This is a genomic window from Burkholderia sp. Bp9031, assembly GCF_003857965.1.
GTDB lineage: Bacteria > Pseudomonadota > Gammaproteobacteria > Burkholderiales > Burkholderiaceae > Burkholderia > Burkholderia ambifaria_A.
In genome coordinates this window covers 1-56,426 of sequence record NZ_QTPW01000034.1, presented here as the reverse complement: position 1 = coordinate 56,426, position 56,426 = coordinate 1, and the positions used below count along the sequence as shown (strand labels likewise).

The following is a 56,426-nucleotide window of genomic DNA, read 5'->3' as shown; positions in this document are numbered from 1 at the left end:
AGTTCAAGGCCGTCAACGCCTGCATCCAGTTCCTGCCGACGCTGGACGGCAAGGCGTTGTTGACGGTGGAAGACCTGCGCCAGCCGGATGGTTCGCTGCACCCGGTGCAGCAGGCGATGGTCGATTGCCACGGGTCGCAATGCGGGTTCTGCACGCCCGGCTTCGTGATGTCGATGTGGGCGCTGTACGAGAAGCACGGCCATGAAGGCTGCGGCAGCGCGTGCGCGAAGGCGAAGGACGTGCCGACGCGCACCGAGATCGCCGATGCGCTGACCGGCAACCTGTGCCGCTGCACCGGCTACCGGCCGATCGTCGATGCGGCGGTGCAGATGTTCGACGCGGCCGGCGAAGGTGCGCCCGCGCCGGCGGCGCCGGTCGACACGGCCGCACTTGCCCGCACGCTCGCCTCGCTCAAGCGCGACGATACGTTCGACTACACGACGATCGACGGCGCGCGCTTCGCGGCGCCGCGCACGCTCGACGCGCTGGCCGCGTTGAAGGCCGGGCGTCCGGACGCACGGATCCTCGCCGGCAGCACCGACATGGGCCTGTGGGTCACCAAGCAGATGCGCCGGCTCGACGACCTGATCTACGTCGGCCAGATCGCCGAGCTGCAGACCATCGTGCACGGCGACGACTGGATCGAAATCGGTGCGGGCGTGACGGTCGAGAAAGGGTATGCGGCACTCGCCGGCACGTATCCGGAGCTGACCGAAATGTGGAAGCGCTTCGCGTCGCTGCCGATCCGTAACGCAGGGACGATCGGCGGCAACGTCGCGAACGGCTCGCCGATCGGCGACTCGATGCCGGGCCTGATCGCGCTCGGCGCGCGCGTCGTGCTGCGCGGCGGCGACACGGTGCGCGAGCTGCCGCTCGAGGCGCTCTACACCGGCTATCAGCAAAAGGACATGGCGCCGCACGAATTCGTCGTCGGCCTGAAGGTGCCGACCCGCACCGGCGCGCGCGCGAAACTGCAGTTCCGCACCTACAAGCTGTCGAAGCGGTTCGACTCCGACATTTCGGCGGTGTGCGCGGCATTCGCGTTCATCGCGGACGGCGAGCTGATCCGCGAGCCGCGCATCGCATTCGGCGGGATGGCCGCGACGCCGAAGCGCGCGACGCATACGGAAAGCCTGCTCGATGGCGCGCAGTGGCACGAAGCCACCGCGCAGGCCGCGATGCAGGCGCTCGAGCGCGACTACCAGCCGCTCACCGACATGCGTGCGACGAGCGCGTACCGCCTCGATACCGCGAAGAACCTGATGTATCGATTCTGGCTGGAGACGCGCCCGCACGACCCGCTGCCGCCGCAGGCGTTGAACGTGCGTGAAGTCGCCGCCGAAGTTGCCAACGACGCGGCGCGCGTCTGAAGAGGGAGAACACCGAACATGAACCAGCAAGCAGAACCGTTCCTGAGCACCCTCGACCCGCAAGCCGATGCTGCGCAGGTGCATGTATCCCGCGCGCACGAATCCGCCCACCTGCACGTGAGCGGACGCGCGACCTACACCGACGACATCCCGCTCGTCGCGGGCACGCTGCACGCGGCGCTCGGGTTGTCCGCGAAGCCGCACGCGAAGATCGTGTCGATGAACTTCGACGCGGTGCGCGCGACGCCCGGCGTGGTCGCCGTGTTCACGGCCGACGATATTCCCGGTGTCAACGATTGCGGCCCGATCATCCACGACGACCCGGTGCTCGCGAAGGGCATCGTGCAGTTCGTCGGCCAGCCGATGTTCATCGTCGTCGCAACCTCGCACGAGATCGCACGGCTCGCCGCGCGCCGCGCGCAGGTCGACTACGAGGAGCTGCCCGCGATCCTGACCGCGCAGGAAGCGCGCAAGGCCGAAACCTACGTGATCCCGCCGCTGAAGCTCGCGCGCGGCGACGCGGCCGCGCGGCTCGCCGCCGCGCCGCATCGCGAGTCGGGCGAGATGCTGCTCGGCGGCCAGGAACAGTTCTACCTCGAAGGGCAGATCGCGTACGCGGTGCCGAAGGACGACGACGGGATGCACGTGTACTGCTCGACGCAGCACCCGAGCGAAATGCAGCACCTCGTCGCGCACGTGCTCGGCGTCGCGTCGCACAACGTGCTGGTCGAATGCCGCCGGATGGGCGGCGGGTTCGGCGGCAAGGAATCGCAGTCGGGCCTGTTCGCATGCTGCGCGGCGCTCGCCGCGTGGAAGCTGCTGTGCCCCGTGAAGCTGCGTCCGGACCGCGACGACGACATGATGATCACCGGCAAGCGGCACGACTTCCATTACCGCTTCGACGTCGGCTACGACGACGACGGCCGCCTCGACGGCGTCGCGCTCGACATGACGTCGCGCTGCGGTTTCTCGGCCGACCTGTCGGGCCCGGTGATGACGCGCGCGGTGTGCCACTTCGACAACGCGTACTGGCTCGGCGACGTCGACATCGCCGGCTACTGCGGCAAGACCAACACGCAGTCGAACACCGCGTTCCGCGGCTTCGGCGGCCCGCAGGGCGCGTTCGCGATCGAGACCATCCTCGACAACGTCGCGCGCTCGCTCGGTCGCGATCCGCTCGACGTGCGCTACGCGAACCTGTACGGCAAGGCCGAGCGCAACGTCACACCGTACGGGCAGACGGTCGAGGACAACGTGCTGCAGGAACTGCTCGGCGAACTCGAGGCGACGAGCGACTACCGCGCGCGGCGCGCGGGCGTGCGCGAATTCAACGCACGCAACACGGTGCTGAAGAAGGGCATCGCGCTCACGCCGGTGAAGTTCGGCATCGCGTTCAACGTCACGCACTTCAACCAGGCCGGCGCGCTGGTGCACATCTACACCGACGGCTCGGTGCTCGTGAACCACGGCGGCACGGAGATGGGGCAGGGGCTCAACACGAAGGTCGCGCAGGTCGTCGCGCACGAGCTCGGCATTCGCTTCGGCCGGATCCGCGTGACGGCGACCGACACGAGCAAGGTCGCGAACACGTCCGCGACGGCTGCATCAACCGGCTCCGACCTGAACGGCAAGGCCGCGCAGGACGCCGCGCGCCAGTTGCGCGAGCGGCTCGCGGCATTCGCGGCGAAGCAGTTCGGCGACGGCAAGGTCGATGCGGCCGACGTGAAGTTCGGCAACGACTTCGTGTGGGTCGGCAGCGCGAGCGTGCCGTTCGGCGAGGTGATCGCGAAGGCGTACCTCGCGCGCGTTCAGCTGTGGTCCGACGGTTTCTACGCGACGCCGAAGCTGCACTGGGATCAGTCGAAGCTGCAGGGCCGGCCGTTCTACTACTACTCGTACGGCGCGGCCGTGTCGGAAGTCGTGATCGACACGCTGACGGGCGAGATGCGCACGCTGCGCGTCGATGCGCTGCACGACGTCGGCGCATCGCTGAACCCGGCGCTCGACATCGGCCAGGTCGAAGGCGCGTTCATCCAGGGGATGGGCTGGCTCACGACCGAGGAGCTGTGGTGGAACAAGGGCGGCAAGCTGATGACGCACGCGCCGTCCACGTACAAGATCCCGACCGTCAACGACACGCCGCCCGAATTCAACGTGCGGCTGTTCCAGAATCGCAATGTGGAGGACAGCATCCATCGTTCGAAGGCCGTCGGCGAGCCGCCGCTGCTGCTGCCGTTCTCGGTGTTCTTCGCGGTGCGCGACGCGATCGCCGCGATCGGCGACTACCGCGTGAATCCGCCGCTCGACGCGCCGGCCACCGGCGAGTCGATCCTGCGCGCGTTGCATGCGGTGCGTGCGGCGAGCGCCGCACGGGCAGGCTGATATGGAAATGGCCCGCACGCTCATTTCGTTCGCTGCCCCCTGCGGGACGGCCCGGCGGAGGCTGATATGAACGGCCCCGCTCGTTCGCTGCGTGCCGCGTCGCATGCGCCCGTCGCCGGGTGCGACGGCGTGTGCGGCGCCTCGCCCGCGCAGCCGTTCGCGCAAGGCACCGGCCGGCGCAACCGCGCGAGCGCCGCGCCGCCACCGATGCACGTCGTGCTGTTCGGCGCGGGGCACGTCGGCCACGCGCTCGTCACGCTGCTCGGCGCGTTGCCGTGCGTCGTGCAGTGGGTCGACACGCGCGACGAGCTGTTCCCGGATGAATGTCCGCCGAACGTGCAGCCGGAGCCGACCGACACGCCTGAGGCCGTCGTCGACGCGGCGCCGCCCGGCGCGTATTTCCTCGTGATGACGCACAACCACGCACTCGACTTCTCGCTCGCCGCGCAGATCATGCGGCGGCGCGACTTCGCCTATTTCGGGATGATCGGCTCGCGCACCAAGCGCGTGAAGTTCGAGCGCCGGCTCGCCGCGCGCGGCGTCGATCCGGCGCGGCTCACGGAGATGGTGTGCCCGATCGGTGTCGCGGGCATCGTCGACAAGGCGCCCGGCGCGATCGCGGTGGCCGTCTGCGCGGAACTGCTGCAGGCCCGCTCGGGGATGCCGGTGGCCGATGCGAAGGCGGCCGCGGCCGCGCGCGTGCGCGACGACCTGAGCTGCGCGCGCTGACGACGAGGGGCCGACGCTCGGCGCACGTCCGCGCGTTTTTGCCTACACTGCACGGATCGCGTGGCATCGGGCCGCGCGTCATGCGTGCAGGTGCCATGTCCGATCATCAGGTCTATCTCGACGCGCTCGATGCGAGCCTCGTCGCCATCGAGCGCTGGCTGTCCGGCGCCGATACGGAACCCGCGGCGCTCGATGCGCTGCTCGCGCCTTTTTCCGCCGATTTCACGATGATCATGACCGACGGCCGCGTGCTCGACCATGAAGGCACGCGCGCGCTGTTCGCGAAACTCGGCGGCGCGAAGCCGGGTCTGCGCATCGCGCTGTCGGACATCCGCGTGCTCGCGGCCGACGCGTCGCATGTGGTGCTCACCTATCTCGAAGCGCAGCATGCGGCGTCGGGCGAACTGCCCGCGCGTCGCGCGACCGCCGTGTTCGCGCGCGACGCGGCAGGCGTCGTGCGCTGGAGCCATCTGCAGGAAACCTTCTGCACGGCCTGAGCGGCGGCCGCGTTGCGTGATTCCGCGCGGGCCGTCCCGCGCCGGGTCAGCGCTTGCGACCGCGCGCGGCCGTCAGCTCGTCGGATACGCTCTGCATCAGTGCGCACAGCCACGCGATGTCGGTCGGGCGATCGGGCTGCGGGTGCGTGAGCAGGTAGCTCTTGATGCGCGGGAACGGCACGGGCGGCGTGACGACGACGAGCGGCAGCAACTGCGCGTAGTGCGTCGCGAAGCGGCGCGTCGTCGTGAAGATCAGGTCCGACTGCAGCAGCACCTGCGGCACGATCCCGAAGTAAGGCAGCGTCGTCACGATCCGCCGCGTGAGACGCGCGCGTGCGAGGCCGATCTCGATCGCGTTGCGCTTGTCGCCGGTGTACGGCGTCGGCGCGATGTGCGCGGCCGATGCATAGGCTTCGCGCGTGAGCGGTTCGCGTGCGAGCGGATGCGCATCGCGCATCAGGCACACGATCGTGTCGGAGAACAGGTCCTGACGCGCGAAGTACGGGTCGGGCTTCGGCCAGTTGCCGATCACGAGATCGAGTGCGCCCGATTCGAGCGCCTCCGCGTGATCGAGCGCGGGATTCAGCGAGTCGATTTCCAGATGCGCATGCGGCGCCGCGTCGCGAAAGCGCTCGATCAGCGTCGGCATGAAGAAATCGTTCAGGTAATCGGGCGCGGCGACGCGGAACGTGCGCCGCGCGGACGACGGGTCGAAGTCGCCGTGCGGCGTCGCGATGAAGTCGACCTCGCGCAGCGCGCGCGACGCCGCGCCGAGCAGCGACGCGCCATATTCGGTCGGCACCATCCCCGACTTGCCGCGCACGAGAATCGGGTCGTTCAGCGTCTCGCGCAGCTTGCGCAACGCGGTGCTGATCGCGGGCTGCGTCTGGTTCAGCCGCAGTGCGGTCTGCGTGACGCTGCGCTCGAGCAGCAGCGTGCGCAATACGCGCACGAGCCAGATATCGAGCGAGGCGGTACGGTCGTCGTCTTCCATCGATGGAGGGGGATTCGAGCGAAGCTTAGGGTCTGTTTACGTATGGAACGTGCATGCGTTGCCACGAGAACGGCCGCTCGCGAGGCGTGCGACGACCAACGGAAGTCCCCGTGGGACGCCGCGAATACTGACGTATTCGCAAGGAGCACAACGCGGCGAGCGGCCGTTCTCGTGGCAACCCCAAATTAAAAAAATTATGTCACGGGAATGCCCGAAATCGCCCGCATGGCGGCGTCGCTCGTTGCTTGTTTGGCATGGCCAAACGGCGCTCCTCACTTCTTGCCCTGCGCCCCGAAGGAAGTCCCCTTGGGGGGCGAGCGATTTCGGGCATTCGCATGCACGTTCCATACGTAAACAGACCCTAACCTTACCGCAGCCGCGCGATGCCGTGCGTGATACCGGCCATCACGCGCGCCCCTTCGGCAGCGTGCTGATCCGCTTGACCTCGCGCGACTCGAGCCAGTTCGGCGTGCGCGCGCAGTACAGCACCATCGGCAGCGCATCCTCGCCCCAGAACAGCTGCTGGTTCATCCAGAAGGTCGGGACGCCGAACACACCGAGCGCGATCGCGTCGTCGGTGTTGCGGCGCAGCTGCGCGCTCGTTTCCTCGAACTCGATCAGCTCGTCGCCGTGCCCGACGCCGACGCGTTCGCACAGCGCGGCGAACCCGTCCGGCGTCGACGGATCGTTGCCGTCGTGCCAGATGAAGCGGAAAATTTCCAGCACGGTCGCGATGTCGGCGCGCAGCGCGATCGCGAGGCGCAGTACCTTGTCGGAATCGAACGGATGCGCGGGCGGCATCTTGAAGCGGATGCCGAGCTGTTCGGCGCGAAACAGCGCGTGGCGGTACGTGAACACGCGCTTGGCCGGCACGTCGGCGCTCGAGCGTTGCCCCCAGTGGCGCTGCAGGTCGAGCAGCGACACGGCAACGGGTTCGAACGGCACGTCCGGCCATTTGTCGAGCTGCTCGAGCAACAGGTAGGAGAACGGCGACACGAAGTCGTAGAACCAGGCGGGTTGGGCGGTGTCGAGGCCGGTTGTCATGGCGATCTCCAGAGGGTGGGGCGTGCGCGCCTGGCGGCGGCCTTCATGTTACGCGGTGGCGCGCGGATGCAGCAATGATCGCGGATCGGCCGCTCACACGGAACCGGGAGTCGCCCGGGGTGGCTCGCCGGCCGGCGGCGCCGCCGCGGGGGCGCCAGCGCCCGGCGTGCCCGTTGCGGCGTCGTGGTCGTGCGCGGTGAGCCGCTCGCGCACGAAGCCGATGTGCTCGCGTAGCACGTAGAACTGTCCCGCGTACGCGAGCGGCATCTTCATCCGGTTCACGGCTTCCTCGATGTCGTCGAGCTCGTCGAGCAACCGGACGCGCTCCTCGGCCGTGTGCTCGCCGAGCGCACGGCGCTCGAGCGCGATCAGCGCGCCGTACCAGCGATAGATGCGCGAACGCACGCGCCAGCCGTACAGCGACGGCACGAGCCGCAGCCCGGGGATCAGCACGACGATCAGCGGCACCACGACCACGAGCAGCCGGTCGACGAGACTGGCGACCCAGAACGGCAGCCGCCGGTACAGGAAGGTCTTGCCCGACTTGTAGTAGCGCGCCGCGTCGTCCGACAGCGGGAAGCCGCGCGTGACGGCCGACGGGAATTCGCCCGCGTGCTGAAGGATCGTCGCGTGGCCGTGCACTTCGCGCGCGGCCTCGATCAGCAGGTCCGACAGCGCGGGGTGCAGCGTGTCGCGCGCGACCAGCTCGATCGTCGGCGCGACCGTGTGGATGTCGGCGGGCGGCAGGTTGCGGCCGAGATCGTAGACGCCCATCGGCAGCGTGATCGCAGTCAGGTACGGAAAGCGCCGCGCGTATGCCTCGGCCTGCGTGAACGAGTACACGTGCACGCCGGGCGCGCGGAACAGCTTCGCCATCACCGGGATCTGGGTCGAGTCGCCGGACAGGAATGCGGCGTCGATCTTGCCGTCGAGCAGTGCCGTTGCCGCGTCCTCGCCCGCGGTCGGCAGCAGCTCGGTCGAGCCGCCCGGCACGATGCCGTTCATCTTCAGCAGCGCCAGGCTCAGTTCGCGGGCACCGCTGCCTTCCGCACCAAGCGCGAGCCGCTTGCCCTTGAAGTCGGACAGGCGCGCGACGACCGGGCCGCGGTACATGATCGCGAGCGGCACGTAGCCGATGCTGCCGAGCGATACCAGGTGCTCGTCGCGCTCCTTCGGGCCGATGCCGCTCTGCACGAAGCCGACGTCGACCGGTGCGTTCGGGTTGGACAGCCGCGCAAGGTTCTGCGCCGATCCTTCGGACGACTCGACGTCGAGCGTGACGCCGTTCTTCGCGAGGATCGCCTTGTATTTCTGCGCGGCGTTCCAGTACGTGCTGCCGGGCGGCCCGGACGAAATCACGAGCGTGGACGGCGGCGCGGGCTGGATCAGCTTGACCGCGAGCCAGACCGCTGCGACCGCGAGCAGCACGGTGGGGCCGATCGACAGCGCGAGGTCGCGCCACGACACCGCGACGAAGCGGGCGAGGATGCGGCGGGGCGGGCGAGGGCGGGCTGGCTTCATGGCGGCGGATGACACGGGTGTGACGCATCGATGACGACCGTCACGGACGACACACGCGATGCACGTTCTGGCGGCGATGGTACCCGGTTTCGCCGCGCGTGCGCGAGTCGGTCGCCGTGGCGCGGCCGCGGAGCCGTGCGAGCGCGCCGGCAGACGGCGGGCGGCCGCGCGTCAAAAGCTTTGCGCTTCGGCGGGCGCTGGATTACATTGTGCGACGCAGCCGCGCCCGATTCGCGCGCGACCCGGCACGCAATGAGACCGGGCGCGTCCGGCCGGCGGCTGTCCGGCCCGGCTGGCCCGCATTCGCGCGCGCCGGCCGCCGGCCCGTGTCGCCTCTCTCGCATCGCCGTGGAAATCATCGGCCGTCCCGCCCGTTCGCGCGCGGGCCGGCTGCCTTTGGGGGGTATCCGGCCGTACTGTGCACGGCCGTTCCGAAGTCACAAGGAGTTAGCATGAAGTCGATCGTGTTGAGAGCGTTGGGTGTTGCGGCCGTAGCCGCCTGTTTGTCGGGCAGCGTATACGCGCAGTCGAGCGATGCGGCGGCAACCGAAGCGCCGGCCGCGGCGGCGAGCTCGCCGAAGGCCGCGGCCAAGACCGCGAAGAAGGCGAACCGCAAGCTCGGCTACGCGGTGCGCAAGGCAATTACGAAGGCGGGCGGCGTCAACGTGGCGAACCTCGTCGTGCGTTCGAAGGGCGGGGCGATCACGCTGGAGGGCACGGTGCCCGACCAGGCACAGATCGACAAGGCCGAAGAAGCAGCGAAGGGTGTGACCGGCGTGACGTCCGTCACGAACAAGCTGACGGTCCAGCAGCAGTGATGCCGGGCGGCGGCGCGTGAGCGCCGCTCGCGCCCGCTTTCAGGCGGGCCCCGGCGTGCCGGGGCCCGTTTGCGCTGTAGCGTGCCCCCGGGATCTGTCGCTTCGCGACAGGCTCCAGGGGGCATCCCCCAAGGGGACTTCCTTCGGGGCGGAAAACCAGGGGCGGCCCCGCGTTTTCTTCAGAGGCCGCAAGCCGCGCACGAAGAGGCGGCGGATCGATAACGATATCGAGAGGGCGGCAATGACGACGAACGGATGGGGTAGTCGGATTCTTGTCGGCGCGGCGCTGGCCGCGCTCACGTTGCTCGGCGCCTGCAACGGCGACGATTCGGGCGAACGCAACCGGTTGCCCGGTTTCGTTTCCGGCAGCGTGCGCACGACCGCCTATGACGGTTCGAGCGACGACCTGCTGACGGCCGGCCTCGGCAAGACGGGCCTCGCCGTCGCCACCGCGCCCGCGTTCGCGGATCCGTCCCGGCCGACGAGTGCCGAGTTGCGCCGGGTCGCGATCTGGTCGAACTACCGCGCGCTCGTCGACATGAGCGCGAACGGCGGCTACGGCCGCTTCTGGGGGCCGAACGTCGACCTCGACGGCAACGACACGCTCGGCGAAGGCAAGATCCCCGGCACCGAATATCTCGCGTACTCCGACGACGGCAGCGGCCGCAAGAACGTGACGCTGCTCGTGCAGGTGCCGGCCAGCTTCGATCCGGCGCAGCCGTGCATCGTCACCGCGACGTCGTCGGGTTCGCGCGGCGTGTACGGCGCGATTTCGGCGGCCGGCGAGTGGGGCCTCAAGCGTGGCTGCGCGGTCGCGTACAACGACAAGGGCGGCGGCAACGGCGCGCACGAGCTCGGCTCCGACACGATCACGCTGATCGACGGCACGCTCGCCAACGCGGTGCTCGCCGGCAATGCCAGTCTCTTTACCGCGAACGTGACGAGCGGCGACCTGGCCGCGTTCAACGGCAGCTTCCCGAACCGCTACGCGTTCAAGCACGCGCATTCGCAGCAGAATCCCGAGCAGGACTGGGGGCACGCGACGCTGCAGTCGGTCGAATTCGCGTACTGGGCGCTCAACGAACAGTTCGGACCGCTGCTCGACAGCTCGCATCACGGCGTGCGCTACCACCCGGGCGACATCACGACGATCGCCGCGTCCGTCAGCAACGGCGGCGGCGCGGCGCTCGCGGCGGCCGAGCAGGACACGCGCCGCTGGATCACGGCGGTCGTGGTCGGCGAGCCGCAGGTCAACGTGCGGATGGCGCCGAACGCCGTCGTGCGCGAGGGCGGCCAGCCGGTGCCGTCGTTCGGCCGGCCGCTGGCCGACTACGCGACGCTCGCGAACCTGCTGCAGCCGTGCGCGGCCGCGTCGGCATCGCTCGCGGGCGAGCCGTACCTGAGCGCGCTGCCGCTCGCCACCACGCAGTCGATCCGCGCGCAGCGCTGCGCGACGCTCGCGGCGGCGGGGCTCGTGTCGGGTGCCGATACGCAGAGCCAGGCCGCCGATGCGCTCGCGCAACTGCATGCGGCCGGCTATCTCGCCGATTCCGACCTGCTGCACGCGTCGATGTGGGATTCGCAGGCGATTCCGGCGATTGCGGTCACCTATGCGAATGCGTACACGCGCTCGCGCGTGACCGACAACCTGTGCAATTTCAGCTTCGCGACCACCAATGCGGCAACCGGCGCGGTCGCGCCGCCCGCCGCATCGCCGATGCCGGCCGTGTTCGGGCTTGGCAACGGCGTGCCGCCGACGGCCGGCGTCAATCTGGTGTTCAACACCGGCGCGGGCGTCGATCACCGGCTCGCGACGCCCGACGCGAGCTTCGCGGGCGCGCTGTGCCTGCGCCAGCTGTGGACCAACGGGTTGCTCGACATGCCGGCGAACGTCGAGGCCGTGCGCGTGAACGCGAACCTGCAGGGCAAGCCTGCGATCATCGTGCAGGGCCGCAGCGACGCGCTCGTGCCGGTGAACCACGCATCGCGCGCGTACGTCGCGCAGAACAGCATCAGCGAAGGCGGCCGCAGCCAGCTCGTGTTCTACGAGGTGACGAACGGGCAGCACTTCGACGCGTTCCTGCCCGTTGCGGGCTTCGACACGCGCTTCGTGCCGGTCCATTACTACAACCTGCAGGCGCTGAACCTGATGTGGCGCCATCTGAAGAGCGGTGCCGCGCTGCCGCCGTCGCAGGTGATCCGCACGGTGCCGCGTGGTGGCACGCCGGGCGCCGCCCCCGCGCTGACCGGCGCAAACCTGCCGCCGATCTCGGCGTCGCCCGGTGCGAACGCGATTGCGGCCGGCGCCGGCGCGATCGACGTGCCGCTCTGACGGCGTACATGGTGCAGGCCCGCAGCTACGCGGACTACACGCTGTATGGACGACAGCCCGATCGGCGCAGGCCGGTCGGGCTGTTTTTTCAGGGTGTTCGGGGCGGCGAACTGCCGGCGTGCGGTACGCGGACGATGGCGGCGGAGCTGGGCTGGGTTGGGCCGGAGCTAGGGCGAGGGCAGGTGGCGTGAGCGGCGCGACCGGGCTTACGCGAGCACGAGCCGTACGCCGACCGCGACGAGCGTCGCGGCGAGCAGGTTGCGCAGCAGGCGCTCGGGCGCGCGCGCCGACAGCAGGCTGCCGAGCACGATGCCGGGCAGCGAGCCGAGCAGCAGCGACAGCAGCATCGACCAGTCGACCGAGCCGAGCAGCCAGTGGCCCATGCCCGCGACGAGCGTGAGCGGCACCGCGTGCGCGATGTCGGAGCCGACGATGCGGCTGGTCGCGAGCGTCGGATACAGCAGCAGGAGCACGGTCACGCCGATCGCGCCGGCGCCGACCGACGTCATCGACACGAGCACGCCGAGCACGGCGCCGGTCAGCACGGTCGACCACAGCGTGCGAGCGGGGCTCGGTGCAAGCGGGTTGCGCGCGGCGAGCGCGGTGAGTTGCGGCCGGAAGATCAGCGCGAGCGACGTGAGCAGCAGTGCGACGCCGAGCACCAGCTGGATCATCCGCGCGGTGCCGGGCGAATTCATCCCGTGCGTGTGCAGCACCCACAGCGTGACGGCCGCGGCCGGGACGCTGCCGGCTGCGAGCCGGCAGGTGATGCGCCAGTCGATCGACCCTTTCAGTCCGTGGACGAGCGTGCCGGTGGCCTTGGTCGCGGCCGCGTACAGCAGGTCGGTGCCGACCGCCGTCGCGGGGTGGACGCCGAACAGCAGCACGAGGATCGGCGTCATCAGCGAACCGCCGCCGACGCCCGTCAGGCCGACGAGAATGCCGACGAACAGGCCGGACAGGGAGTACAGCAGATCGATATGGGGAAGCGACATCGGAAGCAGGCGGTTATGCGGCGTTCGGCGGCGGCGCGCAGGTCAAAGTCTGCCATTGTCGCAAAAGTGGCGCGTCGGTGTACGACTACGTTAAAAATCGGCCGGGACGGCTTGCCGGACGGGGGTGTTCGCGGCGGGTGAAACAGTCGTTTGAACGGGCGCCGGGCCCGGCGGGGCGGCGCGCCGGCGTTCGGCGGGCGATGCGGCCGATGCCTGGCGATCGGGCAGGGCGCGCCGGATCGGCGCGGAAAAGGGGGCCGGCACGCGCCCCGGTTCAGGCCGGACGGCCGTCAGTGCATCGCGGGGCCGACGTCCGAAACGGCGTCCTGGCGGCGGATGCGCAGCGCGAGACCGAGCAACCCGGCCGCGGCCGCGAATGCCGCGCCGACCGCGAACGCGGCGTGATAGCCGCCGTTCAGTGCGTCGAGCGGCGTCGCGCGGGCGGCCGCGAGCGCGTCGGTGCGCGCGGCCGCGAGGCTCGCGAGCACGGCGAGACCGAGTGCGCCGCCCATCATGAACGCGGTGTTGACGATGCCCGACGCGAGCCCCGAATCGGCCGGATCGACGTCGCTCATCGCGGCGAGCAGCACCGGGTTGAACGCGACACCCGCGCCGATGCCGAGCAGCGTCATGCCGGGCAGCACGTGCCAGACGAAGCTGCCGTCCGCCGGCGCGCGCGAAAACAGCGCGAGGCCGCATGCGGCGATCAGCAGGCCGGCCGCGATCGGGCCGCGGATCCCGAAGCGCATCACGATCCGCGCCGACAGCCCGAGCGAGAACGCCGCCATGATCAGGTTCGCCGGCAGGAACGCGAGCCCGACCTGCAGCGGCCCGTAGCCGAGCACGCGCTGCATGTAGAGCGCGGACAGGAAGAACCACGCGAACATCGCGGCCGCCCACAGCACGCCGATCACGTTCGCGAGCGCGACGTTGCGCGCGGCGAACAGCGTGAGCGGCATCAGCGGATGCGCGACGCGCGCCTCGATCGCGACGAACAGCGCGAGCAGCACGGCGGCCGCGCCGATCAGCACGACCGTCTGCGTCGACAGCCAGCCGGCCTCGTTGCCGCCGACGATCCCGTAGACCGCGAGCATCAGCGACGCGGTCACGGTGATCGCGCCCGCGACATCGAGCCGCGCGGCGCCGGCCGGCGCGCGCATGCGCGGCAGCAGCGCGACGCACATCGCGTAGACGGCGATGCCGATCGGCAGGTTGACGAGGAAGATCCAGTGCCAGGACAGCGTGCTCGTCAGGAGCCCGCCGAGCAGCACGCCGATGCTGCCGCCGCCCGCGCAGACGAAGCCGTAGACGCCCATCGCGCGCGCCCGTTCGCCCGGTTCGGTAAAGAGATTCATGATCAGCGACAGCGACACGGCCGACACGATTGCGCCGCCGAAGCCCTGCACCGCGCGCGCGGCGATCAGCATCGCCTGCGCTTGCGCGAGGCCGCAGGCGAGCGACGCGAGCGTGAACACGACGAGGCCCGCGAGGAACATGCTCCGCTGGCCGTACAGGTCGCCGAGGCGGCCGCCGAGCAGCAGGCAACCGCCGAACGTGAGCAGGTATGCGTTGACGACCCATACAAGGGCCGTCTCGGTGAAATGGAGGTCGGTGCTGATCGACGGCAGCGCAACGTTCACGATCGTGCTGTCGAGCACGATCATCAGCACGCCGAGGCAGAGGACGATCAGCGCGTACCAGCGCCTTTCGCCGTGAATCCCGTGGGTCATGGGCCTGCAGCCTTCCGATAGCCTTTGAAAGGTTGCATTGTAGACATCGTTCGCGCGTGCTTCCTGTCGGTTTGTGGCAGGAGCGACGCGTAGCGGCGGCGCGTTTAGCCGCGCGGCGGCAGTTCGCAGCCGTCGGGGCCGCACGCGGCCGCGTCGTCGCCGGCGAATTCGACGATCGCGCCGTCGCGCCACGCCTGCTCGAGCGCCTGCGCGAACACGTCGGCCGGCTGCGCGCCCGACACCGCGTAGCGGCCGCCGAACACGAACAGTGGCACGCCGCGTCCGCCGATCTGCGCGGCACGCGCAATGTCGGCCTCGACTTCGTCGCGATATGCGCCGCTGCGCAGCACGGCTTCGACGGCCGAGCGCTCGAGCCCTGCTTCGACCGCGAAATCGATCAGCGCCGCGTGGTCGAACAGCGAGCCGTGCTCGCAGAAATACGCGCGGTACAGGCGTTCGGTCAGCGCATGCGCACGGCCGGTCGCTTCCGCGAGTTTCACGAGCCGGTGACCGTCGAGCGTGTCGCCGACGAATGTGCCGGGCAGGTCGTAGCGGAGCCCGACGCTCGCGGCCGCGTCGGTCACCTGGCGCAGCATCTGGTCAACCTGAGCGGACGACATCCGGTACTTGCCGGCGAGCATCGCCTCGACCGGCTCGACCGGTTGACCCGGCATCAGCCGGTACGCGCGCAGCGCGACGTCGACGTGCTCGGCATGCGCGAACGCGGCGAGCGCCTCGTCGAAGCGGCGCTTGCCGATCCAGCACCACGGGCAGATCAGGTCGGACCAGATTTCGACGGTCAGGGTCGGGCGGGCAGTCGGGGCAGGGGGGGGCGTCATGGGCGGTCCGGGGCGGCAAATAAATGTAACCGGGACTATATCATTTTGTGCTTCGACGCTTCGTCATGGTCGTTCCCGTGCGGAACGGGCCGGCCTTCGACGTATCACGAAGCATAGACACGGACGCCGCGTACCGGTAGCGATTGCCGATGCCGACGGCAGCGGCATGTCCGGCGCCCCCGCCCCTGGAGCGCGCCGCCTACGCGTCGCCCTGCGTTTCCTTCAGATGTTTCAGATGCTTGTAGACGGTCGCGCGCCCCATCCCGAGCACGTTCGCGACATAGTTCGCGGCGCTCTTGCCGCGGAACGCGCCTTCCGCATGCAGCGCCTCGACGAGTTCGCGCCGATGCTCGCGCGTGAGGCCGTTCAGGCCGACCTGCCGTTCGCGCAGCCAGCCGTGCAGGAACGTGTTGATGCGCTCCTGCCAGTCGTCGCGGAACAGCTCGTCGGGTTGCGCGACGATGCCCGCGCCCTTGATGAACACATCGAGCGTCGCGCGGACGTCGTCGAACACCGCGATGTTGAAGTTGATGCACATCATCCCGGCCGGGCGGCCTTCGTCGTCGAACAGCACGTTGCTCACGCAGCGCATCCGCCGGCCGTCCCAGTTCAGCTTCTCGTAGGGGCCGATCACGCGCTCGCGCGCCGAATGATCGATTTCCTCGAGCGCCGAGTCGTCACCGACCTCGCGCTTCGACAGGTTGTTCGCGAGGTACAGCACGGTCTGGTCGTGCAGGTCGTGGATCACGACTTCCGCGTACGGGAAGAACAGCGCCGCGATGCCGTCGGCGATCGGTGCATAGCGGGTGAGCAGCAGGTCTTTGACGGGGGATTGCTTCTTGCGCATCGGAATCGCCATCTCGGGTGAGCGGGGGCCGGGCAGCGCGTCGGCGCGGCGCGCCGGCGTACCGTTGACCGGCCCGTCCGTGCGCCCGCGCGCTGCCGCCGCGGCGGTTGCGCCATTGTATCGGCCCCGCGTGCGCGTGCTGCTCATGCGCGTGTCAGATGCGTGTACAGCGCGTGCGCGATCGCGATGTCCTCGAGGCCGAGGCCGATCGAGCGGAAGAACGCATGCCGCGTGCGCGACGGCGCCGCGCAGGTCCCGGCGACGAGCGCGGGCAGGTCGCCGACGATCCGCTCGGGCGTCCAGCCGTGCCCGGCCGCCGCGATCTGCATCTCGCCCGCGCTCGCGGGCGTCGTGTGGCGGTAGTCGCAGTACACGTCCATGTCGGGCAGCCACGCGGGCGGGATTTCGTGCGCGCGCGCGACGTTGGTGCTGATCGACGTGACGAGCGCGGGGCGGGTGAGCATGCCGTCGGCGAGCACCGGCGTGCCCGACGACGTACACAGCATCACGACGTCCGCATCGCGCACGCACGCCTCGACACTGGCGGCCGGGCGCGCGCGCGGGTCGATCTGCGCGAGCGTCGCCTGCAGTGCCGGGTCGCCGGCGAGCGCGGGCGAATGGACGCTGATCGACGCCCAGTCGCGCAGTGCCGCGGTGTGGCGCAGATGTGCGAGGCCGACCGCGCCCGTGCCGATCACGGCGAGCCGGCGCGCGTCGCGCGGCGCGAGGCAGTCGACCGCGAGCGCCGTCGTGCCGGCCGTGCGCTCGACCGTCAGCAGCCCTGCGTCGCACCACATCAGCGGCTGGCCGGTGCGCATCGACATCAGCGCGGTCCACGCGGTGACGATCGGCTTGCCGCCCGTCACGACGTACGGCGACAGCTTCGCGCCGAACACCTGCTCGTCGGCGAGCGCGCCGAGATACGTGATGAAATCGCCGGCCTGTTCGGGGAACAGCGTGAGGGTTTGCGGCGGCTGCACCGCGCGGGCCGACGCAAGCGACGCGAACATGCGACGCAGCGCGCCGAGCACGTCGAGCGACGGCAGTGCCGCGCGCACCGCGGCTTCGTCGACGGTCAGCGGCGGGGTCGGGGCGGGTTGCGTCATGGGACTTCTCCGGTCGGGGCCGGACAGGACTGTCTCGAAAGAGGGCGTCCGGCGGTGTTAATAATGGACTAAAAGTCTAATATAGACAAAGAAACTCGGGTAGATTTTTCTTTTCGTGACTCGGTCACGTCGCCTGTAGCAGAAAAAACATCGACAAATCAAAGGTGTTTGGCGCGATCGACAGAATTTCGGCAGGGGGCGACCGCGCTGCGATTATCGTATCCCCTATAGTCTATAGTAGACTAAGAGTCTATATTTTGCGTGCAGACCAGCGTGTCGCCGCATGGCGGCCGGCTGGATCGCATGCCGATCCGGCGCCCGGCAACGGCGTCGCACGACCGGTCTTCATCGCCTCAATCCGGAATCGAAGGACATCCGTCATGAACTGGAAGCTTTCCCTCTGCGCCGTCGCGGCGCTTGCGTGCGCGGCCGTCACGGCCCACGCGGAACAGACCACGCTGCGCTTCGGGATCGAAGCCGCCTATCCGCCGTTCGAGAGCAAGACGCCGGCCGGCCAGTTGCAGGGCTTCGACGTCGACGTCGGCAATGCGGTCTGCGCGAAGCTGAACATGAAATGCGTGTGGGTCGAGAATGCGTTCGACGGGCTGATCCCGGCGCTGCAGGCGCGCAAGTTCGACGCGATCAATTCGGCGATGAACATCACCGCGAAGCGCAAGCAGAGCATCGACTTCACGCCGGCCATCTACGTGGTGCCGATCGTGATGGTCGCGCACCGCGGCTCGCCGCTGCGGCCCGATGCCGCGAGCTTGCGCGGCAAGCACGTCGGCGTGCTGCAGGGCTCGTCGCAGGAGGATTTCCTGAAGGCGCACTGGGCGAATGCGGGCGTGGACGTCGTGTCGTATCAGGACCAGGACCAGATCTACGCGGATCTCGTCGCCGGTCGTCTCGACGCGGCCGTGCAGGAAGCGCAGACCGCCCAGGACGGTTTCCTCGACAAGCCGGCCGGCCGCGACTACCAGATCGTCGGCGAGCCGCTGAAGGATCCCGCGACGCTCGGCGAAGGCACCGGCTTCGGGATGCGCAAGGGCGACAAGGCGCTGCAGGCGAAGATCGTCGGCGCGCTCGACGCGCTGAAGAAGGACGGCACGCTGAGCGCGCTGTCGCAGAAGTACTTCAAGCGCGACATCGTCGCGAAGTAAGCCTGGCCGCGCGCCGGCCGCGGTGCCGGCGCGCGTCGCACCGAATCTCGACGCAGTACGGGGAAGCATGGATTTCGACGTCATCGTTCTGGGGGCCGGCATCGTCGGCGTGTCGTCGGCGCTGCATCTGCAGGATCGCGGGTTGCGCGTCGCGCTCGTCGACCGGCGCGCGCCCGGCGAGGAAACGAGCCACGGCAATGCCGGGCTGATCGAGCGCTCGTCGGTCGTGCCTTACGCGTTCCCGCGCCGGCTCGACACGCTGCTGCGCTATGCGCGCAACCGCTCGGTCGATCTCTATTGGGACTACAAGGCGCTGCCCGCATACGCGGGCTGGCTCGCGCGCTTCTGGCGCGAATCGTCGCCGCAGCGGCTCGCGGCGGCCGCGCGTGACATGCTGCCGCTCGTCGCGGCGAGCGTCGTCGAGCACGACGCGCTGCTCGCGCGCACCGACGCGCAGCCGCTCGTGCATGACGGCGGGTGGCTCGAGGCGTTCCGTTCGCCCGCGCTGTTCGATGCGGAAACGCGCGCGCAGCAGCGGGTGGCCGATGCGCACGGGCTGCGGATGAGTGTGCTCGATGCGCGCGCGTTGCGCGAGCGCGAGCCCGGCATCGGCGACGCATTCTGCGGCGCATTCCACTGGCAGGACCCGAAGACCGTGTCGAGTCCCGGCGGCCTCACGAAGGCGTACGCGCGGCTGTTCGAGCGCGACGGCGGCACGTTCGTGCGCGGCGACGCGACGACGCTCGCGCAGGTGCGCGACGGCTGGCAGGTCGATACCGAACACGGGCCGATTTCGGCCCGGTCGGCCGTGGTCGCGCTCGGGCCCTGGTCCGATCACGTGTTCGCGCCGCTTGGCTACCGGATTCCGCTGCGCGTGAAGCGCGGCTATCACATGCATTACCGGCCGACCCGCGCGCCACTGAACGTGCCCGTGTGCGATACCGAGGAGGGCTTCGTCGTCGCGCCGATGGAGGGTGGCCGCCTGCGGCTCACCACCGGCGTCGAGATCGCGTTGCGCGGTGCGCCGCCGACGGGCGTGCAGCTCGCGCGCGCCGAGCCGCTGGCGCGCGACGCGTTCGGTATCGGCGAACGGCTCGATCCGGCGCCGTGGCTCGGGATGCGGCCGTGCACGCCCGACATGCGACCGGTGATCGGGCCTGCGCCGCGCCATCGTCATCTGTGGTTCGCGTTCGGCCATTGCCACCACGGACTCACGCTCGGCCCCGCGACCGGGCGTCTGCTCGCCGAGATGATGACGGGCGCGCCGACCTATATCGATCCCCATCCGTACCGGCCCGCGCGCTTCGGCTGAGCCCATCGCGGCACGACGGCCGCCGCGCGTGCGGCCGTCACGGTTTTTCATTTGCCTGTTCGAATTGTCGAAAACCGATCGGCCGGAAATTATCTGCGTAATTGATCGGAAATAAATCGCAATTAAGAAAATAAGAAAACACGCGATTTATCAATGCATTTCCATGGGGATGCAATGCGAAATAGGCGGGCCGTCAGAGTAATCCGGCGTCGCTTCGTAACGGCCCGTTCCGATGTGAGCAAAAATGTACCGAAACACGTTACTTTGAGCCTCGCAAACGTTACGTTACATCCGCGCTCCCTACGCCTTTTTCGTCGGAAGATTGGTGCGTCGCGACTCGTTTTTTTACCGATAACCCATATAAAAAACGTTATTGGCTTGCAATAAGCCAAAGAATGAATCCGTTTATCGAGGTGGCACGCTTCGTGCAGTCCGTCCCCATGCTTTATCAACGTAGTGCCAACCGAGATGGGGTAACGATGGGAAAAAATCATAAATTGACGGGTGTGGCGCTGTCGGTCGCGACGGTATTCGGGGTACTGGCTTCCGGTTCGGCAATCGCGGGGCCGCTCGACACGCTGCCGATTCCGCAAGTGATCGTGAATCCGCCGACGAACAGCGTATCGATCGGGCTGGCCGTGACCGGCACGTCGCCGCTGGGTTCGGTCACCGTGGCGGCGGGCGGGGCGGGCGAGATTCAGACGTTGCCGGGTAATCCGGCGCAGGCGTTGTCGGGCGCGGCGAATGCGCTGACGGGCGCGCTCGGCGGCGGCGGTGGCGGCTCGGTGACGCCGCTGGCGCCGGTGCACGGCGTGGTGAATCAAGTGACCGGGGCACTTGGCGGCGGCAACCCGGCAGGTACGCTCACCGGCGCGCTCGGCACGGTAACGGGCGCACTGGGCAACGTCGGCGGTGCGAACCCGCTGACGCCGATCCAGAACATCGTCGACCAGGTCACGGGCACGCTGGGCAGCGGCAATCCGGCCGGCGCACTGGGCAACGCGGTCAACCCGATCACGAGTACGCTCGGCAACATCGGTGGCGCGTCGAGCACGCTGGCACCGGTGCAAGGCGTCGTTACGCAACTCGCCGGCACGCTCGGCAACGGCGACCCGGCCAGTGCACTGACGAACGCGGTGAATTCGATGACGGGTGCGCTCGGCAATCTCGGCGGCACGAACCCGCTCGCTCCGGTACAGGGCGTCGTGAACCAGGTCGTCGGCACGCTGTCGGGCGCTGGCGGCGGCAGCCCGATCGCGCCGATCACGAACCTCGTCAGCGGCCTGCAGAACGCGCTGCCGACGGGCGGCAACGCGGCTGGCGTGCTGACCGGTGCCCTCGGTTCGGTCACGGGTGCACTCGGCAATCTCGGCGGCACGAACCCGCTCGCCCCGGTGCAGGGCGTCGTGAACCAGGTCGTCAACACGCTAGGCAGCAGCAATCCGGTCGGCGCACTGAGCAATGCGGTCAGCTCGGTGACGGGCGCCCTGGGCAATCTCGGCGGCACGAACCCGCTCGCTCCGGTACAGGGCGTCGTGAACCAGGTCGTCAACACGCTGTCGGGCGCGGGCGGCAGCCTGCTCGGTTCGGGCGCGGCGGGCAGCACGGCGACGATCGTCAATGCGGTCGGCCCGGCGCTGGGTTCCGCGCCGGGCCTGTCGGTCACGCCGCACTCGGGCAGCAGCTCGGCGAACAACCCGCTCGCACCGGTGTCGACGCTGCTCCAGGCGGTGACGGGCGCCCTGCCGAAGTAACCGGCCGGAACGCGCGGCGGCGATCCATCGCCTGCCGCGCGCAACAGGACGCGCAACGCGGCATGACAGCAATGTCATGCCGCGTTTTCTTTTGGGTTCCCGATCGGCTTCGTCGGAGGCATGGGCGTGCGCGGTTGCCGCCGCCTATTGTGGGGCGGCATGGAATAACCGGCCGCGTCCGTCCGTTTACATACCGAGTCGCGGCGTAACCGGACGGCGGGATAATGGTCATGACGAAGTCGACCCCCGTCCGGCGGTGCCGTGCCGCAACGCCATGCCAAGGAGACGGAAATGAAGACGATGCTGTTCGCCATCGCGCTGACGGCCGCGATCGCGCGGCCCGCGGCCGCCGAGCCGCCGCAGGCCGGCGACGGGAAACTGGTCGACGAAGATCACATGACGCTGTACGTGTTCGATCACGACGCGCCGGGCAAGAGCACGTGCAGCGGCACCTGCGCGGCCAACTGGCCGCCGGCGCTCGCCGACGAATACGACAAGCCGTCGGGCGCGCTGAGCCTCGTCGCGCGCGACGACGGCAAGAAGCAATGGGCGTACCGCGGGCGCCCGCTGTATCGCTGGAAAATGGACCACAAGGCCGGCGACGCGGGCGGCGACGGAATCGGCGGCATGTGGCACGTCGCGCGTCCCTGAGAACTGACGGACGGACCGAGGGGCTGACGGCGCGGCGACGCGCAAGGCATCCGGATGAGCTACGAATCGGACCTGCTGGTATGGCTGCCGCATCTCACGCGGTACGCGCGTGCGCTGACGGGCGATCGGGCCTGGGCGGACGATCTCGTGCAGGACACGCTCGAGCGCGCGCTGAACCGGCCGCCGCGCGACGGCGGCAATCTGCGCGCATGGCTGCTGACGCTGCTGCGCCACCGCTTCATCGACCAGTTGCGCGCGCGGCGCGAGATCGCGGTCGACGACGCGACCGCGCCGTGGCAGACGATGGCTGCGCCGGCCGACGAGATCGGCGGCCTGATGCTGCGCGACGTGCAGCGCGCGCTGTACCGGCTGCCCGTCGAGCAGCGTGAGGTGCTGCTGCTGGTCGCGCTCGAGGAGTTGAGCTACCGCGACGCCGCGCAGGTGCTCGGCGTGCCGGTGGGGACGGTGATGTCGCGGCTGTCGCGGGCGCGTGAACAGATGCGTACGTTGCTGTCCGGCGAGCCGCCGGCGCACGGCACGGCCGCGTTACGGGTGATCGGGAAGACATGATGGACGACGATCCGCGCAAACCTTCGAACGATCGGGACGACGCTGCATCGGCCCAGCTGCTGTCGGCGCTGCTCGACGGCGAGCTGTCCGGACAGGAGCGCCGCGAGGTGCTCGAGCGGCTGCAGTCCGATCCGCGGGAAGCCGACCGGTTCGCGCATTACGGCGCGCAGCGCGACGCGTTGCGCGCGCTGTTCCCGCTGCCGGCCGCCGCACCGGCATTGTTCGTGCAGCGGCGCGCGTCGCGCCGGCGCATGGTCGCGTACGCGTTCGCGGGGCTGGCGGCCGGGCTGGTGCTCGGCATCGCGCTGCACGCGGGCTGGACGGCATTCGGCGTCGAACCGGCGTTCGCCGCGCGCGCGGATGTCGCGTATGCGGTGTACGCGGCCGATCGTGAACACCCGGTCGAAATCGACGCCCGCGACCCGGCGCGCCTGGCCGGGTGGCTGTCCGCGCGTCTCGGCCGGCCCGTGCGCGCACCGTCGCTCGACGAATACGGCTATGCGCTGCTGGGCGGCCGGCTGCTGCCGGGCGACGCGGGGCCGGCCGCACAGCTGATGTACCAGCGTGCGGACGGCGCGCGCGTGACGCTGTACATGACGGCCTACGACGCGCGGCGCCTCACACCGCAGGCGATGTCGGCCGACGGCCGCTACACGTACTTCTGGTCGGATCGCGGCATGGGTTATGCGCTGTCCGGCCGAGGCGACGAACGGCGCCTGCGCGAGCTCGCGATCGACGCGTGCGGCGCACTCGGCGGGCCGACCGACGCATGGAAGGGGTGACGCACGCGGCATCGGCAGGGAGCAGAGGATGAACGCGAAGACGGCGATGGTGGCGACGATAGTGGCGGTGCTCGCGGCGGGCGCCGGGCTTGCACGGGCGGACGGCGACGCCCCGGTGCGCGTGCCGGTCGATGCCGATGGCGTGCAGCGGGTGACGATCGTCGGCGGCAGCTATTTCTTTCGTCCGAACCACGTGATCGTCCGCGCGCATGTGCCGGTCGAACTGACGGTATCGGCCGAACCGGGTGTCGTGCCGCACAGTTTCGAGATCGCTGCGCCGCAGGCCGGCATCGCGGTGCACACCGAACTGGGCACGACGCCGCGCATCTTGCGCTTCACGCCGACGGAGCCTGGTCGCTTCGCCTACTATTGCACGCATCGGCTGCTGTTCCTGCGCAGCCATCGCGAGCGCGGCATGGAAGGCGTGCTCGACGTCGAGGCGGCGCCATGATCGCAGCATGGCTGGCCGCGAGCCTGATAGGAGTGAGCATGACAGCCGACCCCGTGAGCGTCGCGCAGGCGCATTTCGATCAGGTCCGCTCGTACCGCGCGACGATCCGCTCGTCGGCGCGCAGCGGCGAGCACGCCGAATTCCATTATGCGTACCTGAAACCGGGTTTCGTCCGGATGGACTTCGTGTCGCCCCATCACGGCGCGGTGCTCGCGTACGATCCCGGCGACGGCAAGGTCCGGCTGCGTCCGTTCGGCGAGCATGCGCCGCCCGCGCTGACGCTGTCGCCGTCCAATCCGCTCGTGCGCGACCGCAGCGGCCATCGCGTCGACCGGTCGGACGTCGGCGCGCTGCTGCGCAACGTGCATGCGCTGCAGCAGGGCGGTGCGACGGTGACGGAAGGCGAGGAAACTGTCGGCGGCCGGGCCACGCTGCGCGTGTCGGTGACGGGCGCGCCCGCGCACGTGGTCGGCGGCGTGCATCGCTACCGGCTGTGGCTGGACACCGAGGACGGCTTTCCGCTGAAGGTCGTCAGCTTCGCAGACGGCGACGGCGACCCGCTCGAAACGGTGACACTCGACGACGTCGAGATCGACGTCGCGTTTCCCGCTCGCTTTTTCGCGCCCTGATCCCTGATCCCGACACGTGCCGGAGGCTGCATGGCGGAATACCGGTTTTCGACGACGTGGCGCGTGGACGCGCCGCTCGCGGCGGTCTGGGATGCAATCTACCAGGTCGACCGCTGGCCCGACTGGTGGAAGGGCGCGGTACGGACCGTCGAGATCGAGTGCGGCGACGTGCGCGGCGTCGGCGCGCTGCAGCGATACACGTGGAAAGGTGCGTTGCCGTACCAGCTGACCTTCGACATGCGCGTGCTGCGCGTCGAGCGGCCGCATGTGCTCGAAGGCCGCGCGAGCGGCGCGATCGAAGGCGATGGCCGCTGGTCGTTCGCGGGCGACGGCACGCGTACCGTCGTGCGCTACGACTGGCACATCCGTACGCGCGAGCGCTGGATGAACTGGCTGGAGCCGGTTGCGCGCCCGCTGTTCATCTGGAACCACGACGTCGTGATGCGCGAAGGCGCGAAAGGGCTCGCGCGGCTGCTCGGCGCGACGGTCGAGACCGACGGCCGGACGTTCCAGCCGGTCGCGGGCTGTCCCGACACGTGACGGTCCGGTGCCGGAAATGTGGCCCCGTCGGCGCCCGGGCAGTTTTTTTCATGCGATGCCGGACGACCGCGGGAACTCAGTGCTTACCCCGTGTCAAATCGGTGCGATGGCAGGGATATCCCGCATCGTGCTCGCTTCCGGAGCGCGGGATTGATGTCTACTTGATTGTTTCAAAAGGATTTTTTCAGTTTTGCCCCCGTTTTTTCGCCGTCTCGCCCCGGGCGAAAAAACCTCCGGCTCCCCTTCTTGAATTTGTCAAAACCCGTCCATATAATTAGCACTCGCTGCACGAGAGTGCTAACAATTCTCTGCCGGGCGATCCGCCGGGCAGATTCCCTAAGCGTTCTTCAATCTCATTCAAGAGAGGAGTGAATATGAACCTTCGTCCTTTGCACGATCGCGTGATCGTCAAGCGCCTGGATCAAGAAACCAAGACCGCCTCGGGCATCGTGATCCCCGAAGCTGCAGCTGAAAAGCCGGATCAAGGCGAGATCCTCGCGGTCGGCCCGGGCAAGCGTGACGACAAGGGCGCGCCGATCGCGCTCGACGTGAAGGTCGGCGATCGCGTGCTGTTCGGCAAGTACGCTGGTCAGACCGTGAAGGTCGACGGCCAGGAACTGCTGGTCATGCGCGAAGAAGACATCATGGCCGTGGTCAACGCGAAGTAAGCGTCCACTGACGGTACATATTCCCAAGAATTCAAGGAGTTAGAAGATGGCAGCTAAAGACGTCGTATTCGGCGATTCCGCCCGTTCGAAGATGGTCGAAGGCGTGAACATTCTCGCCAACGCAGTCAAGGTCACGCTGGGTCCGAAGGGCCGTAACGTCGTGCTCGAGCGCAGCTTCGGCGGCCCGACGGTCACCAAGGACGGTGTGTCGGTCGCGAAGGAAATCGAACTGAAGGACAAGCTCCAGAACATGGGCGCGCAAATGGTCAAGGAAGTGGCTTCCAAGACCAGCGACAACGCCGGCGACGGCACGACGACGGCAACCGTCCTCGCGCAATCGATCGTCCGCGAAGGCATGAAGTACGTCGCATCGGGCATGAACCCGATGGACCTGAAGCGCGGCATCGACAAGGCAGTCGCAGCGGCTGTCGAAGAGCTGAAGAAGATCAGCAAGCCGTGCACGACGAACAAGGAAATCGCACAGGTCGGCTCGATCTCGGCGAACAGCGACACGTCGATCGGCGATCGCATCGCTGAAGCGATGGACAAGGTCGGCAAGGAAGGCGTGATCACCGTCGAAGACGGCAAGTCGCTCGCCGACGAACTCGACGTCGTCGAAGGCATGCAGTTCGACCGCGGCTACCTGTCGCCGTACTTCATCAACAACCCGGACAAGCAAGTCGCCGTCCTCGACAACCCGTTCGTGCTGCTGCACGACAAGAAGGTGTCGAACATCCGTGATCTGCTGCCGGTGCTCGAGCAAGTCGCGAAGGCTGGCCGTCCGCTGCTGATCATCGCTGAAGACGTCGAAGGCGAAGCGCTCGCAACGCTGGTCGTCAACAACATCCGCGGCATCCTGAAGACCGTTGCGGTCAAGGCGCCGGGCTTCGGCGATCGTCGCAAGGCGATGCTGGAAGACATCGCGATCCTGACCGGCGGTCAAGTCGTCGCGGAAGAAACCGGCCTGACGCTCGAGAAGGCAACGCTGGCAGAACTGGGCCAGGCGAAGCGTATCGAAGTGGGCAAGGAAAACACGACGATCATCGACGGCGCAGGCGAAGCCGTGAACATCGAAGCGCGCGTCAAGCAAGTTCGCACGCAAATCGAAGAAGCGACGTCGGACTACGACCGTGAAAAGCTGCAAGAGCGCGTGGCCAAGCTGGCCGGCGGCGTGGCAGTGATCAAGGTTGGTGCTGCGACCGAAGTCGAAATGAAGGAAAAGAAGGCACGTGTCGAAGACGCACTGCACGCAACGCGCGCAGCTGTGGAAGAAGGCATCGTGGCAGGTGGCGGCGTTGCGCTGATCCGCGCTCGCACCGCGATCGCAGCCCTGACCGGCGCGAACGCTGACCAAAACGCCGGCATCAAGATCGTGCTGCGCGCAATGGAAGAGCCGCTGCGCCAGATCGTCACGAACGGCGGCGAAGAAGCGAGCGTTGTTGTGGCGGCAGTGGCTGCAGGCACGGGCAACTACGGCTACAACGCAGCAACGGGCGAGTACGTCGACATGGTTGAAGCCGGCGTCGTCGATCCGACCAAGGTCACGCGTACCGCACTGCAGAACGCAGCTTCGGTTGCAGGCCTGCTGCTGACGACGGACGCTGCTGTCGCAGAACTGCCGAAGGAAGACGCACCGATGCCGGGCGGCATGCCGGGCGGCATGGGCGGCATGGGCATGGACATGTAATCGACTTCGGTCGATGGTGTCCGGAGCGCGCAGCGATGCGCGTTCCAGCCAAAAGAAAAGACCCGCAGCGATGCGGGTCTTTTTTTATGCACGCGTGAAAAAGAGCGTACATGCCGCCCCGAAGCAATGGCACGCCACGGCGGCGAAGGGCCGCCGTGCGGGCGTCAATGCCTGTGCGACGTTCTCGGTACCGGGTCGGCCTTCACGGCCGGCGGCGTGTCCGCATCATCGTTGCTGCGCGCCCAGAAGAACCGGTCGGGCAGGTGCGCGCCCATGCCGGGCCGGAACGCGTCGCGCACCGCCTGGTACAGGTATTCCTGCGCTTCGCGCACCGCTTCGGGCGGCTCCTGGCCGTTCGCGAGCAGTGCCGCGATCGCCGCGCCGAGTGTGTCGGTGATACCCATCAGCCGGTGCGGCGAGCGATCCCACATGTCTTCGCGGAGCTGGCCTTCCTCGCCGTACAGCGTGTTGACGAGCCGGTGCGAGCCCGTCTCCGACGACAGGATGTACTCGCAGCCCTGTGACAGCAGGTGCGACACGGCCGCGTCGAGATTCGGCGCCTCGGCGTCGCCGTCCGGCTGCGCGAGCGCGATCAGCGTCGCGTGGTCGGCAACCAGCAGCGTCGTCTGCGGCGCGAGCAGGTCGGCGATCGATTCGCGCAGGTCGTCGGCGGCGAGCACGTGCTCGTCGTCGAGCGTGAAATCCGGTGCGAGCACGAGCGGCACGCCGTCGTAGTCGGCGACCACTTCGGCGATCGCGCTCACGACTTCCGCGCGCGTCGCCGCGCCGATCTTGAACGCGGCGACCGGCATGTCCTCGAGCAGCATGCGCGCCTGGGCGACGACGACATCGGGATCGAGGCCGGTCACTTCGTCGCAGGCGGCCGAGTCGCGCACGGTATAGCCCGTCAGGACGGACACGCCGTGACAGCCCATGCTCGCCAGGGTCATCAGATCGGCTTGGAGGCCGGAGCCGCCGGTGGGATCGGACAGGCCGAAGGTGAGGACGATCGGAGGGGCGTTGCTGGACATGTAAAAATGGGGCAAGAAAAAAACGGGGAAGCGACGGAGCTGCGGACGGCGAGGCGAAGTGGGCGGTTTGGCCCTGTGTTGCCCGGCAGGCCGCACTTTCCAGCCATTATGCGGCGGAATCCGGCCCGCACGACGGATTTTTTAGCGCAGCGCAACGTAGTTGCCGCACTCCAGTGCGATTGCTAGGCAGTCCGGCCCCGACACGGTACCATCATGGCTCCCGAATTTACCGACTTTCCCGACGCGGCTTAAGATGGAATACAAGAGCTGGATGTGCCTGATTTGTGGCTGGATTTATGACGAAGAAGCCGGGCTGCCCGAAGAGGGCATCGCCCCGGGCACGCGCTGGGAAGACGTCCCGATCAACTGGACGTGCCCCGAATGCGGCGCTCGCAAGGAAGACTTCGAGATGGTCCAGATCTGACCGGACCCTTGGCCCACGGACACACCGCTCCGGCCTCGCGGTTGCCCGGCGCTTGTGCGCCGCGGCCGGCGCGAGCGACTTGACGATGACAGGCGCGCGTGTCCATGACGTCCGATCCGGCGAACGTTTCCCACCCTGACGCACTGCCCAACCCGCGCGGCGGGGCCGTGCGCGCGGCCGATGCGTGGCTCGCGGCGGCCGTCGACGCATTCGAGCGTCGCGACGACGCGGCCGCGCCGCTGTCGGCCGCAGCCGCCGTACTGGCGGAGGCCGGCTGGCTGCCGGCCGCCCGTTTCGCCGGGCAACTGGCCGCCACGGCGCCGCTCGTCGCCGCCGAACCGGGTTCCGCCGCCTGGCGCATCGCGTTGCGCGATTTCCGCGCGGCGATCGGGCGTCACAATCTGCGCGAGCTGGCCTGTTCGCCGCTTCTGTTCGACCATTTTCGTACGCTGCGCGCCCAAAGCGCGGCCGATCTGCATGCGAGCGTGTCGCTCGACGTGCTGGCACTCGTCGGGCGCGCAATGCCGCCGGCGACGCTGCGTGCGTTGCCCGACGCGTTCGCAAGCCGGGCCCGGGCCCGCTACGAACAGGCGCTGCTCGGCGTGCTGCGCGCGCCGAATGGCACGCCGGACGCGGCACTCGACGAACTCGATACGACCCTGACCGCGCTGGCTGCCGATGGCCCGTACGACTTCTGGCGGCTCGCCGCCGCGTGCCTGCGCGCGCTGCGTGCCAGCGCCGCGCCCGAACTGAAACGTTTCCTCGCCCGGACCAACCTGCTGCTCGGCGAGCACGTGCAGGGCAGGCGCCATGCGCCGCCGGCACTCGTGCGCGAAACGGTCGCACTGCTATGGCGCGATTTCGCGCTGTTCGGCGCGGCCGCCGAGGATGTCGCGCTCGTCGACGTACTGCACGACTATGGCCTGACCGTGGACTGGCACGTCGCCGGCACGCCCGCGTCCGAGGCGCTGTGGGAGGCCGGCGCCGCGCGGGCCGAGCATGACGCGGTCGCGGCGGCGCCCACCCGCATGCTCGGGGTCGTGACCGTCAACGCGCATGCATATGAGGATTTCCTGCAGACGGCCGATGCGTCGATGGCCGAACTCGCGATCGATCCGGCCGCGGCCGATGCGGGGGCCGCATGGCGCGCATCCGCGGCCGCCTATCGGGTCGGTACGGCCGCGTGCGCGCTCGGGCTCGGTCACGCGGCGCTGCTGGCCGATACGCTTGGATTGGCGTGGCGCCGTGCCGCGCACGGCGTGCCGCTCGCCGACGGCGGGCGCGATGCGCACGGTCGCGCGTCCGACATGCTGCGTGCCGCGCTGCTGAAGATTGCCGCGGGGGTCGCGCCGCCGGACCTCACGGCGGCGTCCGAGGCGCTCGGCACGGCGCTCGGCCGGATCTGACGCGCAACGGGGCGCGTACACCACAGCAGCCCTTGCCGCGCGGGCCGGCAACACGCTGCCGACAGCGCCCGCGCGCGTGTTAGAGTGCCGTGTGATCCGCGTGCGTCGTTGCCAGCGTCGCGCGGCGTTGCTTGTTGATCGCGGCCCGGTCAGGTCGCGGCGTCTTTGCTAAAATTCAAACCATGTCAAAGCCTTCCGATCGCATCAATCTCACCAACCAGTTCCTGATCGCCATGCCGAACATGGCGGATCCGACGTTTTCGGGAACGGTGGTCTATCTTTGCGATCACAGCGAGCGCGGTGCGCTCGGCCTCGTCATCAATCGTCCCACCGACATCGACCTCGAATCGCTGTTCAATCGCATCGACCTGAAACTCGACATCGAGCCGCTGCTGCACATTCCCGTGTACTTCGGCGGCCCAGTGCAGACCGAGCGCGGCTTCGTGCTTCACGAGCCGGTCGAGGGCGCGAACTACAACTCGTCCATGTCGGTCGAGGGCGGGCTCGAGATGACGACGTCGAAGGACGTGCTCGAGGCGGTCGCAACGGGCACCGGCCCGAAGCGTTTCCTGCTGACGCTTGGCCATGCAGGCTGGGGCGCAGGGCAGCTCGAGGAAGAAATTTCCCGCAACGGCTGGCTGACCGTGGCCGCCGATCCGCGCATCGTGTTCGACACGCCGGCCGAGGAACGCTTCGAAGCCGCGCTCGGCCTGCTCGGCGTCAGCTCGTCGATGCTGTCCGGCGAAGCAGGGCACGCATGAGTGGCGCGAGCGCGCGCGATGCGACGCTCCTGGCGTTCGACTACGGCGAGAAGCGGATCGGCGTCGCGATCGGCAATGCGCTGACGCGCTCGGCCCGCGCGCTCGTCGTGATTCCCAACCTGAACCGCGAGCACCGCTTCAAGGCGGTCGGCGACCTGCTGGCCGAATGGCGGCCGGATGCGCTCGTCGTCGGCCTGCCGATGCATCCGGACGGCACGCCGCACGAGATGACGCAGCAGGCGAAGCGCTTCGGCAACCAGCTGAATGGCCGCTTCGGGCTGCCCGTCACGTGGGTCGACGAACGCTATTCGTCGGTCGAGGCCGAGGCCGGGCTGCGCGAGCGCAACGTGCGCGGCCGCGCACGCACGGAGATGCTCGATGCCGAGGCCGCGCGCGTGATCCTTCAACAGTATCTCGATCAATTGTCCGACCATGAGCACCATTGACGCCGACGCGCTCTACCGCGTCCTGCTCGACCAGATCCGCGACGCCTACGGCACGGCCTTCGCCGAGCCGGGCGGCCCGCGGCTCGCCGGCATTCACAGCGGCGGCGCCTGGCTCGCCGAGCGCCTCGCGCGCGATCTCGGCGCACCGGGGTTCGGCGTCGTGAACGTCGCGCTGCACCGCGACGACTACGCGAAGAAGGGGCTGCACAGCCAGGCCAGCCCGACGTCGCTGCCGTTCGAGGTCGACGGCGCGCGCATCGTGCTCGTCGACGACGTGCTGTACACCGGCCGCACCGTGCGCGCCGCGCTCAACGAACTGTTCGACTACGGCCGTCCGGCCGCGGTCGAGCTCGCGGTGCTTGCCGATCGCGGCGGCCGCGAGCTGCCGGTCGCCGCGCGCTTCGCGGGCGGCACGCTCGACGTGCCGGCCGATGCGACGCTCGTGCTCGAGCGCGACGAAGCCGCGCAGCTCACGCTGCGCATCGAGGCGCACGGCGCCTGAGCGGACCGCGAAACCGTATCCCGGGCCGCCGGTTCGCGCCGCGGCCCGTTTGCATAGTTGGAATCACGCACACCATGACCACCGACACCACTGGCCGCACCGGCAATCCCGCTGCGGCCGCGAGCCCCGAGCGGTTCCGCTACGGTTTCCTGAAGGGCAACCCGCAGCTCACGAAAAACGGCGAGCTGAAACACCTGCTGTCGATCGAGGGCCTGCCGCGCTCGATCGTCAACCACATTCTCGATACGGCCGAGCAGTTCGTCAGCGTGACGGACCGCGAGGTGAAGAAGGTGCCGCTGTTGCGCGGCAAGTCGGTGTTCAACCTGTTCTTCGAGAACTCGACGCGCACGCGCACGACCTTCGAGATCGCCGCGACGCGCCTGTCGGCCGATGTGCTGAACCTGAACATCAACGCGTCGTCGACGAGCAAGGGCGAGTCGCTGCTCGACACGATCAACAACCTGTCGGCGATGCATGCCGACCTGTTCGTCGTGCGCCACGCGTCGAGCGGCGCGCCGTACCTGATCGCCGAGCACTGCGCGCCGCACGTGCACGTGATCAACGCCGGCGACGGCCGTCATGCGCATCCGACGCAGGGCCTGCTCGACATGTACACGATCCGCCACTACAAGCGCGACTTCACGAAGCTGCGCGTGGCGATCGTCGGCGACATCCTGCATTCGCGCGTCGCGCGCTCGGACATCCATGCGCTCACCACGCTCGGCGTGCCGGAAGTGCGCGCGATCGGCCCGCGCACGCTGCTGCCGGGCGGTCTCGAGCAGATGGGCGTGAAGGTGTTCCACAACCTCGACGAAGGGCTGAAGGGCGTCGACGTGATCATCATGCTGCGCCTGCAGAACGAGCGGATGAGCGGCGCGCTGCTGCCGTCCGCGCAGGAGTACTTCAAGACCTGGGGCCTGACGCCCGAGCGCCTCGCGCTCGCCGCGCCCGACGCGATCGTGATGCACCCCGGCCCGATGAACCGCGGCGTCGAGATCGACTCGCAGGTTGCCGACGGTCCGCAGTCGGTGATCCTCAACCAGGTCACGTTCGGCATCGCCGTGCGGATGGCGGTGATGGGCATCGTCGCCGGCAACAACGACTGAGCTCGCCTTCGCGCATCCTTATTCACGCAATCAACGCATTCACAGACAGCGCATGAAGATTCATATCCAAGGCGGCACGCTGATCGACCCGGTCGCCGGCACCGAACGGCAGGCCGACGTATTCGTCGCGGACGGCAAGATCGCCGCGCTCGCGGAGGCCGGTACAGCGCCGGCCGGCTTCAACGCGGAGAAGACGATCGACGCGTCGGGCCTGATCGTCGCGCCCGGTCTCGTCGACCTGTGCGCGCGCCTGCGCGAGCCCGGCTACGAGCACAAGGCGACGCTCGCGTCCGAGATGGCCGCGGCCGTCGCGGGCGGCGTCACGACCCTCGTGTGCCCGCCGGACACCGACCCCGTGCTCGACGAGCCGGGCCTCGTCGAGATGCTCAAGTTCCGCGCGCGCAATCTGCACCAGGCGAACGTGCATCCACTCGGCGCGCTCACCGTCGGCCTCAAGGGCGAAGTGATCACCGAGATGGTCGCGCTGACCGAGTCGGGCTGCGTCGGCTTCACGCATGCCACCGTGCCGGTGCGCGACACGCAGGTGCTGCTGCGTGCGCTGCAGTACGCGAGCACCTACGGCTACACCACGTGGCTGCGCCCGCAAGACGCATTCATCGGCCGCGGCGGCGTCGCTGCGAGCGGTGCGCTTGCGTCCCGCCTCGGGCTGTCCGGCGTGCCGGTCGCGGCCGAGACGATCGCGCTGCACACGATTTTCGAACTGATGCGCGTGACCGGCGCGCGCGTGCACCTCGCACGGTTGTCGTCGGCGGCCGGCCTCGCGCTCGTGCGCGAGGCGAAGGCCGAGGGGCTGCCCGTGACGTGCGACGTCGGCGTGAACCATGTGCACCTGATCGACGTCGACATCGGCTACTTCGATTCGCAGTTCCGGCTCGATCCGCCGCTGCGCAGCGAGCGCGATCGCGAAGCGATTCGCGCGGCGCTCGCCGACGGCACGATCGACGCGATCTGCTCCGATCACACGCCGGTCGACGATGACGAGAAGCTGCTGCCGTTCGCCGAAGCGACGCCGGGTGCGACGGGGCTCGAACTGCTGCTGTCGCTCACGGTGAAGTGGGCCGATGAAACGAACACGCCGCTCGCGCAGGCGCTGCGCCGCATCACGGCCGCGCCGGCCGACGTGCTGCAGTTGCCGGCCGGCCGCCTGGCCGAAGGCGGCGCGGCCGACCTGTGCGTATTCGACCCGCGCGCGCACTGGCGTGTCGAGCCGCGTGCGCTGAAGAGCCAGGGCCACAACTCGCCGTTCCTCGGCTACGAACTGCCGGCCTGCGTGCGTGCGACGCTCGTGGCGGGGCAGGTCGCGTTCGAGCGTCACTGAACCACGCCGGATCCTCGCCATGACCGCTCTTCGCAAGCTGCGCCTCGTCTTTCACCTGCTGCGCGGCATGGCGATCGTCGCGCTGCGCTTTTCGCACGTGAGCCCCGCGCGGCGCCTCGAGCTCACGCGCCGCTGGTCGCTCAAGCTGCTGCGGATCTGCGGGATGCGCCTCGTCGTCCACAACGATGGGGCGCGTCTCGACGCGGGCGCGCTCGTCGTCGGCAATCACGTGTCGTGGCTCGACATCTACACAGTCAACGCGTGGCGGCCGACGCCGTTCGTGTCGAAGGCCGAGGTGCGGCAGTGGCCGGTGGTCGGCTGGCTGGCCGAGAAGCTCGACACCGTGTTCCTGCAGCGCGAGAAGCGCACCGAGGCGATGCGGGTCATGCACGAGATGGCCGACCGGTTGCGCAACGGCGGCGTGATGTGCGTGTTTCCAGAGGGCACGACGTCGGACGGGCAGGCTCTGTTGCCGTTTCATGCGAACCTGTTCCAGGCTGCGGTGTCGGCCGGCTGCGCGGTGCAGCCGATCTGCCTGATGTACGAGGACGCGCGGCGGCGGCAGTCGGTCGCGCCGGCCTATACGGGCGAGTTGTCGCTCGGCATGTCGCTCGACATGGTGTTGCGCGGCGGCCCGCTCGTCGCGCACCTGTACGTGTGCGAGCCGATTCCGCCGGGTGGTGATCGTCGCACGACGTCCGCGGCCGCGCGCGATGCGATCGCGGCCGCGCTCGAGACGCTGCAGGCGAAGGTCGGCAAGCCGTCGCCCGAGTCGCTCGCGGAACTCGAGAAGCATGCATATCCGGCAACCGAAATCGGCGCCGGCGCGGCGGGCGATGCCGCGGCCGAGGAGCCGGTGCCGGGGCGCGAAGGCTGACGCGTCGTTTCGTTCACGCGCGTCGCCGCGCGTGTCAGTCGCCGCCGGGCGTGCGGCACGCTTCGCATTGCACCTGCGTGACCGTCCGCTGGGCCGGGTCAGCCGTCAGTCGCACGGCCGACAACTGATTTCCCCACACACACCCCGAATCCAGCGCGATGACGTTCTCGCGCAGCATCAGGCCGAGCGCGGCCCAGTGGCCGAACACGACCGTCACGTCTTCGGTGCGGCGGCCCGGCACGTCGAACCACGGCAGGTAGCCGGGCGGCGCGCTGTCGAGGCCGCCGTTCGCCTTGAACTCCATCGCGCCGTCGGGCGTGCAGAAGCGCAGGCGCGTGAGCGCATTGAACGCGACGCGCATCCGGTCGCGTTTTTTCAGGTTCGGGTTCCATTGGTTCGGCTCGTTGCCGTACAGGTTTTGCAGCGTTTCACGCCAGTCGGGCGCGCATAGCGCGCGCTGCAGTTCGTCAGCGAGTTCGAGGGTGAGCGTGACGTCCCATTGCGGCAGTACGCCCGCGTGGACGAGCAGTTTGCCGTCTTCGAAATGGGCGAACGGACGGTGGCGCACCCAGTCGAGCAGCGCGTCGGCGTCGGGTGCGTCGAGGATCTCGCCGATCGTGTCGCCGGGGCGTTCGGTGCGGATGCCCGCTGCAACCGCGAGCAGGTGGAGGTCGTGATTGCCGAGGACGGCAGTTACACGCGGGCCGAGGTCGACCAGCGCGCGCAATGCCGCGAGGGAGGCCGGGCCGCGGTTGACGATGTCGCCGGCGACCCACAGCGGGGTGTCATTAGGGACCGAAAGCTTTTCGAACAATGACTGGAAAGCCGAATGACAGCCTTGGATGTCGCCGATGGCGATGGGGATAGGAAGCATGAGGGGCGGATCGTGACGAATCGGGTGGGCTGAGAAAAAAATCGCACAAACACGCGCATGGCGCAAAGGTCGTTCCACAGCGGGCCGTCCACGGGGTATGGGATTTTTCGTGGCGCCAAAGGCCGGGGCGCTGTATCAAGTTGTTAGCAGCATGGAGTGGGTGCCGGTTCGATTCCTATAATTGATATTTTCGCTCCGAAATTAACATCTCGTGACTTTGCCGGTCATGGCGACCGGTTAAAATGCCGGGCCTGATCGGCCGAGACTTGGCCACTGTGACATGACGAGAAGTGCGATGCGCGTCTGCCAGGCGCGCCGCATATTATTGCTAGAGGAAGTTTCATGATCCTGGTTACCGGCGGCGCGGGTTTTATCGGTGCCAATTTCGTACTTGACTGGATAGCGGCTTCCGGCGAGGCCGTGCTCAATGTCGACAAGCTGACCTATGCGGGCAACCTGCGTACGCTGGCACCGCTGGACGGGAATCCGGATCATGTGTTCGCCCGTGTCGATATCTGCGATCGCTCGGCACTCGATGCGCTGTTTGCCGAGCACAAGCCACGTGCCGTGATTCACTTTGCCGCCGAAAGCCACGTCGACCGCTCGATCCACGGGCCGGCCGATTTCGTGCAGACCAACGTCGTCGGCACGTTCACGCTGCTCGAAGCGGCGCGTGCGCATTGGAACGGCCTGAGCGATACGGACAAGGCGGCATTCCGCTTTCTCCACGTATCGACCGACGAGGTGTTCGGTTCGCTGTCCGCGACCGATCCGCAATTCTCGGAGACGACCGCGTACGCACCGAACAGCCCCTATTCGGCGACGAAGGCAGGCTCCGATCACCTGGTGCGTGCGTATCATCATACGTACGGCCTCCCGACACTCACGACTAACTGCTCGAACAACTACGGCCCGTACCAGTTCCCGGAGAAGCTGATTCCGCTGATGATCGCGAATGCACTCGCGGGCAAGCCGTTGCCGGTCTACGGCGATGGCCAGAACGTACGCGACTGGCTGTACGTCGGCGATCACTGTAGCGCGATCCGCGAAGTGCTCGCGCGCGGCGTGCCGGGCGAGACGTACAACATCGGCGGCTGGAACGAGAAGAAGAACCTCGACGTCGTGCATACGCTGTGCGATCTGCTCGACGCGGCGCGGCCGAAGGCGACGGGTTCTTATCGCGAGCAGATCACCTACGTGAAGGACCGTCCGGGCCACGACCGCCGTTATGCGATCGATGCGCGCAAGCTCGAGCGCGAGCTCGGCTGGAAGCCTGCCGAGACGTTCGAGACGGGGCTCGCGAAGACCGTGCGCTGGTACCTCGACAACCAGGCATGGGTGGACGACGTCGTGTCGGGCGATTACCGCAAGTGGGTTGAAACGAATTACGCGCAACGCACGTGAGGGTCTGATCGATGGCACGTAAAGGCATTATTCTGGCGGGCGGCTCGGGTACGCGGCTATATCCGATTACCTACTCGGTGTCGAAGCAGCTGCTCCCGGTGTACGACAAGCCGATGATTTACTACCCGCTTTCGACGCTAATGCTCGCGGGCATTCGCGACGTGCTGGTCATTTCGACGCCGGCGGATACGCCGCGCTTCCAGGCGTTGCTGGGCGATGGCTCGAAGTGGGGGATGAACCTGCAGTACGCGGTCCAGCCGTCGCCGGACGGGCTCGCGCAGGCGTTCATCATCGGGCGGGACTTCATCGGCAACGATCCGAGCGCGCTCGTGCTCGGCGACAACATCTTCCACGGCAACGATCTCGCCAAGCAGTTGCTCGCGGCCAACGCACGCACCGATAGCGCGACCGTGTTTGCCTATCACGTGCAGGATCCGGAGCGCTACGGCATCGTCGAATTCGACGACCAGATGCATGCGCTGTCGATCGAGGAGAAGCCGCTCCAGCCGCGCTCGCGCTACGCCGTGACCGGCCTCTATTTCTACGGCAACGACGTGTGCGACATTGCTGCCGACATCAAGCCGTCGGCGCGCGGCGAACTCGAAATCACCGACGTCAATTCCCGTTATCTCGCGGCGGGCAAGCTGCGGGTGGAGATCATGGGGCGCGGCTATGCGTGGCTCGATACCGGCACGCACGATTCGCTGATGGAGGCCGCGGCTTTCATCGCGACCTTGCAGAAGCGCCAGGGCCTCGTGGTCGCGTGTCCGGAGGAAATTGCATACCGAATGGGCTGGATCGATGCCGAGCGCCTGCTGGAACTTGCCGCGCCGCTTGCCAAGAACGGGTACGGGCAATATCTGAAGAACCTACTGACGGACAAGATTCTATGGCAATCACGGTAACTTCCACCGCAATTCCAGACGTCAAGTTGATCGAACCCAGGGTCTTTGGTGACGCTCGCGGGTACTTCTTCGAGAGCTTCAACCAGCGGGAATTCCGTGAGCAGGTTGCAGATGTCGAGTTCGTTCAGGACAACGAGTCGCGCTCCGGCAAATCTGTGCTGCGCGGGATGCACTATCAGATCAGCCATGCGCAGGGCAAGCTGGTCCGCGTCGTCGAAGGCGAAGTGTTCGACGTTGCCGTGGATCTGCGCCGTTCGTCTCCGACATTCGGCAAATGGGTCGGCCGCGTACTGTCCGCGGAAAACCACCTGCAGATGTGGGTGCCGGCCGGATTTGCGCACGGCTTCCTCGTGATGTCCGAGACGGCGACGTTTCAGTACAAGACGACCGATTTCTGGTATCCCGAATTCGAGCGCGTGCTGCTGTGGAACGATGCTCAGGTCGGCATCGACTGGCCGCTCGACGGCGATCCGGTGGTCGCACCGAAGGATCTCGCCGGCACCGTCCTGGCGGATCTGGAGACCTACGCATGAAGATTCTCGTGACGGGGGCGAACGGGCAGGTCGGGTGGGAACTCGTCCGCGCGTTGCAGCCGCTGGGTGAAGTGGTCGCCGCGACGCGTGACGTCGTCGATCTCGGCGACGCGGCTGCCGTCGGTACGTATATCGACGCGCTCGCACCCGATCTCGTGGTCAATGCGGCCGCCTATACGGCGGTGGATCGCGCCGAGGACGAGCCCGATGTCGCGTTCGCGATCAACCGCGACGCGGTGGCCTCGCTCGCGCAGGCCGCCCGCAAGCGCGGCGCATTGCTGATTCATTTCTCGACCGACTATGTGTTCGACGGAAGCAAGCGGACGCCGTACGCCGAAAGCGACGACGTGTGCCCGCTGAACGTCTATGGCGCGAGCAAGCTGGCGGGCGAGCAGGCGATCGCCGAAGCCGGTGGCGACTGGCTCGTGTTCCGCACGTCGTGGGTGTACGCGTCGCGCGGGCAGAATTTCCTGCGCACGATGCTCCGGCTGGGGGCGAGTCGCGAGATGCTGTCCGTCGTCAGCGACCAGTTCGGCGCGCCGACGAGCGCGCGCATGATTGCCGAGCTGACTGCGCATGCGGCGGCGAAAGCGCTTGCCGAGCGTCGGGCGGGATCGTTCTCGAGTGGCCTGTATCACATGACCGCGCGAGGCGCGACGACCTGGCACGCGTTTGCCGAAGCCATTTTCGCCGGCGCCAGACGCCTGTCCCCGCAGATCGACCTGTCGATCCGGGAAGTGCAGCCGATCTCCGCGGCCGAATATCCGGCGAAGACCACGCGTCCGACCTTTTCGGTGCTCGACAACACGCGGTTCGACGAGCGTTTCGGATTGCATCGACCGCAGTGGTCGGACGGGCTTGCGCTCGTCCTTGCGGAACTGTTCGATGCCTGATGCCGCCCAGTCCGGGCGGCGCACATCACAATTCATGCCGCGTCGTGCGTGCGGCATGGCCTAGCTAGAGATTGTCATGCGGGAACTCATTCAACCATCACTTCCCATCTGGCGGCATCGTCGCCTGATCCTCCAAATGGCGCGCCGCGAGGTGGTCGGCCGCTACCGCGGCTCGGTACTCGGCCTGCTGTGGTCGTTCTTCAACCCGCTGCTGCTGTTGACCGTCTACACGTTCGTGTTCAGCGTGATCTTCAAGGCGCGCTGGAATACCGGATCCGATTCGAAGACCGAATTCGCCGTCGTGCTGTTCGTCGGAATGATCATGTTCCAGGTGTTCTCGGAAGCCGTGAACCGTGCGCCGTCGCTCATCATCAGTAACGCGAACTACGTGAAGAAGGTCGTGTTTCCGCTTGAGGTGCTGCCGGTCGTCGCGTTGCTCGTCGCGTTGTTCCATGCCGCGATCAGCTTCTGCGTGCTGGTGCTCGCGATGGTCGTGTTGGGCTTTCCCGTACACGCGACGATCCTCTATTTCCCGCTGATCGTGTTGCCGTTCATCCTATTTACCCTCGGTGTCTGCTGGTTCCTGGCGTCGCTGGGCGTGTTCATTCAGGACATCGGGCAGTCGATCGGGCTCGTGACGACGGTGCTGATGTTCCTGACACCGGTGTTCTATCCGGTGAGTTCGCTGCCGGCCCATTACCAGCGTATCGTCGGGATGAATCCGCTCGCGTTCGTCATCGAGCAAAGCCGCAACGTCGTGATCTTTGGAACCGTGCCGAGCTGGACCGGTGTGTTGTTGATGATGGTCATTAGTGTCGGTGTCGCGGCGCTGGGCTACCAATGGTTTAATCGCACGAGGAAAGGATTCGCAGATGTCCTCTGATCTCGCAGTCAGCGTGAAGGATCTGAGCAAGGTCTTTCATATTTACGATAGCCCGCGCGCGCGCCTGTTGCAGATGCTGTTCGGCGCCCGCAAGCAGTACTACCGGGAATTCTGGGCGCTGCGCGACATTTCGTTCGACATCGCACGTGGTGAGACGGTGGGGATCGTCGGTCACAACGGTTCCGGAAAGTCGACGCTGCTCCAGGTGATCTCGGGGACGCTCGCGCCGAGCGCCGGCAACGTCGAAACGAACGGCAAGGTCGCCGCGCTGCTCGAACTCGGGTCGGGCTTCAACCCCGAATTCACCGGCCGCGAGAACGTGATGCTGTACGGCCAGATTCTCGGGATGAGCGAGGAAGAGCTGGAAGAGAAATATCCGGCGATCGTCGATTTCTCCGAAATCGGCGATTTCGTCAACCAGCCGTTGAAGACCTATTCTTCGGGCATGTACGTGCGCTTGGCTTTCTCGGTCGCGATTCACGTCAACCCGGACATCCTGATCGTCGATGAAGCACTGTCGGTTGGCGACGCGCTGTTCCAGGCGAAGTGCATGGCGGTGATGAAGAAGCTGATGGATCGCGGCACGACGCTGCTGTTCGTCAGCCACGATCCGGGCTCGGTGAAGGCGCTGTGCAACCGCGCAATCCTGCTCGATCACGGCAACATGCTGGCCGTCGGCTCGACGGACCATGTGATCGAATCGTATTACTCCTCCTACGTCCGCAAGAAGCAGCACGTAATCGAGGACGCCGATGTGCCGGCGACGCAGATTGCCGAGCTCGATGCCGACCTCAACGACGGTGCGGACGAGTTCCAGAAGCAGGCGGCGTTCCAGCGCCTCCGCAACGGCCGTGCGAGCTTCGTCAACGTTCAGTTGCTGAACGAACAGGGGCGCGTGACGCGCCAGGTCACATACGGCGACACCGTGACGCTGAGAATGGTCGTAAGCGTCGAGGAAGATCTGCCGCTGCTCGCGTTCGGCTATCACCTGCGCGACAAGAACGGTTTCGATATCGCGTATTCGGACACAGGTCTCGAGCATGCGCATTTGTACGACGTGCACGCGGGCGAAGTCCACGTGGTCGACTGGACGTTCAAGGTGTCGCTGCGCGGCGGTGACTACAGCATCAGCGCGGCGACGTCGGTGCCGACGGACCTGAGCATCGGCCAGGTCGACACGTGCGATCATGTGCCGATCGCCGTGCAGTTCAACGTCTCGCGCGGCACCTACCTGCCGCTGTACGGCGCCGTACATTTCGACAACAAAGTCCAGACGCGGCTGTTGTCGAAGACGGTGGCCTGACGCAGCGTCGGCCGGCAGGGGGTCCGGCGCCGGGGCAGGCGTGCGGATCTGCACGAGGAATCAATCAGGAGCGCCCTATGAGACAAAAGCCGGATGGTTTCGCCAATCCGATCTATGTGACGAGACCGATGTTGCCGCCGCTCGGCGAGTTTACGTCGCAGTTGGAAGACATCTGGGACAGCGCGTGGCTGACGAACGGCGGTGCGAAGCACATCGCGCTGGAGGCGGCACTTGCGAAGCGGCTCGGCGCCCGGCACTTCTCGCTGTTCAACAACGGGACGAGTGCGCTACTCGTCGCCTGCCAGGCACTGCGGCTCGCCGGTGAAGTCATCACGACGCCGTTCACGTTTCCCGCGACGCCGCATGTGCTGCACTGGAACAACGTGACGCCGGTGTTCTGCGACATCGACGAGGAAACGCTGACCATCGACCCGGCGGTGGCGGAAGCAATGATCACGCCGCGGACGACGGGTGTGCTCGGCGTGCACGTCTACGGGATGCCGTGCGACGTGAAGGCGTTCGAGCGCATTCGCGAGCAGTACGGCGTGAAGGTGCTCTACGACGGTGCGCACGCGTTCGGCACAGAAATCGATGGCAAGCCGGTCGCCGAGTTCGGTGACGCGACGATGTACAGCTTCCATGCGACGAAGCTGTTTCACTCGGCCGAGGGAGGCGGGCTAGCGATGGCGGACGAAGCGATGAAGCGGCGCGTCGATCTGCTGAAGAATTTCGGAATTCTGAACGAGACCGAAGTCATCATGCCGGGCACTAACGGCAAGATGAACGAAGTGCAGGCGGCACTGGGTCTCGTCAATCTCGCCCATTACGATGCCGAGCATGCCGCGCGGCAGCGTGTTGCAATGGTGTACCAGAGTCGCCTGGACGAGGTTCCCGGCATCAAGTGCTTCCGGCTGCCGCAGAACGTCAGCCACAGCATGCAGTATTTCATCGTGCGCGTGAACCCGCAGGCATGCGGCGTGTCGCGCGACCAGTTGTACGACACGCTGAAGCAGTTCAACGTGTTTTCGCGGCGCTATTTCTACCCGCTTTGCAGCGAGCACAATTGTTACCGCGCGTTGCCGAGCGCTGATCCTGGCCGCCTGCCGGTTGCGACGCGCGTGTCCCGCGAAGTGCTGGCGTTGCCGCTGTACGGCGAGCTCGGGGAAGACGGGGCGAATCGCATCGTCGACATCATTCAATACATCTGCAATGGCAAACAATAATTATTCGACCGGGGATTCGCGGCCGCGTGTCAGCGTTCTCACGACGTCTTACAACTACGGCAGATTCATCGGGGAGACGATTCGGTCGGTACTGTCCCAGACGTACGCGTCATGGGAACTGATCATTGTCGACGACTGTTCGACCGACGATTCCTGGGAGGTCATCCAGCAGTTCGGCGACCCGCGGATTCGCACGGTGCGCCAGGAGCGCAACCAGGGCGCGTGCGCGGCGTACAACACGGCACTGCGGCTCGCGTCCGGCGAATTCATCGCGAGCCTGGATTCCGACGACGTGTTCGTGCCCGAGAAGCTTGCGGTGCAGGTTGCATTCATGGACGCCCATCCGGATGTCGAGATTTGCGGCAGCTTCATGGCGGAGATCGATGCGTCGAGCCAGCCTGTCGCTGCCGACAAATGCTTTTATGCGCCGTGGTTCAATCAGGACCTCGACCTGAATATGCCCGACAGCTGGGTGTGGGAGAACCATCTGTGCCATTCGACTGTGCTGGTCAGGAAGTCCACGCACGACCGGATCGGTTTTTTCCGGGAAGACCTGACTTACTCGCCGGACTGGGATTTCTGGCTGCGTTCGCTCGCCGGCGGCGCCCGGTTTCATGTGATGAAGGACGCGCTCCTTCTTTACCGTGCGCACGGTGGCAACGTTACGCATCGCAATCGCGACGCGTTGATGTGGGAGTATGCGGACATCTCCGGCCGCGTTGTGCATCCGTACCTCGAGCGGATCGAGCGCTTCGACCTGCTCCGCAAGAGCATGGAGTCGTTCATCGGACGCTTCTTCGAGATCGACGGCAACTGGAGGCGGTTTCTGGAGCTGATCGAGATGCTGCGCGTGTACGACCGTCACGAGGACACGTTCAGGATTCCGCCCCATCTGTTCTTCAATGGCGAACTGAGCGCGTTCGTGATGAGACTCGCATCTGGCTGGTCGCCGCAGGCTTTTGCTGCTGTTCGCGAGCGCCTGTCGAAGCAGGGGGGCGAGTACGATGATCCGGCGCCAGCGGCGGACGCGCAGGCGCTCGAGGGCGCCGCGACGTTTCAACTGCTGATTCGCGGCGAGCGCGACCGCGCGCTTGCCGAACTGGATCAGGCGCGTACCGAGCGCGAGCGCGTTGCAGCGGAACTCGAACACGCGAAGGCGGAGCTGCGTGCCGCGGCCGAGCGGGAAGGGCGGCTCGCCGCCAGCTTGGCCGACGCGCAGACGGAACTCGATCGTGTCAGGGGCACCATCTGGGGCAAGGCGGATAATCTGTACCGGCGCCTGAGCCGATAGTCCGTGCACCAGCGAATGAATCAAGCTATCTAACCATGTCGCGATACCAGCATCTTCTGTACTTTGCCCAACGCGTCTACCATCGCCTGCCGCTGAGCCAGGAGGCGAAGTGGCGCGTTCGCAAGGCCATTTCGCCGGTTATCACGTCGTTGCGTCACGGCAAGTCGATTCGTCAGGCGTTGCACTCGGCGGTCCGTCGCGAACAGTTGCTCGACCATGCGCGCGAGTCACGCCTGCAGCACCTGATGCTCGACCTCGCGCAGCGGGGTGTGCGAAACGTCAGCCACATCATTGCGGTGCCGTTCCTCGGAACGGGGGGCGCAGAGAACGTCGCGCTCAATTTCTCGAAAGCGCTGCGCGAGATCCATCCCGACCGTCAGGTCCTGATCGTCGTCGCCGATCGCGATCTGGTCGACGAGCGCGTCGCGCGAATCGACGGCGTGCATGTGGTCGTCCTGCGCGATTTCACGCACGACGATTCGTACGCGCTGAAGCAGGCGCTCCTGTATGACATGTTGCTGGCGATCCGGCCTGCCGTGGTCCACAACATCAACAGCGAAGTCGCCTGGAACGCGGTCATCTCGCAGGGAAGCCGGCTCAAGGAAGTCATGCGTCTGTTCGCCAGCATTTTTGCGTTCCAGTTCGCCGAGGACGGAAAGAGCAAGATCGGCTACGCGGCCTATTTCCTGCAGCCGGGGCTGCCGGCGCTGACCGCGTTGCTGTCCGACAACCAGCGCTTCGTGACCGATGCGCGCGCCGAATACAACCTCGGGCAGCAGGGCGAAAAACTGCACGCGGTGTACAACCCCAGCCGCATGGCGACCGATGGATGGAAGGCACGCGCGCTCGCACGCATCGCGAGCCGCGGACAGGATCTGGCGGGGCAACGCCCGGCGTTTCTGTGGGCGGGGCGGCTCGACAAGGAGAAGCGTGTCGACCTGCTACTGGCGCTCGTGCACGCATGCCCGCACGTCGACTTCTATGTCTATGGCCAGGCGGTCGTGAATGTCAGCGAGCAGCTTCCCGATCTCGCCAATCTGCATCTGATGGGGCCGTTCACGTCTCCGGAAGAGCTTGTGCGCGAACGCGCATACACGGGCTTCATCTTCACGTCGAAGTGGGAAGGCATGCCGAACATCCTGCTCGAGATCGGGACGTTGGGTGTGCCGATCATCGCTCCGTCGGTCGGCGGCGTGGGCGAGCTGATATCGGATTCGACCGGATATCCGCTGTCCGAGAAGCCGGAGGTCGCGGATTATCGCGCGGCGATGGAGTCAGTCATTTCGAATTCGCAGGAAGTCGAAACGCGCGCCCGCGCGCTTGTCGAGCTGATCGACGGGCGCCATACGTGGCAGCGCTTCGTCGAGCATGTCAAGGAGTTGGAAGGTTATGGGATCTGACCGGAAAGAATCGGGCGCTGACGATTCGCGTGATTCGTCGTTGCCGCTCGTATCGGTGGTAATCCCGTGTTTCAATCAGGCACAGTATCTGAACGAATCGATCTCGTCGGTTCGCGACGCGTATCGCGGGCCGCTGGAGATCATCGTCGTCGACGACGGCAGCACGGCACCCAGGACCGACATCCATCTGCGTGCGGCACAAGCGCTGTCGCCCGCGGTGCGGGTGATTTCGCAGCAGAACGCGGGGCTTTCGGGCGCGCGCAACACGGGTATCGCCGCCGCGACCGGCGAATTCGTGCAATTGCTGGATGCGGACGACCTCATCGTTCCCCCGAAGCTCGACCTGCAGGTTGCGCATTTCCAGGTGGCAAATGCGCTCGACGTATCGGTATCCAACTTCCTGCTGTGCGACGATACGCGTTCGGTCTTTTCGAAAAACGATGAAGCGATCGCGCATTCGGCGCTCGACCTGTCTGATTTTCTATACAAATGGGAACGCGGCTTCGCGATTCCGATCCACTGCGCGCTGTTTCGCCGAACCGTGCTGATGGACACGCCGTTCGACACGTCCGCGCGCGCGAAGGAAGACTGGTTGTTCTGGTGCAGCCTGAGCGCGCGCGGCGCGCGCATGGCCTACCTCAACGCACACAATGCGATTTACCGGCAGCATGCGCAAAGCATGCGCCGGTCGTACGTGAAGATGGGAAAGAGCTGGCTGCATGCAGCCGCCAAGATCGACGCGATGGTGTCCGCGCGCGAACCGGCGTTTTTCGAATCCGCGGTCGACTGGTTCGAGAATTTCTATCGGAAGCATCCGGCGTACGTCGAGGAAATCGCGCAGTTGCGCAGTCATGTGCATGAAACCGCATCGAGTGCAGCCGCGCCGCCGGTCGCTCCCGCCGATCTGCACGCGCAGAAGCTTGCGCAACTGCAGGCTGCCATCGCGAAGATGCCGACGTCGTCAGCACCGCTGATCAGCGTCGTGATTCCGGCATACAACCATTTCGACTACATCGACGGCTGCCTGCTGTCCGTGATCGAACAGCGGGACGTCGCATTCGAGATCATCTGCGTCGATGACCGTTCTCCCGATGCACGCACGACTGCCCTGCTGTGTGCGCTGCAGGGCAGTCACCCCAACGTGCGGATCGTCCTCAACGTCGAAAACAAGGGTATTTCGCGCACGCAGAACGAAGCGGTCGAACAGGCGGCCGGAGAGTACATCGCGTTCGTCGATTGCGACGACGCACTGGCGCCAGGCGCGCTGTCCCGCGTCGCGCAGGTACTGGCGCAGGGGCAACCGTGCGACTATTTGTTCACCGACCGGTTCGACATCGATGAAAGCGGCGACGAGATCCGGCGTGCAGATTACGGCGGCTATCCGACCATTGCGTTCAGGAACGACGCGAGCATCAAGGACGATCTGCTCGACGGCATGGTCGCGTCGCATCTGAAGGTGATTCGGCGCAGCGCGTATCTGCAGTCCGGCGGGTCGGTCGATGCCTATTCCGGCATCCAGGACTGGGAACTGGCGCTGAAGATTGCGGAGTTCGGCCGCTTCCGGTATCTGCACGAGCCGCTCTATCGGCACCGGATCCATACGCGGTCCGTCACGTCGTCGGACAGTGTCGGCCAGTTCAGGAGGACCAATATTGTCCGACGGCAGTTTGCCAGCAGATGGCTTTACGACGGGCGCGAACGAACCGGGCCGGTCACGCGTTTTTCGAGCGACGCGAAGTCGATGCCGTCGATCGAACAACTGAAGGAGGCGTGGCGGCAGGGACGTCAATGCGAGATGTTCGTTGCCGCGGATGCGCCGCCACCTGTGCTCAATTTTCTGCGGGAATTCAATTCGTACTTCGATCGCATCGTGTGGGCGAGCGCCGAAACCTATGCGGGCCTGCTCGGGTATGTGGAGTCTGGCGTGATGGTGGCACCGGGGCAGGCGTAGCGCGACCGGCCTGAGCGGGCCGGCGCGCTGTGTAGCTTACGCCGGCCGCTTTACCATCGGCGCAGCCGGGTTGCCGACCACGGTCGTACCCGGCGGCACGTCCTTGGTCACGACGGCGCCCATGCCGACTACCGCGCCCTTGCCGATCGTCAGCGGTTTGTCGGGCGTTCCCTGCTTCAACACTGCACCGGTGCCGATATAGGCATCGTCTTCGATCACGATCCGGCCGTTACAGGCGACGCGCGGCGCGAACGTGACGAAATCACCGATCACGCAATCGTGAGCAACGTAACTGTAGATATTGCACTGGAAATGCCGGCCGATTCGGATATCCGACGTGCACATCGAAAAATCGCAGAAGACTGCACCTTCGCCGGCCTCGACGTTATCGAGCGATACATGCGTGCCGGCTGACAGCGAACCGAACGCGAGGCCTTCGCTTTCGCAGCGCCGGGCCAGTGCACGTCGGGCGGCAGATGAACCGAGCGACACGACGACCGCACGATCGCGGTGTTCCGGCGAGATGAGCGCATCGAAGGAAATGACTTCAACGCCATTCTGGACGGTGCCGATTTCCGACGGCGTGTCGGAGACGAAGACGATTCCGGATGCCGATCCGACACCGGCTCGGGCCAGATGTTGTCGTGCCAGCGGCAGAATCTCGCGCCCGAACCCGCCGCAGCCGTAAATAGCGATTCGCTTCATCATTCACTCCGGTCTGAATGGGGGCAGTCTAACGGTAGCGGCGCACGACGGACAACCTCATTGGCGGGCGACCTCATTATGCGGGGCGCGGCCGCGGCCGGCGCGTTGCAGGGGCTGGCCTCGGCCCGTCGGTTACTTCCTCGTAAACGGCCGCATGATCGCCCGCAGCAGCGGGCCGAGCACCGGAATCCGATGCAGGCGCAGATACGCACGATAGACGATGAAAATGCGTGCGCGCTGAAACGCGACCCACTGGTTCGCGTATTGCCGCAGTTCGACAGACTCGCTTCTGAGGACGTCGGCTTCGCGTGCATGGGCGAGCAGCTTCGCCCGTGCGTCCGCGAGTTCGCGCCTCAAGCGACGCAGTTCTTCCTGGTTTTCCGCGGATGAAGCAATCTGGCCGGCGGGCGCTTGGGCAGGCGGGTGGGATTCTTGATGGGAGGCATTCATACCGAATATCCGCTGAATGTTTGCGACGTACTGTGCGTCGCCATGCTTGTCGTGAACGTAGTCGGACGCACACTTCGACAGCGCTCTGAGCAGATCGGGTTGGGCGTACAGGTGCTCGATGGCTTCGCGATACGCGTCAACGGCTTCGCCGAGGTCGTTCGATGCCTCGATGAGGATGCCGGTCTCGCCGTCGAGCACGGCTTCGCCGATACCGCCGATGTTCGGCGCGATGACCGGGAGCCCCGAGCCCATCGCTTCGAGAATGACGTTCGGCAATCCGTCGAACCACGACGTATAGACGAGCGCGTCGTACTCGTGCAGCGGAAGATCCGCAAACGCCGAAAACGGCCCCTTGTAACTTGCACCGGCCAGGTCGACTTCGAATCCCGGCGTGATGCCGCCGTACAGGTCGAGGGTGATGCCGGTGCCGCTTTGCGCGAAGTATTTCGACAGCGCGACGGCCAGTTGCGGCCGTTTCTGGCCATCCAGCCGCGACGCCCACAGCAGGCGACGACGTGGTGCCGCGTGGAGCGTCGGTTCCTTGACGCCGTGCAGCAGCGCGGGGAGGTTGTTCCAGCAGGACGCGCTGGCGCCGAAGATGAATTCGTCGTCGACGACCGTCTGTCCGTTGTCGGTGACGATCCGCGTGATGTGCTGGATATTGTTCGTCAGGAACTCGACCGCGCCGCCCGAGATGATCGAGACGTCGTCTTCGTAGACACGCGTGTCGCAGAACCGGTAGTACGTGACGTCGCGTCCGCTGAACTGTGCGAAATGGCGGCTCAGCATGCGATGCGAAAACACGCATGCGCGAACATGCAGCCGGGCGTCCGGCGCCGCGGCGCGAATCACGCGTGCGGTGATGCGATCGCGCTGGCGGTCGTCGAGCTTCTTGCCGAGCACCGCAACGTCGACGAAGATCGCCGTGTCAGGCAGCCGCGACAGCCACGCGTGCTTCTCCATCGGCTCGCCGGACAGCACGAGGATGCGCTTCGACGCGCCGCATGCCAGCAGGCCGTTCATCACGTCGAGAATGTAGCGCTCCGCGCCGCCGGCGGGCAGGAAAGGGATCAGGAACACGTCCGTGATCGGGCCGGCGTCGCGAATGGCCTCGCACATCTCGTAGTAGACCGCGGACGGTTCGGGCGTCGACCACATCGCGCTCGTCTGGCTGCCGTGCCGCAGCGAGAGCGTGTCGACGGCCGGGTCGATCCGGTTGGCTGCCTCGGTCATGTCCGACAGCAGCCGGCTGCCGAGAAACTTCTGCTTGACGTCGTACCATGGCGGCAGCATGCGTTCGCCGGCGCGATACGCACGATAGTCGTCCGCGAACACGCGCAGGTAAGTGGCAGGGTCGAACAGGTCGGTATCCGGCGTTTCGAGCTCGACGCTCTGGTTGCGCGCGGTAGCCATGATGCTCTGCTGGCGCTGGCGATAGTAAAGAACGGTGTCGGGGATGTAGTGCGCCTTCATCCCGAGTGCGATCGCACACGAATTGAAGTGCCAGTCCTCGAATGCGTGGCCGCGTTGCGTGTCGCAGTGAACGTACTTGAGGCGATCGAACGTCGATCGATGGAAGAACACGCGCGACACGTACGGATGGATGTCCGCAAGCAGGAACGGCATCAGGTCCGCTTCGCCGTATTCGGTAATGAAGTACATTGAACCGAATGCGATCAGGTACTGCGGGAACAGCAGCGCATCGTTGCCGTACTGCTTTGCGGCGGCCAGCGCTTCGACGAAGAAGTTGAACGATACGAGATCGTCGGCATCGGCCGTGGCGAAATATTCGCCTTGCGCGATCTCGCAGCCGGAGTTTCTGCTCAGACCCAGCGAGCGGTTCGACACCTCGATCGTCTGGACTCCGTCGAAACTGGAGAGGTCAGCCGCCGCGATGACGGATCGGGTCGCTTCGTTCGGGTTATCAAGGACGACGACAATTTCCAGGGTGATACCGCGGGCTCTTGCGAAGTCTGCCGCTTCAGCCAGGGACCGGAGCGTCCGGTTGATGATGCCGCCCTCATTGTGAGCGTTGAGAATCACCGAAATATCAAACATAAGGTGCAGCTGCCGGGATGCGTATCGAGGTGACGCATTATATACAGAAGCATTTGGCGTTTCGGCGCCGGCCGGAGCTTGTCGGAGTGAAGCCGCGGGCCCCTGCCTTGTGGCCCTTTTTTCTACCGGAATGCCCGTGGGGCGCGCTGCCACGGCATAATTGCTACAAATGGCAATCCCGGTTGCGCGCGCAAGCGTGGCTGCGCACACTGGCGAATGCACCTCCGCGTCAAACGTTAACGATAGTCAGCACGTGACATCTCCTCCGCAAGCATTCTCTCGCTCCGCGCATTCCGTCGACGAAGTCCTGTCGATTTCCATCGTGACGTACCACCCCGACGAGGCGCTCCTCGCCCGTACGTTCTCCAGTCTCCGCGCGGCGTGTGCGCGTCTCCAGGCCGCGCGCGGCGGCAGCGCGATCAGCGTGTGCGTGGTCGATAACGGCGGCTTGCCGGATCTCGCGGCGGAACTCGCCGCGTTCGGGCAGGCCGACATCGTGTGCAGCGTGCTGTCCGGACACGGCAACGTCGGCTACGGACGCGGGCACAATCTCGCGATCGAAGCGGCGCGCAGCCGCTATCACCTGATCCTGAACCCCGACATCGACCTCGAGCCGGATGCGCTCGTGCGGGCGCTCGATTTTCTCGATACGCATCCCGAAGCAGGCTTGCTGTCGCCGCGCATCGGCGACGATTCGGGCCGGATCCAGTATCTGTGCCGCCGCTATCCGGCGCTGGTGGATCTCGTAGTCAGGGGCTTCCTGCCGCCAGCCCTGCGCCCGCCGTTCGAGCGCCGGCTGGCCAGCTACGAGATGCGCGACCGCATCAACGAAACGGACGTCGTGTGGGATCCGCCGATCGTCAGCGGCTGCTTCATGCTGTTCCGTACTGATGTGCTCGCGCGCCTGCAGGGCTTCGATCCGCGCTATTTCCTGTACTTCGAGGATTACGACCTCAGCTTGCGGACCGGCAAGTGCGCGCGTACCGTCTACGTGCCGCTCGCGCGCGTGATCCACCACGGCGGCGGCGCGTCCCGCAAGGGTTCCGCGCATATCCGCATGTTCGCGGCCTCGGCGTTCAAGTTCTACAACCGTTTCGGCTGGAGGCTTTGGTGACCCGCATCGTCGTGACGGGCGCGAACGGCTTTGTCGGCCGCGCGGTTTGCCGGCTGGCGCTCGCGGCAGGACATACGGTCACGGCGCTGGTGCGCCGTCCCGGTGGGTGCGTCGATGGGGTTCGCGAATGGGTGCACGACGCGCCGGATTTCGCCGGCCTCGCGGACGCGTGGCCGGCCGATCTCGACGCCGACTGCGTGATCCACCTGGCTGCGCGCGTTCACGTGATGCGCGACGAGTCGCCCGATCCGGATGCCGCGTTCGAGGCGACCAACGTCGCGGGGACGCTGCGCGTGGCCGAGGCGGCGCGCGTGCACGGCGCCCGCCGCTTCGTGTTTGCCAGCAGCATCAAGGCGGTCGGCGAGGGCGATTGCGGCGTGCCGCTCGCGGAAGACGTGGCGCCCGCGCCGCAGGATCCATACGGGCGTTCGAAATGGCGCGCGGAACAGGCGCTTGCGCAATTGGGGGCGCGCGCGGGTATCGATGTGGTCGTCGTCCGTCCGCCGCTCGTCTACGGCCCCGGCGTGCGCGCGAACTTCCTGCGGATGATGGACGCCGTGTCGCGAGGGCTGCCGCTTCCGCTGGGCGCGATCGCGGCGCGTCGCAGCCTCGTCTACGTCGACAATCTCGCGGATGCGCTGCTGCGCTGCGCGATCGATCCACGCGCGGCTGGGGAATGCTTCCACGTCGCCGACGACGATGCGCCGTCGGTCACGGGTCTGTTATGTCTGGTCGGCGACGCACTCGGCAAGCCGGCGCGCCTGCTGGCGGTCCCGCCGGCCATGCTGCGTGCCGTCGGCAGGCTGACCGGCAGTAGCGCTGCGGTCGACCGTCTGACCGGCAGCCTACAGCTCGATACAGGTCGGATCGGGCGTGTGCTGGGCTGGCAACCACCGTATACGACACGGGAAGGCCTCGAAGCGACCGCCGCATGGTATCGTTCGCGCGATACACAACAATAGCCGACATGCATTTCCCGATATCCACGTGGCCTGGTGTGATTGCGGTGGCGCTGGTCGCCGCCATCGCGTCAACGGCGATCTTGCGCGTACTGCTCACGACCGGCCTCGCATGGCGCCTTGCCACGGACATTCCGAACGATCGTTCGCTCCATACGCTGCCGACACCGCGCGTCGGCGGATGGGGCATCGTGCCCGTGTGCGTTATCGCGCTGCTGGCGCTTGCGCCGGCGTTGTGGCTGATCGCTGCCGCTGCCGCCGGGCTGGCCGCGATGTCGCAAATCGACGATCGGCGCGGGTTGCCCGCCCGCGTACGCTTCTCGGCTCATCTTGCGGCAGTGGTTGCGCTGATCGTCGCCTATCCAGTCGAGGCGCCCTGGTGGCTGCTCGTCGGCGTCGGCTTCGTGATGGTCTGGCTGACGAACCTGTACAACTTCATGGACGGCGCCGATGGCCTCGCGGGCGGTATGGCCCTGTTTGGCTTCGGGGCATACGCGATCGCGGCGCTGACCGGTGCGAACCCGTCGCCGGAGCTCGCTGTGGCTGGCGCGGGCATAGCCGGTGCGGCGCTCGGCTTCCTGTTCCTCAACTTCCATCCGGCCCGTCTGTTTCTCGGCGACGCAGGTTCGATCCCGCTCGGATTTCTGGCCGGCGCGCTCGGCTACTGGGGATGGCGTACCGATGTCTGGCCGATCTGGTTTCCGGCGCTGGTGTTCGCCCCCTTTATTGCTGACGCATCTGTAACACTTTTGAGACGTCTGTTACGTGGAGAGAGGTTCTGGCAGGCCCATCGGGAGCATTATTATCAAAGGATGGTCCGCTCAGGGGTAGGTCACCGCCGGACCGCGCTATATTGGTACCTCATCATGCTCGCAGGCATAATCGTCGCCGTGTGGGCAAAGGACCGCCCTGAACAGCAGCAATGGCTATTGTTTATTGCATGGTATGGCGTCCTCGCATGCATCGGATGGGTAATCGACGTGCGCTGGCGCCGATTTCAGTCGGCCGCCGAAAATAACTCTTGAGGTTTCCCGCCGATGTTGCGATCCAAAGCATCATGGCTTTCGCTGAGTGCTTTCCTGTTTGACGTGACGGCGGTTGCTGCCGCATGGTTGTTCGCCTATCTCGTCCGATTCAACGGAAGCGTTCCGCCTGATTTCCTGGGCGGCGCGCTGACGGCGCTTGTCTGGGTATTGCCGGTCTATGCGTTGATGTTCCACGTGTTCGGCTTGTACCGTGGGCTGTGGGTATTCGCGAGCCTCCCAGACCTTGTGCGAATCTCGAAAGCGGTAATCGGCGGCGGTGTGATTGTGATGATTGGGGCTGTGATGTTCCAGCCGTCACCGATCATCCCGCGCTCGGTACTGCTCGTCTCGCCGCTGATGTTGTTCCTCGCGATGGGGGGCGCGCGCGCGTTGTATCGTGCGACGAAGGAGTTCTACCTGTACGGCGGGCTGGTCGGGCAGGGCAAGCCAGTGCTCGTGCTGGGTGCCGGTACAGCAGGCGCGAGCCTGGCGCGCGAGCTCTCGCGTTCGGGCGAGTGGCGCCTCGTCGGTCTGCTCGACGACGACGTCACCAAGCAGGGCCGCGAGATCTACGGTTACAAGGTGCTTGGCTCATTCAACGACCTGAAGCATTGGACCGACGCGATGAAGGTCGAATACGCGATTATCGCGATTCCGTCGGCGTCCGTCGAAACGCAGCGCCGGGTAGCGACGCTATGCGTGCGTGCCGGTGTGAAGGCGATGGTGCTGCCGTCGCTGACCGCGCTGATGCCGGGGCAGGGTTTTTTGTCCCAAGTGCGTAATATCGACCTCGAGGATCTGCTCGGCCGAGATGCAGTGACGATCGACACGCCGCACGTCGAGGCGCTGCTGCGCGGCCGTGTCGTGATGGTAACGGGCGCGGGCGGCTCGATTGGCTCGGAGCTGTGTCGGCAGATTCTCCGTTTCGCACCTGCGCAACTGGTCGCGTTCGACCTATCCGAATATGCGATGTACCGGCTCGCCGAGGAACTGCGGGAACGCTTCCCCGACCAGCCGGTGATACCGATCATCGGCGACGCAAAGGATTCGCTATTGCTGGATCAGGTGATGTCGCGTTACGCGCCGCATATCGTATTCCACGCGGCGGCATACAAGCACGTACCCCTGATGGAAGAGCACAACGCATGGCAGGCGCTGCGCAATAACGTGCTTGGCACGTATCGCGTCGCGCGTTCGGCGATCCGCCACGACGTGCGCCACTTTGTGCTGATCTCGACCGACAAGGCCGTCAATCCGACCAATGTGATGGGTGCGAGCAAGCGTCTCGCCGAGATGGCTTGCCAAGCGTTGCAACAGACGAGTGCACGCACGCAGTTCGAGACGGTGCGTTTCGGCAACGTACTCGGTAGCGCAGGCAGCGTGATTCCGAAGTTCCAGCAGCAGATATCAAAAGGTGGCCCGGTGACGGTCACACATCCGGAGATCACGCGCTTCTTCATGACGATTCCTGAGGCGTCGCAACTCGTACTGCAAGCGTCGAGCATGGGGCGCGGCGGCGAGATCTTCATTCTCGACATGGGTGAGCCCGTCAAGATCGTCGATCTCGCACGTGATCTGATCCGCCTATACGGATTCTCGGAGGGGCAGATTCGGATCGAGTTCTCGGGTCTGCGACCTGGCGAGAAGCTCTACGAGGAACTGCTTGCGGACGATGAGACGACCACTCGTACACCGCATCCAAAGCTGCGAATAGCTCAAGCACGAGAAGTGGCGGACCATCTGCTTGATGAACTATTGCCGTGGCTGATGCAGCACCGCGTTCTGAGCGATGACGAGGTTAGGCGGGATTTGCGGCGTTGGGTGCCGGAATATCAGACGGCCGTTGTTCCTGTACTGCAGAGCGTGCCGACGGCGATGCGAGCAGTATCGAACGAATGACAGCCATCTTGCTGACCGCGACGCCGCAGCCTCAAGCCAGAGCGGCACCACTGGTGAGTTGATATGCTCGTGTGCCGCGAATATAGGCGGCTTCATGAAGCATATCCGATCTGGCCAAACGACCTCTTCGAATAGATATGCCGCCGGGACGGTAAGCCAAGCGCCGGCCCGGCAGACCAGCTTACTCCACCGTCACCGACTTCGCGAGGTTGCGCGGCTTGTCGACATCGGTGCCGCGCGCGCACGCGGTGTGATA

Annotated in this window: 51 protein-coding genes (1 of these 51 running past the window's edge); 39 read left to right on the top strand and 12 right to left on the bottom strand. The window is 66.6% G+C overall.

What is annotated here, in order from left to right; translation table 11 throughout:
• The 4 genes from xdhA to DIE15_RS30875 form a co-directional block, all read left to right on the top strand.
• A protein-coding gene (gene xdhA / locus DIE15_RS30890; RefSeq protein WP_124835129.1) for a xanthine dehydrogenase small subunit crosses the window boundary here: on the top strand, window positions 1-1,370 show its 3' portion. It extends 190 nt beyond the left edge of the window; the window shows 1,370 of its 1,560 coding nt (coding positions 191-1,560); the start codon falls outside the window, past its left edge; the stop codon is at window positions 1,368-1,370.
• An 18-nt stretch (window positions 1,371-1,388) separates the two neighbouring features.
• On the top strand, window positions 1,389-3,752 hold the full coding sequence (gene xdhB, locus DIE15_RS30885; RefSeq protein ID WP_124835128.1) for a xanthine dehydrogenase molybdopterin binding subunit: 2,364 nt from the start codon (window positions 1,389-1,391) through the stop codon (window positions 3,750-3,752).
• Between the two features lie 66 nt (window positions 3,753-3,818).
• On the top strand, window positions 3,819-4,481 hold the full coding sequence (gene xdhC / locus DIE15_RS30880; RefSeq protein ID WP_057926149.1) for a xanthine dehydrogenase accessory protein XdhC: 663 nt from the start codon (window positions 3,819-3,821) through the stop codon (window positions 4,479-4,481).
• Window positions 4,482-4,576: 95 nt separating this feature from the next.
• Complete coding sequence (locus tag DIE15_RS30875; protein WP_124835127.1) at window positions 4,577-4,978, top strand: polyketide cyclase; 402 nt, start codon at window positions 4,577-4,579, stop codon at window positions 4,976-4,978.
• A gap of 46 nt (window positions 4,979-5,024) precedes the next feature.
• Here the strand turns inward: DIE15_RS30875 and DIE15_RS30870 are convergent, their stop codons facing one another.
• The 3 genes from DIE15_RS30870 to DIE15_RS30860 form a co-directional block, all read right to left on the bottom strand.
• On the bottom strand, window positions 5,025-5,972 hold the full coding sequence (locus DIE15_RS30870) for a LysR family transcriptional regulator (RefSeq protein WP_124835126.1): 948 nt from the start codon (window positions 5,970-5,972) through the stop codon (window positions 5,025-5,027).
• Between the two features lie 405 nt (window positions 5,973-6,377).
• Window positions 6,378-7,016 (bottom strand): 2-hydroxychromene-2-carboxylate isomerase, encoded by a 639-nt coding sequence (locus DIE15_RS30865; protein ID WP_057926147.1) that lies wholly within the window; start codon window positions 7,014-7,016, stop codon window positions 6,378-6,380.
• A gap of 93 nt (window positions 7,017-7,109) precedes the next feature.
• Window positions 7,110-8,537, bottom strand: coding sequence for a TAXI family TRAP transporter solute-binding subunit (locus DIE15_RS30860; RefSeq protein WP_124835125.1), 1,428 nt, complete (start codon window positions 8,535-8,537; stop codon window positions 7,110-7,112).
• 452 nt (window positions 8,538-8,989) lie between these two features.
• Here DIE15_RS30860 and DIE15_RS30855 point away from each other — a divergent pair, with 452 nt between their 5' ends.
• Both DIE15_RS30855 and DIE15_RS30850 read left to right on the top strand, forming a co-directional pair.
• A complete protein-coding gene (locus DIE15_RS30855; protein ID WP_124835124.1) occupies window positions 8,990-9,355 on the top strand; it encodes a BON domain-containing protein in 366 nt (121 codons plus the stop codon).
• Between the two features lie 241 nt (window positions 9,356-9,596).
• Window positions 9,597-11,687 (top strand): D-(-)-3-hydroxybutyrate oligomer hydrolase, encoded by a 2,091-nt coding sequence (locus DIE15_RS30850; RefSeq protein WP_124835123.1) that lies wholly within the window; start codon window positions 9,597-9,599, stop codon window positions 11,685-11,687.
• A 206-nt stretch (window positions 11,688-11,893) separates the two neighbouring features.
• Here the strand turns inward: DIE15_RS30850 and DIE15_RS30845 are convergent, their stop codons facing one another.
• The 5 genes from DIE15_RS30845 to DIE15_RS30825 form a co-directional block, all read right to left on the bottom strand.
• A complete protein-coding gene (locus tag DIE15_RS30845; RefSeq protein ID WP_057926143.1) occupies window positions 11,894-12,682 on the bottom strand; it encodes a sulfite exporter TauE/SafE family protein in 789 nt (262 codons plus the stop codon).
• Window positions 12,683-12,972: 290 nt separating this feature from the next.
• On the bottom strand, window positions 12,973-14,412 hold the full coding sequence (locus DIE15_RS30840) for a DHA2 family efflux MFS transporter permease subunit (protein ID WP_124835122.1): 1,440 nt from the start codon (window positions 14,410-14,412) through the stop codon (window positions 12,973-12,975).
• A 104-nt stretch (window positions 14,413-14,516) separates the two neighbouring features.
• Window positions 14,517-15,251, bottom strand: a complete 735-nt coding sequence (locus tag DIE15_RS30835; RefSeq protein ID WP_124835121.1) for a DsbA family oxidoreductase — start codon at window positions 15,249-15,251, stop codon at window positions 14,517-14,519.
• A gap of 199 nt (window positions 15,252-15,450) precedes the next feature.
• Window positions 15,451-16,245: a transcriptional regulator gene (locus DIE15_RS30830; RefSeq protein ID WP_057926140.1), complete on the bottom strand. Its 795-nt coding sequence runs from the start codon at window positions 16,243-16,245 to the stop codon at window positions 15,451-15,453.
• On the bottom strand, window positions 16,242-17,204 hold the full coding sequence (locus tag DIE15_RS30825; protein WP_057926139.1) for an ornithine cyclodeaminase family protein: 963 nt from the start codon (window positions 17,202-17,204) through the stop codon (window positions 16,242-16,244). Before DIE15_RS30825 ends, DIE15_RS30830 begins: the two co-directional genes overlap by 4 nt.
• Before the next feature lie 380 nt (window positions 17,205-17,584).
• Here DIE15_RS30825 and DIE15_RS30820 point away from each other — a divergent pair, with 380 nt between their 5' ends.
• The 11 genes from DIE15_RS30820 (at window position 17,585) to groL (ending at window position 27,408) form a co-directional block, all read left to right on the top strand.
• Entirely contained in the window at window positions 17,585-18,364 is a 780-nt protein-coding gene (locus DIE15_RS30820; protein ID WP_057926138.1) for an ABC transporter substrate-binding protein, read from the top strand.
• A gap of 67 nt (window positions 18,365-18,431) precedes the next feature.
• On the top strand, window positions 18,432-19,676 hold the full coding sequence (locus DIE15_RS30815) for an FAD-binding oxidoreductase (RefSeq protein ID WP_057926137.1): 1,245 nt from the start codon (window positions 18,432-18,434) through the stop codon (window positions 19,674-19,676).
• A 440-nt stretch (window positions 19,677-20,116) separates the two neighbouring features.
• The gene (locus DIE15_RS30805) at window positions 20,117-21,430 is read left to right on the top strand and encodes a hypothetical protein (protein ID WP_409364321.1); all 1,314 of its coding nucleotides are present in this window, start codon (window positions 20,117-20,119) and stop codon (window positions 21,428-21,430) included.
• Between the two features lie 291 nt (window positions 21,431-21,721).
• The gene (locus tag DIE15_RS30800) at window positions 21,722-22,081 is read left to right on the top strand and encodes a hypothetical protein (RefSeq protein WP_057926220.1); all 360 of its coding nucleotides are present in this window, start codon (window positions 21,722-21,724) and stop codon (window positions 22,079-22,081) included.
• 54 nt (window positions 22,082-22,135) lie between these two features.
• The gene (locus tag DIE15_RS30795) at window positions 22,136-22,651 is read left to right on the top strand and encodes a sigma-70 family RNA polymerase sigma factor (protein ID WP_124835119.1); all 516 of its coding nucleotides are present in this window, start codon (window positions 22,136-22,138) and stop codon (window positions 22,649-22,651) included.
• Window positions 22,651-23,433, top strand: a complete 783-nt coding sequence (locus DIE15_RS30790) for an anti-sigma factor (protein WP_057926134.1) — start codon at window positions 22,651-22,653, stop codon at window positions 23,431-23,433. Before DIE15_RS30795 ends, DIE15_RS30790 begins: the two co-directional genes overlap by 1 nt.
• 28 nt (window positions 23,434-23,461) lie before the next feature.
• Window positions 23,462-23,884: a quinol oxidase gene (locus DIE15_RS30785; RefSeq protein ID WP_124835118.1), complete on the top strand. Its 423-nt coding sequence runs from the start codon at window positions 23,462-23,464 to the stop codon at window positions 23,882-23,884.
• Window positions 23,881-24,513, top strand: a complete 633-nt coding sequence (locus DIE15_RS30780; RefSeq protein ID WP_057926132.1) for a hypothetical protein — start codon at window positions 23,881-23,883, stop codon at window positions 24,511-24,513. Before DIE15_RS30785 ends, DIE15_RS30780 begins: the two co-directional genes overlap by 4 nt.
• Before the next feature lie 30 nt (window positions 24,514-24,543).
• Complete coding sequence (locus tag DIE15_RS30775; RefSeq protein ID WP_124835117.1) at window positions 24,544-25,053, top strand: SRPBCC family protein; 510 nt, start codon at window positions 24,544-24,546, stop codon at window positions 25,051-25,053.
• A gap of 374 nt (window positions 25,054-25,427) precedes the next feature.
• The gene (locus DIE15_RS30770; protein WP_011544732.1) at window positions 25,428-25,721 is read left to right on the top strand and encodes a co-chaperone GroES; all 294 of its coding nucleotides are present in this window, start codon (window positions 25,428-25,430) and stop codon (window positions 25,719-25,721) included.
• A gap of 46 nt (window positions 25,722-25,767) precedes the next feature.
• Window positions 25,768-27,408, top strand: a complete 1,641-nt coding sequence (gene groL, locus DIE15_RS30765) for a chaperonin GroEL (protein WP_057926130.1) — start codon at window positions 25,768-25,770, stop codon at window positions 27,406-27,408.
• A gap of 164 nt (window positions 27,409-27,572) precedes the next feature.
• On the opposite strand, the gene DIE15_RS30760 is transcribed toward groL, so the two are convergent.
• Entirely contained in the window at window positions 27,573-28,439 is an 867-nt protein-coding gene (locus tag DIE15_RS30760; RefSeq protein WP_057926129.1) for a hydroxymethylpyrimidine/phosphomethylpyrimidine kinase, read from the bottom strand.
• Window positions 28,440-28,692: 253 nt separating this feature from the next.
• On the opposite strand from DIE15_RS30760, the gene DIE15_RS30755 reads away from it, so the two are divergent.
• The 8 genes from DIE15_RS30755 to DIE15_RS30720 all read left to right on the top strand — a co-directional run bounded on the left by DIE15_RS30755 (window position 28,693) and on the right by DIE15_RS30720 (window position 35,300).
• Window positions 28,693-28,863 (top strand): rubredoxin, encoded by a 171-nt coding sequence (locus DIE15_RS30755; RefSeq protein ID WP_004186709.1) that lies wholly within the window; start codon window positions 28,693-28,695, stop codon window positions 28,861-28,863.
• 104 nt (window positions 28,864-28,967) lie between these two features.
• Entirely contained in the window at window positions 28,968-30,269 is a 1,302-nt protein-coding gene (locus DIE15_RS30750; protein WP_124835116.1) for a hypothetical protein, read from the top strand.
• Between the two features lie 182 nt (window positions 30,270-30,451).
• Entirely contained in the window at window positions 30,452-31,030 is a 579-nt protein-coding gene (locus DIE15_RS30745) for a YqgE/AlgH family protein (RefSeq protein WP_006751106.1), read from the top strand.
• Window positions 31,027-31,476, top strand: coding sequence for a Holliday junction resolvase RuvX (gene ruvX, locus DIE15_RS30740; RefSeq protein ID WP_124835115.1), 450 nt, complete (start codon window positions 31,027-31,029; stop codon window positions 31,474-31,476). The genes DIE15_RS30745 and ruvX overlap by 4 nt, the downstream gene beginning before the upstream one ends.
• The gene (pyrR, locus tag DIE15_RS30735) at window positions 31,463-31,978 is read left to right on the top strand and encodes a bifunctional pyr operon transcriptional regulator/uracil phosphoribosyltransferase PyrR (RefSeq protein ID WP_057926127.1); all 516 of its coding nucleotides are present in this window, start codon (window positions 31,463-31,465) and stop codon (window positions 31,976-31,978) included. Before ruvX ends, pyrR begins: the two co-directional genes overlap by 14 nt.
• 74 nt (window positions 31,979-32,052) lie before the next feature.
• Window positions 32,053-33,084 (top strand): aspartate carbamoyltransferase catalytic subunit, encoded by a 1,032-nt coding sequence (locus DIE15_RS30730; protein ID WP_006400966.1) that lies wholly within the window; start codon window positions 32,053-32,055, stop codon window positions 33,082-33,084.
• A gap of 52 nt (window positions 33,085-33,136) precedes the next feature.
• The gene (locus tag DIE15_RS30725; RefSeq protein ID WP_124835114.1) at window positions 33,137-34,423 is read left to right on the top strand and encodes a dihydroorotase; all 1,287 of its coding nucleotides are present in this window, start codon (window positions 33,137-33,139) and stop codon (window positions 34,421-34,423) included.
• 19 nt (window positions 34,424-34,442) lie between these two features.
• The gene (locus tag DIE15_RS30720) at window positions 34,443-35,300 is read left to right on the top strand and encodes a 1-acyl-sn-glycerol-3-phosphate acyltransferase (protein ID WP_057926125.1); all 858 of its coding nucleotides are present in this window, start codon (window positions 34,443-34,445) and stop codon (window positions 35,298-35,300) included.
• Between the two features lie 34 nt (window positions 35,301-35,334).
• On the opposite strand, the gene DIE15_RS30715 is transcribed toward DIE15_RS30720, so the two are convergent.
• Window positions 35,335-36,174 carry a symmetrical bis(5'-nucleosyl)-tetraphosphatase gene (locus tag DIE15_RS30715; RefSeq protein WP_057926124.1) on the bottom strand — a complete coding sequence of 280 codons (840 nt, stop codon included), beginning with the start codon at window positions 36,172-36,174 and terminating at the stop codon, window positions 35,335-35,337.
• A gap of 342 nt (window positions 36,175-36,516) precedes the next feature.
• On the opposite strand from DIE15_RS30715, the gene rfbB reads away from it, so the two are divergent.
• From rfbB to DIE15_RS30665, 10 genes are all read left to right on the top strand, one after another.
• Entirely contained in the window at window positions 36,517-37,578 is a 1,062-nt protein-coding gene (rfbB, locus tag DIE15_RS30710) for a dTDP-glucose 4,6-dehydratase (protein WP_057926123.1), read from the top strand.
• Window positions 37,579-37,589: 11 nt separating this feature from the next.
• Window positions 37,590-38,483, top strand: coding sequence for a glucose-1-phosphate thymidylyltransferase RfbA (gene rfbA, locus DIE15_RS30705; protein WP_057926122.1), 894 nt, complete (start codon window positions 37,590-37,592; stop codon window positions 38,481-38,483).
• A complete protein-coding gene (rfbC, locus tag DIE15_RS30700) occupies window positions 38,468-39,016 on the top strand; it encodes a dTDP-4-dehydrorhamnose 3,5-epimerase (protein WP_057926121.1) in 549 nt (182 codons plus the stop codon). Before rfbA ends, rfbC begins: the two co-directional genes overlap by 16 nt.
• Window positions 39,013-39,909: a dTDP-4-dehydrorhamnose reductase gene (rfbD, locus tag DIE15_RS30695; protein WP_057926120.1), complete on the top strand. Its 897-nt coding sequence runs from the start codon at window positions 39,013-39,015 to the stop codon at window positions 39,907-39,909. The genes rfbC and rfbD overlap by 4 nt, the downstream gene beginning before the upstream one ends.
• A gap of 76 nt (window positions 39,910-39,985) precedes the next feature.
• Window positions 39,986-40,792, top strand: coding sequence for an ABC transporter permease (locus DIE15_RS30690; RefSeq protein WP_057926119.1), 807 nt, complete (start codon window positions 39,986-39,988; stop codon window positions 40,790-40,792).
• Window positions 40,782-42,095: an ABC transporter ATP-binding protein gene (locus DIE15_RS30685; RefSeq protein ID WP_124835113.1), complete on the top strand. Its 1,314-nt coding sequence runs from the start codon at window positions 40,782-40,784 to the stop codon at window positions 42,093-42,095. Before DIE15_RS30690 ends, DIE15_RS30685 begins: the two co-directional genes overlap by 11 nt.
• Before the next feature lie 77 nt (window positions 42,096-42,172).
• The gene (locus DIE15_RS30680; RefSeq protein WP_057926117.1) at window positions 42,173-43,318 is read left to right on the top strand and encodes a DegT/DnrJ/EryC1/StrS aminotransferase family protein; all 1,146 of its coding nucleotides are present in this window, start codon (window positions 42,173-42,175) and stop codon (window positions 43,316-43,318) included.
• The gene (locus DIE15_RS30675) at window positions 43,305-44,609 is read left to right on the top strand and encodes a glycosyltransferase (RefSeq protein WP_057926116.1); all 1,305 of its coding nucleotides are present in this window, start codon (window positions 43,305-43,307) and stop codon (window positions 44,607-44,609) included. The genes DIE15_RS30680 and DIE15_RS30675 overlap by 14 nt, the downstream gene beginning before the upstream one ends.
• A 35-nt stretch (window positions 44,610-44,644) precedes the next feature.
• Window positions 44,645-46,009, top strand: a complete 1,365-nt coding sequence (locus DIE15_RS30670; RefSeq protein WP_057926115.1) for a glycosyltransferase family 4 protein — start codon at window positions 44,645-44,647, stop codon at window positions 46,007-46,009.
• Complete coding sequence (locus DIE15_RS30665) at window positions 45,999-47,960, top strand: glycosyltransferase family 2 protein (protein WP_124835112.1); 1,962 nt, start codon at window positions 45,999-46,001, stop codon at window positions 47,958-47,960. Before DIE15_RS30670 ends, DIE15_RS30665 begins: the two co-directional genes overlap by 11 nt.
• Window positions 47,961-47,996: 36 nt before the next feature.
• Here the strand turns inward: DIE15_RS30665 and DIE15_RS30660 are convergent, their stop codons facing one another.
• Together DIE15_RS30660 and DIE15_RS30655 are read right to left on the bottom strand one after the other, a co-directional pair.
• The gene (locus DIE15_RS30660) at window positions 47,997-48,665 is read right to left on the bottom strand and encodes a NeuD/PglB/VioB family sugar acetyltransferase (protein ID WP_057926219.1); all 669 of its coding nucleotides are present in this window, start codon (window positions 48,663-48,665) and stop codon (window positions 47,997-47,999) included.
• Between the two features lie 132 nt (window positions 48,666-48,797).
• Entirely contained in the window at window positions 48,798-51,383 is a 2,586-nt protein-coding gene (locus DIE15_RS30655; protein WP_124835111.1) for a glycosyltransferase, read from the bottom strand.
• Window positions 51,384-51,426: 43 nt separating this feature from the next.
• On the opposite strand from DIE15_RS30655, the gene DIE15_RS30650 reads away from it, so the two are divergent.
• The 4 genes from DIE15_RS30650 to DIE15_RS30635 are packed head-to-tail and all read left to right on the top strand — an operon-like array spanning window position 51,427 to window position 56,170.
• Entirely contained in the window at window positions 51,427-52,287 is an 861-nt protein-coding gene (locus tag DIE15_RS30650) for a glycosyltransferase family 2 protein (protein WP_057928634.1), read from the top strand.
• On the top strand, window positions 52,284-53,249 hold the full coding sequence (locus tag DIE15_RS30645; protein WP_057928641.1) for an SDR family oxidoreductase: 966 nt from the start codon (window positions 52,284-52,286) through the stop codon (window positions 53,247-53,249). The genes DIE15_RS30650 and DIE15_RS30645 overlap by 4 nt, the downstream gene beginning before the upstream one ends.
• A gap of 5 nt (window positions 53,250-53,254) precedes the next feature.
• Entirely contained in the window at window positions 53,255-54,271 is a 1,017-nt protein-coding gene (locus DIE15_RS30640; protein ID WP_242431894.1) for a glycosyltransferase family 4 protein, read from the top strand.
• Between the two features lie 12 nt (window positions 54,272-54,283).
• Complete coding sequence (locus tag DIE15_RS30635; protein ID WP_124835110.1) at window positions 54,284-56,170, top strand: nucleoside-diphosphate sugar epimerase/dehydratase; 1,887 nt, start codon at window positions 54,284-54,286, stop codon at window positions 56,168-56,170.
• Window positions 56,171-56,426: the final 256 nt, after the last annotated feature.

What these genes read in the sequence shown, in the direction of transcription:
- DIE15_RS30840 (WP_124835122.1), bottom strand. Translation starts at nt 14,412, where the DNA reads ATGACCCACGGGATTCACGGCGAAAGGCGCTGGTACGCGCTGATCGTC.
- DIE15_RS30720 (WP_057926125.1), top strand. Translation starts at nt 34,443, where the DNA reads ATGACCGCTCTTCGCAAGCTGCGCCTCGTCTTTCACCTGCTGCGCGGC.
- pyrR (WP_057926127.1), top strand. Translation starts at nt 31,463, where the DNA reads ATGAGCACCATTGACGCCGACGCGCTCTACCGCGTCCTGCTCGACCAG.
- DIE15_RS30825 (WP_057926139.1), bottom strand. Translation starts at nt 17,204, where the DNA reads ATGACGCAACCCGCCCCGACCCCGCCGCTGACCGTCGACGAAGCCGCG.
- DIE15_RS30805 (WP_409364321.1), top strand. Translation starts at nt 20,117, where the DNA reads ATGCTTTATCAACGTAGTGCCAACCGAGATGGGGTAACGATGGGAAAA.
- DIE15_RS30755 (WP_004186709.1), top strand. Translation starts at nt 28,693, where the DNA reads ATGGAATACAAGAGCTGGATGTGCCTGATTTGTGGCTGGATTTATGAC.
- DIE15_RS30635 (WP_124835110.1), top strand. Translation starts at nt 54,284, where the DNA reads ATGTTGCGATCCAAAGCATCATGGCTTTCGCTGAGTGCTTTCCTGTTT.
- xdhC (WP_057926149.1), top strand. Translation starts at nt 3,819, where the DNA reads ATGAACGGCCCCGCTCGTTCGCTGCGTGCCGCGTCGCATGCGCCCGTC.
- rfbA (WP_057926122.1), top strand. Translation starts at nt 37,590, where the DNA reads ATGGCACGTAAAGGCATTATTCTGGCGGGCGGCTCGGGTACGCGGCTA.
- xdhB (WP_124835128.1), top strand. Translation starts at nt 1,389, where the DNA reads ATGAACCAGCAAGCAGAACCGTTCCTGAGCACCCTCGACCCGCAAGCC.
- DIE15_RS30870 (WP_124835126.1), bottom strand. Translation starts at nt 5,972, where the DNA reads ATGGAAGACGACGACCGTACCGCCTCGCTCGATATCTGGCTCGTGCGC.
- DIE15_RS30685 (WP_124835113.1), top strand. Translation starts at nt 40,782, where the DNA reads ATGTCCTCTGATCTCGCAGTCAGCGTGAAGGATCTGAGCAAGGTCTTT.
- DIE15_RS30775 (WP_124835117.1), top strand. Translation starts at nt 24,544, where the DNA reads ATGGCGGAATACCGGTTTTCGACGACGTGGCGCGTGGACGCGCCGCTC.
- DIE15_RS30830 (WP_057926140.1), bottom strand. Translation starts at nt 16,245, where the DNA reads ATGAGCAGCACGCGCACGCGGGGCCGATACAATGGCGCAACCGCCGCG.
- DIE15_RS30785 (WP_124835118.1), top strand. Translation starts at nt 23,462, where the DNA reads ATGAACGCGAAGACGGCGATGGTGGCGACGATAGTGGCGGTGCTCGCG.
- ruvX (WP_124835115.1), top strand. Translation starts at nt 31,027, where the DNA reads ATGAGTGGCGCGAGCGCGCGCGATGCGACGCTCCTGGCGTTCGACTAC.
- DIE15_RS30875 (WP_124835127.1), top strand. Translation starts at nt 4,577, where the DNA reads ATGTCCGATCATCAGGTCTATCTCGACGCGCTCGATGCGAGCCTCGTC.
- rfbC (WP_057926121.1), top strand. Translation starts at nt 38,468, where the DNA reads ATGGCAATCACGGTAACTTCCACCGCAATTCCAGACGTCAAGTTGATC.
- rfbB (WP_057926123.1), top strand. Translation starts at nt 36,517, where the DNA reads ATGATCCTGGTTACCGGCGGCGCGGGTTTTATCGGTGCCAATTTCGTA.
- DIE15_RS30850 (WP_124835123.1), top strand. Translation starts at nt 9,597, where the DNA reads ATGACGACGAACGGATGGGGTAGTCGGATTCTTGTCGGCGCGGCGCTG.
- DIE15_RS30860 (WP_124835125.1), bottom strand. Translation starts at nt 8,537, where the DNA reads ATGAAGCCAGCCCGCCCTCGCCCGCCCCGCCGCATCCTCGCCCGCTTC.
- DIE15_RS30760 (WP_057926129.1), bottom strand. Translation starts at nt 28,439, where the DNA reads ATGTCCAGCAACGCCCCTCCGATCGTCCTCACCTTCGGCCTGTCCGAT.
- DIE15_RS30845 (WP_057926143.1), bottom strand. Translation starts at nt 12,682, where the DNA reads ATGTCGCTTCCCCATATCGATCTGCTGTACTCCCTGTCCGGCCTGTTC.
- DIE15_RS30820 (WP_057926138.1), top strand. Translation starts at nt 17,585, where the DNA reads ATGAACTGGAAGCTTTCCCTCTGCGCCGTCGCGGCGCTTGCGTGCGCG.
- DIE15_RS30745 (WP_006751106.1), top strand. Translation starts at nt 30,452, where the DNA reads ATGTCAAAGCCTTCCGATCGCATCAATCTCACCAACCAGTTCCTGATC.
- DIE15_RS30770 (WP_011544732.1), top strand. Translation starts at nt 25,428, where the DNA reads ATGAACCTTCGTCCTTTGCACGATCGCGTGATCGTCAAGCGCCTGGAT.
- DIE15_RS30780 (WP_057926132.1), top strand. Translation starts at nt 23,881, where the DNA reads ATGATCGCAGCATGGCTGGCCGCGAGCCTGATAGGAGTGAGCATGACA.
- DIE15_RS30855 (WP_124835124.1), top strand. Translation starts at nt 8,990, where the DNA reads ATGAAGTCGATCGTGTTGAGAGCGTTGGGTGTTGCGGCCGTAGCCGCC.
- rfbD (WP_057926120.1), top strand. Translation starts at nt 39,013, where the DNA reads ATGAAGATTCTCGTGACGGGGGCGAACGGGCAGGTCGGGTGGGAACTC.
- DIE15_RS30795 (WP_124835119.1), top strand. Translation starts at nt 22,136, where the DNA reads ATGAGCTACGAATCGGACCTGCTGGTATGGCTGCCGCATCTCACGCGG.
- DIE15_RS30670 (WP_057926115.1), top strand. Translation starts at nt 44,645, where the DNA reads ATGTCGCGATACCAGCATCTTCTGTACTTTGCCCAACGCGTCTACCAT.
- DIE15_RS30690 (WP_057926119.1), top strand. Translation starts at nt 39,986, where the DNA reads ATGCGGGAACTCATTCAACCATCACTTCCCATCTGGCGGCATCGTCGC.
- DIE15_RS30665 (WP_124835112.1), top strand. Translation starts at nt 45,999, where the DNA reads ATGGGATCTGACCGGAAAGAATCGGGCGCTGACGATTCGCGTGATTCG.
- DIE15_RS30680 (WP_057926117.1), top strand. Translation starts at nt 42,173, where the DNA reads ATGAGACAAAAGCCGGATGGTTTCGCCAATCCGATCTATGTGACGAGA.
- DIE15_RS30660 (WP_057926219.1), bottom strand. Translation starts at nt 48,665, where the DNA reads ATGAAGCGAATCGCTATTTACGGCTGCGGCGGGTTCGGGCGCGAGATT.
- groL (WP_057926130.1), top strand. Translation starts at nt 25,768, where the DNA reads ATGGCAGCTAAAGACGTCGTATTCGGCGATTCCGCCCGTTCGAAGATG.
- DIE15_RS30750 (WP_124835116.1), top strand. Translation starts at nt 28,968, where the DNA reads ATGACGTCCGATCCGGCGAACGTTTCCCACCCTGACGCACTGCCCAAC.
- DIE15_RS30815 (WP_057926137.1), top strand. Translation starts at nt 18,432, where the DNA reads ATGGATTTCGACGTCATCGTTCTGGGGGCCGGCATCGTCGGCGTGTCG.
- DIE15_RS30790 (WP_057926134.1), top strand. Translation starts at nt 22,651, where the DNA reads ATGGACGACGATCCGCGCAAACCTTCGAACGATCGGGACGACGCTGCA.
- DIE15_RS30800 (WP_057926220.1), top strand. Translation starts at nt 21,722, where the DNA reads ATGAAGACGATGCTGTTCGCCATCGCGCTGACGGCCGCGATCGCGCGG.
- DIE15_RS30675 (WP_057926116.1), top strand. Translation starts at nt 43,305, where the DNA reads ATGGCAAACAATAATTATTCGACCGGGGATTCGCGGCCGCGTGTCAGC.
- DIE15_RS30640 (WP_242431894.1), top strand. Translation starts at nt 53,255, where the DNA reads ATGCATTTCCCGATATCCACGTGGCCTGGTGTGATTGCGGTGGCGCTG.
- DIE15_RS30865 (WP_057926147.1), bottom strand. Translation starts at nt 7,016, where the DNA reads ATGACAACCGGCCTCGACACCGCCCAACCCGCCTGGTTCTACGACTTC.
- DIE15_RS30835 (WP_124835121.1), bottom strand. Translation starts at nt 15,251, where the DNA reads ATGACGCCCCCCCCTGCCCCGACTGCCCGCCCGACCCTGACCGTCGAA.
- DIE15_RS30725 (WP_124835114.1), top strand. Translation starts at nt 33,137, where the DNA reads ATGAAGATTCATATCCAAGGCGGCACGCTGATCGACCCGGTCGCCGGC.
- DIE15_RS30730 (WP_006400966.1), top strand. Translation starts at nt 32,053, where the DNA reads ATGACCACCGACACCACTGGCCGCACCGGCAATCCCGCTGCGGCCGCG.
- DIE15_RS30715 (WP_057926124.1), bottom strand. Translation starts at nt 36,174, where the DNA reads ATGCTTCCTATCCCCATCGCCATCGGCGACATCCAAGGCTGTCATTCG.